General features: G+C 73.7%; 47 protein-coding genes and 2 tRNA genes (2 of these 49 only partly in view). 17 read left to right on the top strand and 32 right to left on the bottom strand.

The features are described 5' to 3' along the window. The 5 genes from ACWCHM_RS01335 to ACWCHM_RS01315 all read right to left on the bottom strand — a co-directional run. Nucleotides 1–5,866, bottom strand: partial view of a WXG100-like domain-containing protein gene (locus ACWCHM_RS01335; RefSeq protein ID WP_454221296.1) — the 5' portion only. It extends 4,001 nt beyond the left edge of the window; only the first 5,866 of its 9,867 coding nucleotides appear in the window; its start codon is at nucleotides 5,864–5,866; its stop codon lies beyond the left edge, outside the window. Between the two features lie 48 nt (nucleotides 5,867–5,914). Continuing rightward, a complete protein-coding gene (locus tag ACWCHM_RS01330) occupies nucleotides 5,915–6,286 on the bottom strand; it encodes a hypothetical protein (protein WP_454221295.1) in 372 nt (123 codons plus the stop codon). After that, on the bottom strand, nucleotides 6,279–6,680 hold the full coding sequence (locus ACWCHM_RS01325; protein WP_281894344.1) for a YbaB/EbfC family nucleoid-associated protein: 402 nt from the start codon (nucleotides 6,678–6,680) through the stop codon (nucleotides 6,279–6,281). The genes ACWCHM_RS01330 and ACWCHM_RS01325 overlap by 8 nt, the downstream gene beginning before the upstream one ends. A 110-nt stretch (nucleotides 6,681–6,790) precedes the next feature. After that, entirely contained in the window at nucleotides 6,791–7,081 is a 291-nt protein-coding gene (locus tag ACWCHM_RS01320) for a WXG100 family type VII secretion target (protein WP_088644222.1), read from the bottom strand. Nucleotides 7,082–7,159: 78 nt separating this feature from the next. After that, nucleotides 7,160–7,519 (bottom strand): WXG100 family type VII secretion target, encoded by a 360-nt coding sequence (locus tag ACWCHM_RS01315; RefSeq protein WP_239484979.1) that lies wholly within the window; start codon nucleotides 7,517–7,519, stop codon nucleotides 7,160–7,162. A 247-nt stretch (nucleotides 7,520–7,766) separates the two neighbouring features. Between ACWCHM_RS01315 and ACWCHM_RS01310 the strand changes: the two genes are divergently transcribed. Further along, nucleotides 7,767–8,813, top strand: coding sequence for a WXG100 family type VII secretion target (locus tag ACWCHM_RS01310; RefSeq protein WP_454221294.1), 1,047 nt, complete (start codon nucleotides 7,767–7,769; stop codon nucleotides 8,811–8,813). A 15-nt stretch (nucleotides 8,814–8,828) separates the two neighbouring features. Further along, nucleotides 8,829–10,835 (top strand): hypothetical protein, encoded by a 2,007-nt coding sequence (locus ACWCHM_RS01305; RefSeq protein WP_454221293.1) that lies wholly within the window; start codon nucleotides 8,829–8,831, stop codon nucleotides 10,833–10,835. A gap of 45 nt (nucleotides 10,836–10,880) precedes the next feature. On the opposite strand, the gene ACWCHM_RS01300 is transcribed toward ACWCHM_RS01305, so the two are convergent. Then, nucleotides 10,881–11,714 (bottom strand): phosphoribosylaminoimidazolesuccinocarboxamide synthase, encoded by an 834-nt coding sequence (locus ACWCHM_RS01300; RefSeq protein ID WP_454221292.1) that lies wholly within the window; start codon nucleotides 11,712–11,714, stop codon nucleotides 10,881–10,883. 134 nt (nucleotides 11,715–11,848) lie between these two features. Between ACWCHM_RS01300 and ACWCHM_RS01295 the strand changes: the two genes are divergently transcribed. Beyond that, a complete protein-coding gene (locus tag ACWCHM_RS01295) occupies nucleotides 11,849–13,180 on the top strand; it encodes an ABC transporter substrate-binding protein (protein ID WP_281894355.1) in 1,332 nt (443 codons plus the stop codon). 36 nt (nucleotides 13,181–13,216) lie between these two features. Here the strand turns inward: ACWCHM_RS01295 and ACWCHM_RS01290 are convergent, their stop codons facing one another. From ACWCHM_RS01290 to ACWCHM_RS01260, 7 genes are all read right to left on the bottom strand, one after another. Next, on the bottom strand, nucleotides 13,217–13,414 hold the full coding sequence (locus tag ACWCHM_RS01290; RefSeq protein WP_204957867.1) for a hypothetical protein: 198 nt from the start codon (nucleotides 13,412–13,414) through the stop codon (nucleotides 13,217–13,219). Nucleotides 13,415–13,638: 224 nt separating this feature from the next. Further along, nucleotides 13,639–13,712, bottom strand: a tRNA-Met gene (locus ACWCHM_RS01285). A 214-nt stretch (nucleotides 13,713–13,926) separates the two neighbouring features. Beyond that, nucleotides 13,927–14,000, bottom strand: a tRNA-Met gene (locus ACWCHM_RS01280). Between the two features lie 56 nt (nucleotides 14,001–14,056). Beyond that, entirely contained in the window at nucleotides 14,057–15,001 is a 945-nt protein-coding gene (locus ACWCHM_RS01275) for a hypothetical protein (RefSeq protein ID WP_454221291.1), read from the bottom strand. Further along, nucleotides 14,991–15,500: a SigE family RNA polymerase sigma factor gene (locus ACWCHM_RS01270; RefSeq protein ID WP_204957865.1), complete on the bottom strand. Its 510-nt coding sequence runs from the start codon at nucleotides 15,498–15,500 to the stop codon at nucleotides 14,991–14,993. Before ACWCHM_RS01270 ends, ACWCHM_RS01275 begins: the two co-directional genes overlap by 11 nt. 144 nt (nucleotides 15,501–15,644) lie before the next feature. Then, a complete protein-coding gene (locus ACWCHM_RS01265; RefSeq protein WP_204957864.1) occupies nucleotides 15,645–18,641 on the bottom strand; it encodes a UPF0182 family membrane protein in 2,997 nt (998 codons plus the stop codon). A 129-nt stretch (nucleotides 18,642–18,770) separates the two neighbouring features. Further along, the gene (locus ACWCHM_RS01260) at nucleotides 18,771–19,784 is read right to left on the bottom strand and encodes a YlbL family protein (protein ID WP_204957863.1); all 1,014 of its coding nucleotides are present in this window, start codon (nucleotides 19,782–19,784) and stop codon (nucleotides 18,771–18,773) included. Nucleotides 19,785–19,966: 182 nt separating this feature from the next. Here ACWCHM_RS01260 and ACWCHM_RS01255 point away from each other — a divergent pair, with 182 nt between their 5' ends. After that, on the top strand, nucleotides 19,967–21,196 hold the full coding sequence (locus ACWCHM_RS01255) for a zinc-dependent metalloprotease (RefSeq protein WP_204958197.1): 1,230 nt from the start codon (nucleotides 19,967–19,969) through the stop codon (nucleotides 21,194–21,196). A 114-nt stretch (nucleotides 21,197–21,310) separates the two neighbouring features. Here the strand turns inward: ACWCHM_RS01255 and ACWCHM_RS01250 are convergent, their stop codons facing one another. After that, complete coding sequence (locus tag ACWCHM_RS01250; RefSeq protein WP_204957862.1) at nucleotides 21,311–21,910, bottom strand: hypothetical protein; 600 nt, start codon at nucleotides 21,908–21,910, stop codon at nucleotides 21,311–21,313. A gap of 135 nt (nucleotides 21,911–22,045) precedes the next feature. Continuing rightward, nucleotides 22,046–22,576, bottom strand: coding sequence for a M48 metallopeptidase family protein (locus ACWCHM_RS01245; protein WP_204957861.1), 531 nt, complete (start codon nucleotides 22,574–22,576; stop codon nucleotides 22,046–22,048). A 511-nt stretch (nucleotides 22,577–23,087) separates the two neighbouring features. On the opposite strand from ACWCHM_RS01245, the gene ACWCHM_RS01240 reads away from it, so the two are divergent. The 3 genes from ACWCHM_RS01240 to ACWCHM_RS01230 all read left to right on the top strand — a co-directional run bounded on the left by ACWCHM_RS01240 (nucleotide 23,088) and on the right by ACWCHM_RS01230 (nucleotide 26,129). After that, the gene (locus ACWCHM_RS01240; RefSeq protein ID WP_007464795.1) at nucleotides 23,088–23,255 is read left to right on the top strand and encodes a DUF5679 domain-containing protein; all 168 of its coding nucleotides are present in this window, start codon (nucleotides 23,088–23,090) and stop codon (nucleotides 23,253–23,255) included. A 248-nt stretch (nucleotides 23,256–23,503) separates the two neighbouring features. Next, entirely contained in the window at nucleotides 23,504–24,616 is a 1,113-nt protein-coding gene (locus ACWCHM_RS01235) for a ThiF family adenylyltransferase (protein ID WP_421490135.1), read from the top strand. 181 nt (nucleotides 24,617–24,797) lie between these two features. Then, the gene (locus ACWCHM_RS01230; RefSeq protein WP_454221290.1) at nucleotides 24,798–26,129 is read left to right on the top strand and encodes an ABC1 kinase family protein; all 1,332 of its coding nucleotides are present in this window, start codon (nucleotides 24,798–24,800) and stop codon (nucleotides 26,127–26,129) included. A 312-nt stretch (nucleotides 26,130–26,441) separates the two neighbouring features. On the opposite strand, the gene ACWCHM_RS01225 is transcribed toward ACWCHM_RS01230, so the two are convergent. The 3 genes from ACWCHM_RS01225 to ACWCHM_RS01215 all read right to left on the bottom strand — a co-directional run bounded on the left by ACWCHM_RS01225 (nucleotide 26,442) and on the right by ACWCHM_RS01215 (nucleotide 29,501). Then, a complete protein-coding gene (locus ACWCHM_RS01225) occupies nucleotides 26,442–26,807 on the bottom strand; it encodes a WhiB family transcriptional regulator (RefSeq protein WP_204926781.1) in 366 nt (121 codons plus the stop codon). Nucleotides 26,808–26,938: 131 nt separating this feature from the next. Beyond that, nucleotides 26,939–27,196 carry a hypothetical protein gene (locus ACWCHM_RS01220; protein WP_204957857.1) on the bottom strand — a complete coding sequence of 86 codons (258 nt, stop codon included), beginning with the start codon at nucleotides 27,194–27,196 and terminating at the stop codon, nucleotides 26,939–26,941. Nucleotides 27,197–27,320: 124 nt separating this feature from the next. After that, on the bottom strand, nucleotides 27,321–29,501 hold the full coding sequence (locus ACWCHM_RS01215) for an ATP-dependent DNA helicase UvrD2 (protein ID WP_454221289.1): 2,181 nt from the start codon (nucleotides 29,499–29,501) through the stop codon (nucleotides 27,321–27,323). An 89-nt stretch (nucleotides 29,502–29,590) separates the two neighbouring features. Here ACWCHM_RS01215 and ACWCHM_RS01210 point away from each other — a divergent pair, with 89 nt between their 5' ends. Next, nucleotides 29,591–29,833, top strand: a complete 243-nt coding sequence (locus ACWCHM_RS01210; protein ID WP_204957855.1) for a mycoredoxin — start codon at nucleotides 29,591–29,593, stop codon at nucleotides 29,831–29,833. 65 nt (nucleotides 29,834–29,898) lie between these two features. Here ACWCHM_RS01210 and ACWCHM_RS01205 read toward each other — a convergent pair whose 3' ends face one another. Further along, entirely contained in the window at nucleotides 29,899–31,185 is a 1,287-nt protein-coding gene (locus tag ACWCHM_RS01205) for an MFS transporter (protein WP_204957854.1), read from the bottom strand. 232 nt (nucleotides 31,186–31,417) lie between these two features. Here ACWCHM_RS01205 and ACWCHM_RS01200 point away from each other — a divergent pair, with 232 nt between their 5' ends. From ACWCHM_RS01200 to ACWCHM_RS01190, 3 genes are all read left to right on the top strand, one after another. After that, nucleotides 31,418–32,392, top strand: coding sequence for a helix-turn-helix domain-containing protein (locus ACWCHM_RS01200; protein ID WP_204958196.1), 975 nt, complete (start codon nucleotides 31,418–31,420; stop codon nucleotides 32,390–32,392). 73 nt (nucleotides 32,393–32,465) lie between these two features. Further along, a complete protein-coding gene (locus ACWCHM_RS01195) occupies nucleotides 32,466–32,684 on the top strand; it encodes a DUF397 domain-containing protein (protein WP_204957853.1) in 219 nt (72 codons plus the stop codon). A gap of 237 nt (nucleotides 32,685–32,921) precedes the next feature. Next, nucleotides 32,922–33,185 carry a hypothetical protein gene (locus ACWCHM_RS01190; protein WP_454221288.1) on the top strand — a complete coding sequence of 88 codons (264 nt, stop codon included), beginning with the start codon at nucleotides 32,922–32,924 and terminating at the stop codon, nucleotides 33,183–33,185. A 116-nt stretch (nucleotides 33,186–33,301) separates the two neighbouring features. Here the strand turns inward: ACWCHM_RS01190 and nudC are convergent, their stop codons facing one another. Genes nudC through ACWCHM_RS01170 form a run of 4 tightly spaced genes read right to left on the bottom strand, consistent with a single transcriptional unit; the run spans nucleotide 33,302 to nucleotide 38,077 of the window. Then, on the bottom strand, nucleotides 33,302–34,249 hold the full coding sequence (gene nudC / locus ACWCHM_RS01185) for an NAD(+) diphosphatase (protein ID WP_204957851.1): 948 nt from the start codon (nucleotides 34,247–34,249) through the stop codon (nucleotides 33,302–33,304). Next, nucleotides 34,246–35,571 (bottom strand): M16 family metallopeptidase, encoded by a 1,326-nt coding sequence (locus ACWCHM_RS01180; protein ID WP_454221287.1) that lies wholly within the window; start codon nucleotides 35,569–35,571, stop codon nucleotides 34,246–34,248. Before ACWCHM_RS01180 ends, nudC begins: the two co-directional genes overlap by 4 nt. 55 nt (nucleotides 35,572–35,626) lie before the next feature. Beyond that, nucleotides 35,627–36,937 carry a M16 family metallopeptidase gene (locus ACWCHM_RS01175; protein WP_454221286.1) on the bottom strand — a complete coding sequence of 437 codons (1,311 nt, stop codon included), beginning with the start codon at nucleotides 36,935–36,937 and terminating at the stop codon, nucleotides 35,627–35,629. Between the two features lie 54 nt (nucleotides 36,938–36,991). Then, complete coding sequence (locus ACWCHM_RS01170; RefSeq protein WP_204957848.1) at nucleotides 36,992–38,077, bottom strand: LLM class flavin-dependent oxidoreductase; 1,086 nt, start codon at nucleotides 38,075–38,077, stop codon at nucleotides 36,992–36,994. Nucleotides 38,078–38,264: 187 nt separating this feature from the next. Between ACWCHM_RS01170 and ACWCHM_RS01165 the strand changes: the two genes are divergently transcribed. The 4 genes from ACWCHM_RS01165 to ACWCHM_RS01150 are packed head-to-tail and all read left to right on the top strand — an operon-like array spanning nucleotide 38,265 to nucleotide 41,448. Then, on the top strand, nucleotides 38,265–39,329 hold the full coding sequence (locus ACWCHM_RS01165) for an ABC transporter substrate-binding protein (RefSeq protein WP_204957847.1): 1,065 nt from the start codon (nucleotides 38,265–38,267) through the stop codon (nucleotides 39,327–39,329). After that, nucleotides 39,326–40,105 carry an ABC transporter ATP-binding protein gene (locus tag ACWCHM_RS01160; protein ID WP_204957846.1) on the top strand — a complete coding sequence of 260 codons (780 nt, stop codon included), beginning with the start codon at nucleotides 39,326–39,328 and terminating at the stop codon, nucleotides 40,103–40,105. Before ACWCHM_RS01165 ends, ACWCHM_RS01160 begins: the two co-directional genes overlap by 4 nt. After that, on the top strand, nucleotides 40,095–40,979 hold the full coding sequence (locus tag ACWCHM_RS01155; RefSeq protein ID WP_281894393.1) for an ABC transporter permease: 885 nt from the start codon (nucleotides 40,095–40,097) through the stop codon (nucleotides 40,977–40,979). Before ACWCHM_RS01160 ends, ACWCHM_RS01155 begins: the two co-directional genes overlap by 11 nt. A gap of 1 nt (nucleotide 40,980) precedes the next feature. After that, a complete protein-coding gene (locus ACWCHM_RS01150) occupies nucleotides 40,981–41,448 on the top strand; it encodes an RrF2 family transcriptional regulator (protein WP_281894395.1) in 468 nt (155 codons plus the stop codon). 82 nt (nucleotides 41,449–41,530) lie between these two features. Here ACWCHM_RS01150 and ACWCHM_RS01145 read toward each other — a convergent pair whose 3' ends face one another. The 7 genes from ACWCHM_RS01145 to ACWCHM_RS01115 form a co-directional block, all read right to left on the bottom strand. Then, the gene (locus tag ACWCHM_RS01145) at nucleotides 41,531–41,731 is read right to left on the bottom strand and encodes a hypothetical protein (protein WP_204957843.1); all 201 of its coding nucleotides are present in this window, start codon (nucleotides 41,729–41,731) and stop codon (nucleotides 41,531–41,533) included. 264 nt (nucleotides 41,732–41,995) lie between these two features. Further along, nucleotides 41,996–43,333: a DEAD/DEAH box helicase gene (locus tag ACWCHM_RS01140; protein ID WP_454221285.1), complete on the bottom strand. Its 1,338-nt coding sequence runs from the start codon at nucleotides 43,331–43,333 to the stop codon at nucleotides 41,996–41,998. A gap of 225 nt (nucleotides 43,334–43,558) precedes the next feature. Further along, complete coding sequence (locus ACWCHM_RS01135; protein WP_067374184.1) at nucleotides 43,559–43,762, bottom strand: cold-shock protein; 204 nt, start codon at nucleotides 43,760–43,762, stop codon at nucleotides 43,559–43,561. Between the two features lie 200 nt (nucleotides 43,763–43,962). Continuing rightward, a complete protein-coding gene (locus ACWCHM_RS01130; RefSeq protein ID WP_454221284.1) occupies nucleotides 43,963–47,496 on the bottom strand; it encodes an ATP-dependent helicase in 3,534 nt (1,177 codons plus the stop codon). A 64-nt stretch (nucleotides 47,497–47,560) separates the two neighbouring features. After that, entirely contained in the window at nucleotides 47,561–51,133 is a 3,573-nt protein-coding gene (locus ACWCHM_RS01125) for a PD-(D/E)XK nuclease family protein (protein WP_454221283.1), read from the bottom strand. An 85-nt stretch (nucleotides 51,134–51,218) separates the two neighbouring features. Beyond that, a complete protein-coding gene (locus ACWCHM_RS01120) occupies nucleotides 51,219–51,764 on the bottom strand; it encodes an LOG family protein (RefSeq protein ID WP_454221282.1) in 546 nt (181 codons plus the stop codon). A 4-nt stretch (nucleotides 51,765–51,768) separates the two neighbouring features. Next, nucleotides 51,769–52,692: an LOG family protein gene (locus ACWCHM_RS01115; protein WP_454221281.1), complete on the bottom strand. Its 924-nt coding sequence runs from the start codon at nucleotides 52,690–52,692 to the stop codon at nucleotides 51,769–51,771. Between the two features lie 155 nt (nucleotides 52,693–52,847). Here ACWCHM_RS01115 and ACWCHM_RS01110 point away from each other — a divergent pair, with 155 nt between their 5' ends. After that, entirely contained in the window at nucleotides 52,848–53,015 is a 168-nt protein-coding gene (locus ACWCHM_RS01110; protein ID WP_204958239.1) for a hypothetical protein, read from the top strand. 537 nt (nucleotides 53,016–53,552) lie between these two features. Here ACWCHM_RS01110 and dapE read toward each other — a convergent pair. Further along, nucleotides 53,553–54,626 carry a succinyl-diaminopimelate desuccinylase gene (gene dapE, locus ACWCHM_RS01105; protein ID WP_204957838.1) on the bottom strand — a complete coding sequence of 358 codons (1,074 nt, stop codon included), beginning with the start codon at nucleotides 54,624–54,626 and terminating at the stop codon, nucleotides 53,553–53,555. 81 nt (nucleotides 54,627–54,707) lie between these two features. On the opposite strand from dapE, the gene dapD reads away from it, so the two are divergent. Then, complete coding sequence (gene dapD, locus ACWCHM_RS01100) at nucleotides 54,708–55,664, top strand: 2,3,4,5-tetrahydropyridine-2,6-dicarboxylate N-succinyltransferase (protein ID WP_281894406.1); 957 nt, start codon at nucleotides 54,708–54,710, stop codon at nucleotides 55,662–55,664. 52 nt (nucleotides 55,665–55,716) lie between these two features. On the opposite strand, the gene ACWCHM_RS01095 is transcribed toward dapD, so the two are convergent. Beyond that, a protein-coding gene (locus tag ACWCHM_RS01095; RefSeq protein WP_454221280.1) for a S8 family serine peptidase crosses the window boundary here: on the bottom strand, nucleotides 55,717–57,671 show its 3' portion. It continues 1,387 nt past the right edge of the window; 1,955 of the gene's 3,342 nt are visible here — the last part of the coding sequence; its start codon lies off the right edge, out of view; it ends in the stop codon at nucleotides 55,717–55,719.

Raw genomic sequence — 57,671 nt, 5'->3', positions numbered from 1 at the left:
CCTGCTCCAGCTCGTGCACGGGGTACCCGCGTCGGGCCAGGTCGGCGTCGAGCCGGTGGAGGTCCTCCCGGAGCCGGGCCCGGTCGATCGGGTCGGTCGCCGCCCGCAGCTCGTCGACGACGCACCGGCGCTCGGTCAGCCCGAGCAGGGTCCGTCCATCCGGGGCCACCGCGTCGGCCGCCCCGCGCCCCGCACCCGGCTGGCCCGCCGGACGGACCGGCTCCGCAGCGGGCCAGCCCGGCCCCGGTTCCGCTGCCCACGTCCGGTGGTCCGCGGCCCGCCCCGGAGGCGACCACGATCCGACGGTCCCCTCGCCCGGTCCACCCGGTCGCGGCGTCCCCGCTTCGGGGGTTACCGGCCGGGGTTCCGCTCCCCGCTCCGGCGGGAGCGGGGTCGGATCGGCCCCGCCGAGGAGGCCGGTGATCCGGTGCAGGGCCCGACCCAGCACTCCTGGGCGATACCCCGCCCCCGGCTGCGCCGGCCGGTCCGCCGGGCCACCGTCGCGTGCCGGCCCCCACTCGGCGAGCGGTGGCACACCGGGGTCGGAGCGGGGTGGGGCCGACCCGTCCGGGGCGGCCGGACGGTCGCGGAGCGCGGGCAGCGACCGTCCCGACTGCTCCTGTCCGATCGCGTCGAGGTCGATGCCGTACCGGTCGGCGATCTCCCGGCTCAGCGGGCCGTGGAAGGCGCCGCCACGACGCTCGCCGGGCATCGGATGGTTCGCCTCGGCGATGGCCAGGCGGGCCCGTTCCACGATCTGCGCGACAGGTTGGTCGACCGCCCGGTCGAGCAGTTCCCGGGGCAGGACGGCCCGCTCGGCCGGATCCAGCACGTACCGGTCGAGGACGTAGTCCCGCATCTGCTGCGGGGTCCAGTCGGCCATCTCCTGGTAGGCGTCACTGCGGGGTAGGCGCGGGTCCCCTGCGTGGTCGGTGGCGCGGAAACCGGCCAGCCCTCGCAGGAAGTGCTGCTGGACGGCGAACGCCTGGAACTCGCCTTCGAACCGGAACGGCACCAGCACCTGCGCCGAGATGTCGTCGCCGTAGCGTCCTTCGGCGACTCCCTGGGCCAGGACGTCGCCCACCACGTCGGGGCCGGGCTGGAGCCGGTGCATGCTCTCGTGCACGACGGTCGCGGCGACCGCGCTGATCGGTCGGAAGGTGGCGCCGTCGCGGGGGTCGACATAGAGGATCTCGGTCCGGGTGTCGAAGCCGCCGCGCGCCGGTCCGCGGATCCACGCGTCCAGCTCCGGGTGGCGCAGCTCCGGTGGGAGCAGCGCCGCGACGCTCTCCGGGTCCTTGGGGATCAGCCGGTCGAAGGTGTCGGCGGCGTGCCGCTCGAAGGCCGGCCCGAGCACGTCGCCGATCTTCGCCACCGCGATCGCCTGGTCGATGACGTGGAACCGGTGGGTGACCGGGTCCACGCTGACCACCCGATGGGCCATCTCGACGGCGTTGAGCGGGTCCACCCCGTCCAGGTCCCGCCAGCCCGGGTCGGCGTGTTCCCCGCCCCGGGAGAAGTCCCGCCAGTCGCGGTACCGGTCGGCGTACCCGTCGACCGCCCGGCTCAGCGCGCGTACCTCCCGGACGACGTCACCGAGCGGGCCGCCGGCGCGGGCCCGGTCGGCGGCCGCCTGCAACCGGTCGGCCTGCCCGGCCACCGCGTCGAGGTCGGCGATCCGGCGGGCCACCGCCGCCTGCGGGTACCGGCCGAGCAGGTTCTCCTTCGCCCTGCCCACCAGCTCGTGCACCTGCTCGGGCAGTTCCGCGCCGGTCCTGGTGCGGTGCGCCGGGAAGTTGCCGCTCGGCGCGAGTTCCTGGCTGATCGGCAACTCGTCGCCCGTCCGGGGTGGGACGGCCGGCGGTGTGGCGGTCGGGTCGGCCGGGCTTCGCTGGGCGACCAGCGCCGTCGTCTCCGCGCGCAGCCGGGCCACCACGGCGTCGATCTCCGCCTGGCTGCGCGGCAGGTAGGAGCCGTCCTCCTGGCGCACCGCCAGGTGTTCCCGGGCCCAGTCGCGCAGCTGCCCGGGGGTCGTCGGGTCGCCGGCGAGCAGGCCGCGCACCGTGTCCGGGCTGAGGGGCCGGGGTGGCGCCGGCGTCGGGGCGGTGGCGTCCCGGAAGCTGACCGCGTCGGCGTCCAGCACCGGCGGGTCCGGCCGCGCCGGTGCCTCCAACGGCGCAAGCGACGGCTCCGGCATCGTCCGCGCCGGTCCGGGTCGCGTCGGCCCGTCCGGCGTCGTCGCCCCGGCCCGACCCCCTTCCGGTACGCCGTCCGCCGGCACCCCGGACCGGCCGGGCTCGACCGGGCGGTCGAACACCTGGTGGATCTCGCGGTGCAGGGTGCGCCAGGCGTCGCCGAGCTGCCTGTCGACGAAGGCGGCCCGAGTGGCGGGGTCGGCCGGCAGGTGCTCCGGCAGCACCACCCCGGCCGGCTCCCGCTGCACCCACCGCCCGTGCTCGACCGCCATTCCCGGCCGCAGCACCACCGGCTGTCCGGGTGGCAGCGCCGAGTTGACCTGCAGCACCACCCCGACCCGCAGCCCGTCCGGGTACTCGACGGTGAGCAGCCGGGACGACTCGTCCCAGCTGGCCCGGTGCGGCTGGTCCACCGGCCCGGCGTCCCGGCCGGCCAGCAACTCCCCGACGTGCCCGTCGAACGTCGACCGCACCGCCTCGGGCAACGGCACCGAGGGCCCGATCGGGTGCGACCCGGCCGGCACCAGCTCGACCGGGACGTGTCCCTGCGCTACGCCGCGTAGCTGCCCCCCGGCGGCCAGCTCGCCGCCTCGGCCTGCATCCGCAGGATCTTGCCGTACGCCTTCCGGTACTGCATATCCGCCGGCCCGTCCAGCACCTGCCCCTCCCGGGACTCCTTCTGGATGACCAGCCGACGGTCCTTCTCCGGGTGGCCGAAGCTGTACTCGACCTCCCGACTGTCCTCCCGGACCAGTTCGAAGTCCACCAGAATCGCCATCACCGGTTCTCCTCGGCCACGAGTTGTCCAGGTCCTCTCCGGTCCGGCCGGGCGCGACCCGCTCCCAATTGAACAGGCTCTGGGCGTACGCGTGGGCATCCGGGTAGGTGGCGTCCGGGTGCAACAGCAGGTAGCCCGACTCGGCCAGCTCGTGCTCCAGCAGGATCAGGTCGGGTTCGAGCGGGCGGCCCTCCCGCAACCTGATCCACGCCTCGGCGATGTCCTCGTCCGCGTCGAAACGTCGGCGGACCCAGCCGTCCGGGTAGTCCCGCAGCACGTGCTCGTCGACCATGAGGTGCTGTTTCACCCGGGCGATCTCGGCGTGGGTGAACCCTGTCGTGCCGCCGGGCCGGGCGACGGTGGCGAGGTTCGCCGCGATGTCCGCGACGTCCCCCGGGTCGGCCCGGAACCGGTCGTAGGCCCGGTCCGCCCACTCCATCGCCCGGAGTTCGTCCCGGGGACGGATCGCGGCCCCGGTCTGCGCGTCCTGCTCCTCGGGCCCCCGGTCCCCCGCCCCCCGATCCTCGGGGGGCCGGTCCGGTGGGGGCCGGTCGGCGGCCGGGTGGTCCCCCGGGCGGGGGTGGTCCGGGCGGGGGTGGTCCGGGCGGGGTTCGGCCCGGGTCACCCCGGTCGGGTCGGTGGCCGGCCCGGTCCGGTCGGCACCGGTGGCCGCCGGGTGGTCCCGGGCAGTGGTCACCGGTGCTTCGGGGCGGGTGGGAGCGCCGTCGCCGGGTCCACGCGGCGGCGCGGTGTCGGCCGGTGTCGGCCGGGTCACCGGGTCACCGGCCGCCCGCCCGCCGGCCGGCGGGGTCGACTCCCCCGCCACCCGGTCGCCACCCGGGCGGGACCACTCCCCCGGCGTCCGCTCGCCCCCGGGCCGCACCGGATCGGCAGGTGGACGGGCCGGGTCGAGAGACGGGCGGGCCGGGTCGAGAGACGGGCGGGCCGGGTCGAGAGACGGGCGGGCCGGGTCGAGAGACGGGCGGGCCGGGTCGAGAGACGGGCGGGCCGGGTCGAGAGACGGGCGGGCCGGGTCGAGAGACGGGCGGGCCGGGTCGGCGAGGCGGGTCCCGGCCTCCGGGGTGCGTACCGGTGCGGGGTGGGCGGGCTGGCGCGGGCCGCTGCCGTCACCGCCTCCGGTGCCGCCGACCAGGTCGGTGCGTTGCGGCAGGTCGGCCGGGGGCAGCTCGGGTCGCGGCGGGTGCGGGCCACCCGGGCCGCCCGGGGTGGGGCCGTCGCCGTCGACCACCGTCGGGTCAGGCGACCGGACGCCGTCGCGGGCGAGCACGGTGCCGTCGGCGGCGATCGCCCCACCGTCGATCCGCTGGCCGTCGCCGTCGACGTGGGTCCAGACCGCGCCCCGCTCGCTGTAGGTGACCCGCAGGCCGGCGGCCCGGTCGACGGCGGCCATCCCCTCGGGGAGCACCATCACGTCCCGGCCGATCCGCAGGTTCGTCCCGCCGACCCGGACGGTGTCCAGTTTGTTCTGCGCGCCGAAGACGACGCCGGCCTTGGCCCCCTCGGCGCCCCCGTGCAGCATGTTCTGGAGGTCGAACTTCCCCTGGGCGGCGTCGGTCGCGCCGGTCACCAGGGCGCCGGTGACCCCGCCGCCGATGACGTGGCCGGGGATGCCGCCGAACATCGACGCCCCGAACAGCCCACCCTGGACGGTGGAGACGCCGAGCTGACCGAGGTCGAGGCTGGCCCGTTCGCCGCCGGCGATCTGGTACATCTGGCCCAGCAGGTTGCCCCCGCCCATGAACGCCGCCCCGAACGCCACCCGCTGGCCCAGGTACTTGGTCAGCTCCCGGCCGAAGGTGGTGGTGGCGATCTCGCGGGTCGCGTACTGGCTCAGGGTGGCCCGGCTGAGCTGCTCGAACGCCTCGGTGCCGGCCAGTCGTACGCCGCCACGGGTGGCGAGGTCGGTGCCGACCCGGGCACCGAACTTGCGCAGCAGCTGTTCCTCGATCTCCCGGGCGAGCTGGTTGCGGGCGGCGAGCAGGCTGCGCCCGGCCAGCCGACGCGACTCCAGCCCGGCCTCCCGGCCGAGTTGGCGCAGCAGTTCCCGGTTGGTGACGCCGCGCAGCCACTGACCGGCCATCCGGTCGGCGACCGACCGGGCGATGACGTTGCGCGGCAGGGTGTTGCGGGCGAGGGTGCCGGCGCCCTGCCGGATCACCATCGGCAGGGTCTGCCGGACGAAGGTGGGGACCTGGGTCCGCGCGAAGCGCGGCAGCTGGGTGGTGACCAGCCGGGGGACCTGGGTACGGACCAGGTTCGGCAACTGGGTCCGCACCAGGGTCGGCAGCGTACGGGTCAGCAGCGCGGTCACCTCGGCGAGGGCGGCGCGGACGGAGATGCTGCCGATGGCCCGTACCGCGTTGGTGGCGGCGGCCCCGATCGCGGCGCGGCAGGCGGCGAACGCCCCCGGAATGCCGGCGGTGGACAGGCCGAGGGACGGGATGGCGGCGGCGACCAGCAGGAACAGCGAGACGGCCAGCATGATCAGGCCGAGCAGGGCCATGAACTTCATCAGCTCGATCTGGAGCCCGAAGCTCTGCACCGCCTCCTCCATGGAGGCGAGGGTGTCGACCGTGCCGGCGAGCGACTCCAGGTAGGCGAGCCATTCCCGGGTGAACGCCTCGGCGGCCCCGTCGCCGCTCCAGTTGGTCAGGATGCCGTCGGCCGCGTGTACCGCCTCGGTGTAGAAGGCGGCGAGTTCCTGCGTCGCGGCGCCCCAGGCGTCGGAGAGCTCGTAGACCGCGTCGATGTCCGACTCGGGGATCTTGCCGATGAGGATCTCACCGACGGTGGAGCGGACGCCCGGGATGGCGGCTTCGAGGTCGGAGAACCACTCCAGGATCTCGGCGAGGGCGTGGTCACTCTCGCTCACGCGGGGTCCTCCGCGGCACCGTCGGATTGCCCGGCCGGCCGCCTCGGGTCAGTGCCGGCCACCGGCCCGGTCGATGTCGGTGGCGTTGTCGTCGTCGGTGCCGGTGTAGCTCCACATCGCGTCGGCCACGTACGCGCCGAGCTTGTCCATCGCCTCGCCGAGCTGGGGCACGGTGGCCTTGATCGCCTCGTTCATCTGCTGCCCGCCGCCGTCGGAAACCTCGACCGACTTGTGGTAGGTCTTGAGGAACTCGTTGGTGAACTCGTCGCGCGGCAGCGTCCCGGGCGTGCCTTCCAGGGTGGTGATCGCCCGGAACCTGTCACCCATCGTGCTGGACATCGACTGCCCGGCGAACCGCAGCCGGTTGGCGATGCCGAGGATGTCGGCGACGCTCGTCTTGATCTCGACGAAGCTACTCATCGTCGTCCCCCTTCAGGCGCACGTCGGCGTCGTGGCTGTGCAGCAGCTTCTCCAGCTGCGCGCCGCCGGGGGCCAGCCGGCGCAGGTCGGGGGCGATGCTGTCGTCGAGGATCTCCTTGGACTGCTCGGCGGCGTCCTCGACGGCGAGCCGGACGGTCGCCACGATGGTGGCGGCCAGCGCCTTGGAGTTGGGGTTACGGAACACCCGGGGGTCGATGTCCAGCTCCAGCAGGTGCCCCCGGGGGCCGACGACCGCCTTGACGGTGCGGTCGTCCGACCAGGCCGTGCCGGTCACCCGGAGCATCCGGCGCTGGACGTCGTCCATTCCGGACCAGGCCTTCTTGAGGTCACCGATCATGGCGGTCAACGCGCCGAAGTTCGGTCGTTCCTCCATCGTCCCTCCCCCGAGGTCCCTTCCGCCGGGCAGCCTAGCCGGGGCGGCCCGGCACCGGCCGCCCCGCCGGTCCGCCGCCCTCCCGGCCGGGAGGGCGGCGGACCGGACTGTCACATGCCGGCGGCGATCTGCTGGTCGACCTGCTGCATCCGCTCGGCCGACGCGCCGAGCTTCACGCCGACCCGGGTCAGCGCCTCCTTGATCTCGGTGGCGCCCTGGTTCCACTTCTGCCGGGCCTCGTCGCACGCCTGCCCCGCCGGCCCCTGCCAGTCCTGCGCGAAGAGCTGGGTGAACTGGGTGTAGAGGTCCTGGAGGCTGCCGTCCATCTGGCCCTGGTAGGTGCCGATGGCGGTGGCCACGTCGGAGATCTGGGCGAAGTTGTAGGTGATGGGACTGCTCACTGGAAGGTCACCTTTCGCTGGTCACAGCGGCACGGGTCGCCCGGGCGGGTCGACGTGCCGCGGCGGATACCGGCGGCGTCAGCCGCGCAGGATGCTCATCACACTGGCGTCGCCGGTCTCGGCGGCGGCCTGGCGGATCTCGGTCGCGGCGTCCTCGTCGTTCATGCCGTACTGGGTGGCGGCGCTGGTCATCTTGCCGGACAGCTCGTCGAGCGCCGAGATGATCTTCTTGAGGCCGTCGTTGAGCTGAATGGAGACGTCCTGAAGCGCGTTGTTGGCCGAGCCGCGCATGCCGCTGCCGCCCAGGGCCTGCACCCGTTCGATGAGCCGTGCCATGCCCAGCGCGAGGCCCTCACCGGTGTCGTTGCAGCGCGTCGCCATCTGGTTCAGCTGTTCCTGGGTGGCGTGAACCTGACCCAGTCCAGGAGTGTCGGTCAAGGTGGACTCACCCGCTCCTCTGCTTGCGCCCCCCGGTCAGGGAAGCGTCCCCTTGATGGTGGTGGCCGTCATGGCCGACCCTGACGGTAGCGCCCCGCAACGAATCGGGCCACCTCACTACGTCCGAAGTGGCTGGTCGGTGCGTCGACAGTGGTGGTACCGGGTCCCGCCGGTGGTCGGCAGCGGTTACGCTCGGGGCGTTTTCCGGTGAGACCCGGCGGGGGCCCGCCGCACCAGGGGAGGTTCGGTGGCGCAGGACGACGGCAGCAACCCGTACCAGCACGAGACCGACCAGAACACCCGGACCGACTGGCTGGCCGACCAGAAACCCGTCGACGTCGATCCGGACGGGCTGGTCGACTACGGCAAGAACATGGTCGTCATCCAGGAAAATCTGCAGAGCCACGGCGGTCGGTTGAGCCAGCTCGGCCAGTTGCCGCACCGCGCCTGGGAGGGCGCCGCGCTGCCCGAGGGCGTCTACGTCCGCACCCAGCTCACCCTCAACTACGCCGAGTTCCAGCAGTACCTGACCTACCTGGGCGCGGCGCTGACCAACATCGGCATGGCCGCGCAGACGGTGGCGGACGCCTACGCCAACACCGACGGCTGGTCGGCAGCCTCGCTGGACGCGGTCCGGTTCGCCTTCGGCGAGGCCGACGCGCCGCGTCCCGCCGGGTTGCCGCCGTTCGTCTCCGGAAAGACCTGGTGGGACCAGTACCTCGAAACGGTGTCGAGCGGTCAGGCCGGCGTCGCGCCGACCCCCGAGCAGTTCGTCGACCAGGGCCAGCCCCGGGTCGCCCCGGACGGCAGCATCACCTTCACCGCGCTCGGCCCCGGCGGTGTGGTGCGCACCATCGTGCAGCGGTCGTTGCCCGGCGGCGTGGGCACCGAGACGGTCACCACCACGACCGACGCCACCGGCAAGGTGCTCGACAGCAGCACCAGCCGGACGACCACCGTCGTCACCGGCAACTCGACGGTGGTCACCACCACCAACACCGACGCCGAGGGCCGGCGCACCGGCGGCAGCCGGGAGACCACGTCGTACGGCGTCGACGGCAGCCGTACGGTGACCAGCGAGCAGCTCGACGCCGGGGACAAGCCGACCGCCACCCGGGTCGACGCGCAGCACGCCGACGGGACGCACACGATCACCACGACCGACGGCAAGGGCACCGTCACCCAGGAGCTGCACATCGGCGAGGACACCGAGGGGGTGGACCCGGCCGAGCTGACCGAATCCCCCGCCAAGCGGGCCCTGGACGAGATCAAGCAGCACGACTACGGCATCTGAGCCCGGGAGGACACCATGGCCGACTACTGGGGTGCCCAGGCGACGTACGCGCACGGTGGCCCGCGCGGCGAGGGCACCCGGTACGTCATGCCGCCGGAGAACCCGGACCTGAAGTTCACCCCGGCACCGGGCGGCGAGGGCGGGGCCACCATCGAGGCGGTCCGCCAGCAGGTGCTGGGGCAGCATCCGGAGGACATCTCGGCGCTGGCCGACCAGTGGCAGAACGCCTACAACCTGCTGCAGAGCATCCACCAGCAGTTGCTGTCGGCCAGCCAGACCCTGCACGACGAGCACTGGCAGTCACCGCAGGCCCGGGACGCGTTCCTCAAGGCGGGGCCGGGCAAGACGCTGGCGTACCTCGACGAGTGGATGGACGCGGCCCAGCACAACGTGACCGCGCTGCGCGCGATGGTCGGCATCGCCCGCGACTCCCGGGCCGAGATGGAGCGTCTCTGGACGGAATACCGGGAGGCCATCGACGACGCGAAGAACTCCGACGGCTGGACGCAGTTCTCGGAGGGCTTCAAGCAGGGCTTCACCCTGGGCCTGTACGACGGCGAGAAGGGCATCCAGGCGGCCGAGGCCGAGGCGGTGCAGGAGAAGCAGGAGGAGTACAACCGCCGGGCCCAGGAGTTGGCCCGACGCACCGCCGACGACTACTTCGACACGTTGAGCAAGGTCAGCGGCGGGCACGGTCCGCCGTTCTTCCCGATGGACGCGGTGCTCAACCCGGTCGGTCACCCGCCGTGGCGCGGGCCGGTCGGCGCGCCGCCGCCGGTGGGGCCGCCCGGTGCCCGCCCGCCGGGGGTGGGGACGACCCCGCCACCGGCGTCGGTGCGGCCGGTGCCCCGTCCGGGTGATCCGGACCAGTTGGCCCGACAGGTGCTGGACACCCTCCGGCCGCCACCGGAGGCCGGCGCGCCGGCACCGACGCCCGGGACCGACGGGCGGGCGGGTCCCGCCGTGACGCCGCCGCCGGTGGTGCCGCCGCCGCTGGTCGCACCGCCACCCGGCCTGTCCACCGGGGCACCCGGGTTGAGCGGTGTGACCGCCAACGCCACCGGCGCGGGCCGGGCCGGGCTGGCCCGGCCGCCGGGCCTCGACGGGCTCGCCGGTGAGCGTGCCGGGCTGCGCAGCGGCGTGCTGCGCGGTGGCGCCGGAGCGCCGGCGGTCAGCGAGCCGCCCCAGGCGTCGCTGCGGTCCCCCGGCGCGAACGCCACCCCGCCACCGACCGGCGGCCGGGCTGCGCCGCCGAACGGGCTGCGGGGCCCCGGTGCCAGGTCGACGGCGGCCCCGCCGACCGGTGCCCGGGGCACCCCGGCCGGTTCCCCGCACTCCCCGGCCTCCGGCCGGCCGGGCAGCGGGCAGCAGGCGGACCCGGCCCGGCGGGGCACCGTCCGTGCGGGTGCCGGCGACGAGGACCTGTTCGGCCGGCCGGCCGGGGAGACCACCGCGCCGGTGTTGCAGAACCGGCGGCCGGACGCGCGGCGCACGTCCGGCGATTCCGCCGGTACGCAGGCCGGCGACGCCTCGACGCCGACCCGGCCGGGCACCGCCCCGCCGGTGCTGGGCAGCTCGGCACGGGGTGCCGGGGTGACCGGGTCGCCCCGCTCGAAGCGCCGGGACCGGACCGGTGCGGCGCAACCGGCGACGCCGGGCGGCGGTTGGCTGGGTGACGGGCGGTCGGAGGCGACCGCACCGGTGCTGGACGCGCCGGCCGCGCCGCTGTCCGGGGGGCGGGTGTCCCGGCTGGAGGAGGTGCCTGGCGCGTTGCGGGGCCGGCCGGCGGCCGAGCCGGCACCCCGGCGGGCGCGCGGCGGGCAGCCGGTGCCGCCGGAGCTGACGCCCCGGCGGACCACCGCCGCGAAGCGGGACGACCGGGAGGGGCCCGGTGACGGTCCGGGGATCGTCACCGACGAGCAGGTGTTCAGTGTGGAGACGCCGGGTGGTGGTGTGCTCGGCAAGCAGGCCGAGGACCGCTCCTACCGGGCCGAACCGAAGACCGCGCTGGGCGGCAACTGAGCGCGTTCCGGCCGGCCCGCCACGGGCCGGCCGGGACGCGGTAGGTCAGGACCAGCGTTCGCCGGTCAACCGTTCGTAGACGTCGACGTAACGAGCCCGGGTCGCCTCGACCACGTCGGCCGGGACCTCGGGCGCGGGGGACCGCTTGTCCCAGCCGCTGCTGGTCGCCCAGTCCCGCACGTACTGCTTGTCGTAGGAGAACTGGGTGCGGCCCGGCTGGTACGACTCGGCCGGCCAGTAGCGGGAGGAGTCCGAGGTGAGCACCTCGTCGCCGAGGACCAGCGTGCCGTCCGCCGCCCAGCCCAGTTCGATCTTGGTGTCGGCGACCAGGATGCCCCGGTCGGCGGCGAGTTCCGCACCCCGCCGGTAGACGTCCAGGGTGATCTGGCGTAGCCGCTCGGCGGTCTCCGCACCCACCTTGTCCACCACGTCGGCGAAGGTGATCGGCTCGTCGTGCTCCCCGGCCGGCGCCTTGGTCGACGGGGTGAAGATCGGCTTCGGCAGGATCGACGCCTCGACCAGGCCACGCGGCAGCGGCACGCCGGAAACCGCGCCGGTGCGCTCGTACTCCTTGAGGCCGCCACCGGTCAGGTAGCCCCGGGCGACGCACTCGACAGGCACCATGTCCAGCCGGCGGCAGCGGATCGCCCGGCCGGCGAACTCGGCCGGCACGTCGGTGGTCGAGACGACGTGGTGCGGCACCAGATCGGCGAGCTGCTCGAACCACCAGAGCGACAGGGCGGTGAGCAGCCGTCCCTTGTCCGGGACCGGGGTGGGCAGCACCACGTCGTAGACGGAGATCCGGTCGGAGGCGACCAGGATCAGGTCCTCGCCGTCCGCGTAGACGTCCCGGACCTTGCCCGAGTGCAGAAGTTCCACGTGCCCTAGTACACCACGGGGACCACGCCGGCCGGGTCGCCCACCCGGGCGGCCGGCGGGCGGGCGTTGACACCCGGCCGCGCCACCTGCGTGAATGGTCCGGCTACCGGCCCGACCGTCCCCAGGAGCACCACGTGTCCGCTGTGCGTCCCCCGCTGGTCCGGCCCGGCGTCGACCCGGCCCGGCGGCGGCTGCTCGGCGCACTGCTCGGGGTCCCGGTGCTGGCCGCCGGCGGGCTGAGCGGGTGCGGCGGCGAGGCGGAGTCGCCGACGCCTGACGGCCCGGTGGAGCTGTCGGTCTTCTGGTACGGCGGCACCCGACGGGCCGAGGCCACCGAACGGGCCCTGCGGCTGTACTCGGCCCGCAACCCGCAGGTCACCTTCCGGGTGACCTGGCAGGGGCAGGGCGGCTACTACGAGCGGCTCGCCACCCAGGCCGGTGGCGGCAACGCGCCCGACCTGTTCCAGATCGACGACTCGATGCTCGGCGACTACGCCCAGCGCGGCATCCTGCTCGACCTCGGCGGCTATGTCGACGACGGCCGGATCAACCTGAACACCCTGCCGACCGGCCTGATCGACTACGGGAAGATCGACGACCGGGTGTACGGCGTCGCGGCCGCGCAGACCCACCCCGCCGTGGTGTTCAACCGCGACCTGCTCGACCGGCTCGGGGTCGCCGCCCCGACCACCTCGATGACCTGGGCCGACTATCTGAGCTGGGCCGCCGGGGTGACCCGGGCCGGCCGGGGCCGGGTCGCCGGCTCGATGGACCCGTCGGGCGACCACCGGGCGCTGTGGCTGTGGCTGCGTGGGCTGGGCACCCGGTTCTACCAGGGTCGCCAGTTGGGCTTCGGTTCGGCCGCGCTGCTGGACTGGTTCGAGTTCTGGGAGCGGGCCCGCAGCCAACGGGCCACCCCGGCCGCCGCCCTGGTGGACCGCGCCGACGGTGGCGAGCCGGCCCGGCAACTGGTGGTCAGCGGGCACACCGCCGCCTCGTTCGCCTGGTCGCACCAGTTTCCCGAGTTGCAGCGCTACAGCAGGGACGAGCTGGCCCTGGTCGGCTTCCCCGGCCCCCGGGCCGCCCAGTGGGACCGGGCGTCGATGTACTGGGCCGGGTTCCGGGGCACCCGGCACCCGCAGGTGGTGGCCGACGTGGTCGACTTCCTCACCGGCAGCGTGGAGGTGGGCCGGCTGCTCGGCACCGAGCGGGGCCTGCCGGCCAGCCTGACCGTACGCCAGGCGGTCGTGCAGACCCTCGACGATCCGCTGGCCGAACAGGTCGCCGCCCTCGGTGAGGCACTGCACCAGCAGGTCGGCCCCGCGCCCGCGCCACCCCCGAGAGGGCACAACGAGGTGCGGGCCCTGCTCACCGAGGCGGCCCGGAGCATCCGCGCGGGACGCTCCGGGGCGCGGGCGGCGACGACACAGTTCATGGCCCGGGCCCAGGCGGCCCTGGCCCGGTGACGGGTCGGCGGGGCGGGCGGTGACGCCGGTCGCGGGTCAGCGGGGCGGACGGTTGCGCCGGTTGCGGGTCAGCAGCACCACCAGCAGGACGATGCCGCCGACGACCACCAGGCAGCAGAGCAGCCCGAAGACGCCGAACCCGCCGGCCCTGGACCGTCGCCGGGCCGCCTCCACCACCAACTCGCCGGTGCCGGTGGACGCCCACGCGGCCACCGGCACGAAGACCGACAGCACGACCGCGCCGAGGACCGCGCTCAGCCGGCCCCACCATGTAATCGGAGTTGACGTCCTGATCTCAGTAGACATGCCCTCATCCTGACCGAGGCCGGCAACTCCGGCACGCCGAAGCCCGGGGCGGTTTCCGGACGCGGATACCCGGAGACCGGCGCGGGCCCAACGATGCCGGGGCGGAAACGGCGACAGGCCCCGGAGAGGAACTCCGGGGCCTGTCGAACGAGTAGCGGGGACAGGATTTGAACCTGCGACCTCTGGGTTATGAGCCCAGCGAGCTACCGAGCTGCTCCACCCCGCGTCGGCCCGTTAAGCCTAACCCATCCGCCCGACGGAGATCGGCCGGCCCCCCGATCCGGCGTCCACCCAGCTCAGGACGCCCGCCGGAGACCACCGCCGTCCGTGCCACCCCACCCGCCGGCCGCGGTACGCCGGTTTCCGACCCCACGACGGCGGACCCGTCGACGGAAACGGCGACAGGCCCCGGAGACGAACTCCGGGGCCTGTCGAACGAGTAGCGGGGACAGGATTTGAACCTGCGACCTCTGGGTTATGAGCCCAGCGAGCTACCGAGCTGCTCCACCCCGCGTCGGCTGGTTAACCGTAGCCTACCGACCCCCGGGCCCGCAAAACGGCGCCCGGCGGTCAGTCCAACCAGGCCCGCAACGCGTCCACCGCCCGCCCGCTGTCCGCGTCCACCTGCGACCGGTCACTGGACGTGCCCTCCCAGCCCTGCTCCCAGAGCACGGTCACCACGTCCCCGAGCCGGATCGCCCGGACCAGCCGGACCTCCTCCCCGCCGGCCGGGTCACCCGCCCCTTCGGAGTACGACCGACGCAGCTCGAACAGCACCGACTCGTCGCCGTAGCCGCCCCCGCCGAGCAGCCGGTACCGGGACGTCACCCCCGGGGTGTCCGACGACTGCTGGATCGGGCAGTCCCGCACCGCCGCCCGCAGTTCGCCGAGCGCCTCCCCGGCGTGACCAGACCGGTAGACGGTGATGGTGTGCCGGTAGCTGCCGTCCGGAACGTACCCCTTCGGGGTGTCGGCGTACCGGAAGGCCAGGGCGCGGCCCCGGCGCTGGACGACACCCGAGTCGCCGGGGTGCGCGCCGCAGAGCTGCGGCAGCGTCGGGCCGGCGTCGAACGTCGCCCGGATTCCGGTGTCGTTGGCCGCGGCGAGGGTGAAGAACGCCGCGTCGGGGATCGCGGTCGGCGGTTGGTCGGACGGCGACGTGACGGCCGGGTTGGCCGGGCCGGCCGACGACCGGCCGGCCGAACCGGTGAGCGCGGACGCGGCCGGGACGGAGGTCACCGTCGCCGCCGGCGACACCGCCGGGGCGGGCACCGACACGGCGGTGGTGGTTGGGAAGGCCGGCGGCCCGGCGGGCGGGCCGGGCGCGGCGGTGAGCACGAACCGGGTGCCGGCCGCCGTCCCGCCCACCAGGGCCGCCACGACCAGCACCCCGGCCGCCGCCCGCAGCCGGGCCCGCCGGTCGGCGTACCGACGGACCAGGTCGGGCGAGACCAGGCCGCCCGGGTCGGTGTCCTGCGCCAACGATTGGTAGAAACGGTGCAGCTCACGCGACATCGTTGACCTCCAACTCCTTCGCCGAGACGCCGGGGAGCAGCTCGGCCAGCCGGGACCGCCCCCGGGACAGCCACGACTTCACGGTGCCGCTGGGCACCCGGGCTTCGCGGGCGATCTCCTCCACCGGCATGTCGAACAGGTAGTGCAGGGCCAGCGCCTGACGCTGGTTGGCGGGTAGCTGCCGCAGCGCGGCCACCAGCAGCACGGTGTCCTCGCCGGGTGGCCGCACGTCCTCCGGTGGCCCGGTGCGGCTCAGCGCCGTCCGCCAGCTGCGTAACCGGCGGAACCGGTCGGCGGCCAGCCGGCTGATCACCAGCCGCAGCCACGCCTCCGGCGCGGGGTGCTGCGCCAGCCGGCCCCACTGCCGCCAGGCGCGGGCGTACGCCTCCTGGACGAGGTCCTGCGCCTCACCGTGGTCGCCCGCCACGGCGTGACCGTAGCGCAGGGTCCGCGCCGAGGTGCTCCGGTAGAACTCGTCGAAACTCCGCTCGTCCCTCATGCCCGCACCACGTCCCCCCGTCCCGGCCACTGCACTGGAGACGGTCAGCGGCATCGTGAGGTTGCGGGACAACCGGTCGGAAAAACGACGGGACCCACGATCCCGGTACGGATCGTGGGCCCCGTCGACGCGGGACCAGGCGGGTCAGCCGCCGCCGGACGGCGTCGGTGTGGCGGGCGGGTTACCGCTGGACGTGCCCGCCGGGTTGCCCTGTTGGGCCTGCTGGAAGGCGGTGATCGCCTCGTCCAGCGCCTTCAACGCGCGGCCGTACCGCTCGAAGTCGCCGGACGCCTGCGCGGCCTTGACCTCGGCGATCGCCGCCTGGACCCGTTGTGTGGCGGCGGCCAGGTCGGCGGCGGGAGGTGGGCTGCTCGCCCCGGGCGAGGCCGTCGGCGAGGGGGACGGCGGGGTGCCGCCCGAGGGCGGCGGCGTCTCGCCACCCGGTGGCGGGGTGGTCCCCTGCCCGGCCCGTTTACCCTGCTCGACGAGCTGCTTGATGCCGTCGGTGACGTTGTTGGCCAGCACCACGTACGAGCCGCCGTCGCCGTACGACAGGAGCACCTTCTGCAACAGCGGGTACGCGTCCTGCTGGTTGCTCTTGACGTAGACCGGCTCCACGTAGAGCATCCCGTTGCCGAACGGCAGGGACAGCAGGTTGCCGTACTGCACCTGGGCCTGGTTGGAGGAGAGCAGGTTCAGCTCGGTCCGGATGGTCGCGTTGTTGGTCATCTGCTGGTGCACCTGCACCGGGCCGGAGATCCGGGTCTGGTCGGGCAGTTCCAGCACCTCCAGCTTCGGCTGCCCGTCGACGTACGACCCGGAGATCAGCGCGGCGAGGTTCTGCCTGCCGTTCGGGGTGACCGCCGAGGTGAGCTGGAACCGGGGGGCGTCCTGGTTGGGGAACTGGGTGAACAGGTAGTACGGCGGCTGCTTCTGCCCGCTGTCCGGCGCGTCCGGCACGTTCGGCACCTGCCAGAAGTCCTGGCCGGAGTAGAAGTCGCCGGGGTTGGTGACGTGGAACTTGGTGAGCAGGTTGCGCTGCACCTTGAACATGTCGGCCGGGTAGCGGAAGTGGGCGGCCAGGTCGGCCGGGATGGCGCTCTTGGGCAGCACCAGGTCACCGCCGAACGCCTTGTTCCATGCCTTGAGCACCGGGTCGCCGTCGTCGAACTCGTAGAGCCGGACCGTGCCGTCGTACGCGTCGACGGTGGCCTTCACCGAGTTGCGCATGTAGTTGACGTTCTCCCGGGCGAGCTGGAAGGTGCCCCGGTTGGTCAACTCGTCGGTGGTCTCCTGCTGGAGGTTGATCCGCTCGGCGTACGGGTAGGTCGCGGCCGTGGTGTAGCCGTCGATGATCCACTGGACCTTGCCGCCCACCACCGCCGGGTACGGGTCGCCGTCGAGGGTGAGGAACGGCGCGACCTTCTCCACCCGGTCCCGGGGGTTACGCACGTACAGCAGCTTGGAGTTGTCGTTGACCGCCTCGGAGAGCAGGAAGTTCGTCTCCTGCTCCTTGATCGAGTAGAGCAGCCGGCGGGTGAACGAGCCGATCTCGACGCCGCCCTCACCGGTGTAGGTGTAGTACTGCTCGCCGCCGGTGGTCGGGGTGGGCCGGTCGAACTCGACGTCCTTGTCCGCGCTGGTCTGGCCGACGATGGCGTAGTCGTCGGGCTGCATCCGCTCGCCGTAGTAGATCCGCGGCTGGCTGGCCGGGATCTGCTCGGCCTGCGAGGAGCACGCCTCCTGCGCCTTCTCGCCGAGGAAGCCGGAGACGAAGTACGGCTGCCCGCCGCAGACCACCTGGTTGGCCGGGGCCGCGACCAGTCCGTAGCCGTGGGTGTAGACGGTGTGCCGGTTGATCCAGTTGTTCTGCTGGTCGGTCAGCTCGCCGTAGTTGATCTCGCGGACCCCGACCACGTAGTCGGAGGTCTTGTTCTCCACCGAGTACCTGTCGATGTCCAGCTTGGGGCCGAAGTCGTAGAACCCCCGGACCTGCTGGAGCTGGGTGTACGTCTCGGAGACCAGTTGCGGGTCGAGCAGCCGGACGTTCGGCACCACCGAGGTGTCGGTGGCCAGGCTGGCCGGGGGCACCAGGTTGCTCGCCGCGTACCCCTCGGTCTGCACGTCGGATATGCCGAACGCGGCCCGGGTGGCGTCGATGCTGCGCTGGATGTACGGGGCTTCCTTGTCCCGGGCGCTCGGCTTGACCTCGAAGGTCTGCACCGCCCAGGGGTAGATGCCGCCGATCGCGACGGCGGAGACCCCGAGCAGGGCCAGCGAGATGCCCGGCCAGACCAGGTTCCGCATCACCGCGTTGGAGAACACGATGATGGCGATCGCCACCACCACCGAGATGTACGCCAGGATCTCCTTGGCCGGCAGCAGCGCGTTGACGTCGGCGTAGCCGGCGCCGTACAGCTTGGCGCCCTCGTTGTACTCCAGCAGCATGGCCCGCCGGTCCAGCACGTACGCCACGGCCTTGAGCAGGACGAAGACCGCGACCAGCGTGCTCAGGTGGGCGCGCGCGGAGTTGGTCATCCGGTCGCCGACACCCTGTAGGCGCACCCCGCCGAAGATGTAGTGCACGGCCAGCGCGCCGATCAGCGCCAGCACCACGGCGGTGAAACCGACCCCGAGCAGGTAGCGCCAGAACGGCAGCTGGAAGACGTAGAAGCCGACGTCGATGCCGAACTCCGGGTCCTTGACGCCGAAGTCGCCCCCGTTGCGGAACAGCAGCCACTGGCTCCACCGGCCCTGCGCGGAGAGCCCGGCGAACAGGCCGAGCACCACGGCGGTGAGGCTGATCCAGGTGCCGATGCGCGGGGTGAGCAGCATCCGGTACCGCTCCAGGGTGGCCTGCTCCAGCGAGTGCGGGCGCAGCTTCGGCCGCAGCCGGTACGCCAGCCACAGGTTCCCGCCCACGAACGCGGCCAGGCCGAACCCGACGGCGAGGAAGAGCAGCAGCCGGGTGAGCAGCACACCGGTGAACACCTGGGTGTAGCGGACCTCGTCGAACCACAGCCAGTCGGTCCACGCCTGCACCCCCCAGCCCAGCAGGGTGAACAGGAGGAACACCCCGACCAGGACCCCGATGGTGACGCGTCCGCGCCGACTCATCCTCGGCAGGGGGCTGCTACGCATGGCCACTGTTTGGCTCCGCACGCTCGATGTGATCGGCTCCGGACAGGCACCCAGAGTACGGGGTGTTCCTGAACGTGTCGGGTCAGGTCGTGCCCGGGTCGCCCCGGTGTCCCCGGCGTGGCCCCGCCCTCAGCAGCGGGTCGGTTCCCCACCGGCGCGCAACGTGTCCAACGCGGTCAATGCCTCGTCCAACGAACCGACCTTGAGCATGGGCAGACCGGGTTGCGGGTTGCGGACCGCCTCGGCGCAGTTGTCGGCGGGGACCAGGAACACCTTGGCCCCGGCCTTCTTCGCCCCGACCAGCTTCTGGGCGATGCCGCCGATCGGACCGACCCGACCCTCGTCGTCGATCGTGCCGGTGCCGGCGATGATCTTCCCGCCGGTCAGGTCCTCCGGCTTGAGCTTGTCGATGATGCCGAGGGCGAACATCAGCCCGGCGCTCGGGCCGCCGATGTCCTTCAGGTCGATCTTCAGGGTGAACGGGTGCGGCTGCCGCTGGTCGGGGACCACCCCGATACGCGGGTGGCCGTCGGATTCCCGGCTGGTCACGGTGGCGGTGCCGGCCGCGCCGTCACGGACGTACCCGATGGTCAGCGCGGTGCCGGCGGGCTTGCCCCGGACCAGCTCGACCAGCCGGGACGCCGAGGTGACCTGCGCGCCGTCGACGGTGGTGACCACGTCGCCGGCCTTGAGCGCGCCGGCCGCCGGCCCGTCCGCGGCGACCTCCTTGGCCACCACCTCGACCGGGTAGCCGAGCTTGACCAGCGCGGCGGTCTCGGCGCTGCTCTGCGAGTTCTGGAAGTCCTCCGCGTTGCGCTTCTCGACCTCCTCCTGCGACTCGCCCGGTGGGTAGACCAGTTCCCGGGGGACCACAGCCTCGTCCTTGGACAGCCAGCCGGCGATCGCGGCGCGCAGCTTCACCGTCGGCTGCACCCCGACCGTGGTCATCCGGAGCTGACCGGCGGAGGTGGAGGTCTCCCGGCCGCTGACCTGGATGACCTCCCGGCCGTCGTTGGTGCCCAGGGTGTTCACCGTCGGGCCGGGGCCGAGCACCACGTACGGGATGGGCGCGCCGAGCACGCCGATGCTCAGCAGGGTGGTGAGCAGAGCACCGAGGAGGACGGTCACGCCACGACGTCTCATGCGGCAGAGCGTACCGACCGGTGGCGGTGGGTCCGGCGGGCTGCGGCCGACTTCGCCCTCAGCGCAACGCCAGCTGCGGTTACCAGGGGCGCGGCGCGCGTACCGTAGACGTCGTGCCTGATATTCCGTTCGGTTTCGCGCTCCCGGGTGGGCAACCACCAGACCCCAACGATCCCGCGCAGATGCAGCAGTTCATGTCGCAGTTGCAGCACCTGCTCTCCGCGCCGGGCAGCGGGCCGGTCAACTGGGACCTGGCCCGCCAGGTGGCCGCCAGCCAGCTCGCGGCCACGGGTGACCCGATGGCATCCCCCTACGAACGGCACGCGGTGGAGGAGGCGCTGCGCCTGGCCGACCTCTGGCTGGAGCCGGCCTCGGCCTGGCCGACGGGCATCCGCACCTCCCTGGCCTGGAACCGCAACGAGTGGATCTACAAGACGCTCGACGTCTGGCGCAAGCTCTGCGACCCGGTGGCCAGCCGGATGGTCGGTGCGATGGGCGACCTGGTCCCGCCGGAGGCGCGCGCGCAGCTCGGCCCGATGCAGTCGATGGTCGCCACCCTGGGCGGGGCGCTCTTCGGCGGTCAGCTCGGGCAGGCCCTCGGGCAGCTCGCCGCCGAGGTGCTCTCCGCCGGTGACATCGGCCTGCCGCTCGGCCCGGCCGGCACCGCCGCGCTGATCCCGGCCAACATCCGGGTGTACGGCGAGGGCCTGGAGCTGCCGGAGGACGAGGTACGCCTCTACGTCGCCCTGCGCGAGGCGGCCCACCAGCGGCTCTTCGAGCACGTCCCGTGGCTGCGCGGACACGTGCTGACCGCGGTCGAGAACTACGCGTCCGGCATCCGGGTCAACCGGGAGGCGATCGAGGAGGCGATGGGCCGGGTCGACCCGACCGACCCGGAGTCGATGCAGGCGATCGCCCTGGAAGGGATCTTCACCCCGGAGGACACCCCGGCGCAGAAGGCGTCCCTGGCCCGGCTGGAGACGGTGCTCGCGCTGGTCGAGGGCTGGGTCTGCCACGTGGTGGACAGCGCGGCGACCGACCGGCTGCCCAACGTGGTCCGCCTCGGTGAGGCGTTCCGTCGCCGCCGGGCGGCCGGCGGGCCGGCCGAGCAGACCTTCGCCGCGCTGGTCGGCCTGGAGCTGCGTCCGCGCCGGCTGCGGGAGGCGTCGGCGCTGTGGGCGGCGCTGACCGAGCACCGGGGCATCGCCGGCCGGGACGCCGTCTGGGGCCACCCCGACCTGCTCCCGTCGGACGCCGACTTCGCCGACCCGGTGGCGTTCGCGACCACCTCGACCGACCTCGACGACGAGCTGGCCACGTTCGACTTCACCGCCCCGGGCGGTCCGGAGGAACAGGCGCCGGGCAGCCGGCCCCGCCCCGACGGCACGGACGGCGACACCGACCGGCCCTGACCGCTACCGATCAGCCGCGACACCGGCCGGACCGCCCGACTCCCGGGCGGGCCCGGCCGGTCGCCGTCCGTCGGCCGGCTGCGCTGGTCGGGCCGGCCGCGATGGTCGGGCCGGTCAGGTTCGGTGGCCGGAGAGCAGGGCGCGGGTCGCCTCCCAGCCCTCCACCGCCGGGTCCAGGGCGGCCAGGTCGGCCGGGCCGCGCAGCCGGTGCCAGCCGGGGGTGACCGCCACGTCGGCCGGGGCCGACGCCACGCGCCGCAGGTCCGCCGGCCCGGCGACGTCCAGGTCCAGCGCCGGCAGCCACCCGGGTACGGGCAGCCGGGACGCCACGCCGAGCAGTCCCGGCCCGCCCTCGACGGGGGCGACGGCGACGGGTCGGCTGGTCAGCGGTCGCAGCAGCTTGCCCAGGACGAGCCCCGGCAGGTCGGGGGCGTCGGCGGCGACCACGGCGGCCTGGTCGTACCCGTCGAGGGCGGCCAGCACGGCGGTGACGGTCGGCTCGGGCACCTCGTAGACGGGAGTGTCGGGCCAGCGCACCGCGTCGGCCAGCCAGCGGTCGGCCGGGGTCACCGCGAGCGCGGTCTCCACTTCGGCGAGGGTGGCGAACAGGTCCACCACGTCCTCGGCCAGCGCGGTACGCCAGCGGATCAGCTCGACGCCTGGCGGCGACCAGGCCACCGGAGCGAGCAACGCGACCACCACCCGTCGGACCATTCCCCGACTGTAGTGGGCGGCCCGAGGGTGATCGACTCCTGTGGGCCGGAGTAGCGCCGTCGACGCCGCCCGGACACCGCTACCTGCGCGCAGATGAGTTGATCACCCCGGCAGGGCGCCCGACGGGTGGGCCGGTCAACCGGCGACCGGGACGGCCGAGGCGGCGGCCACGCCCTCCAGGTAGCCCCGGGCCCGTTCGGTCTTCGCGTACCGGCCGACCAGGGCCCAGAAGCGGGCGTTGTGGCTCGGCACGATCAGGTGCGCCAACTCGTGCAGCAACACGTAGTCGAGCACCCAGTCGGGCATCTCCTGAAGCCGGTGCGAGATCCGGATGGTCCGGTCGGCGGGGGTGCAGGAACCCCATCGACCGTTCTGGTTGGTGACCCAGCGGACGCTTGCCGGCAGGGCGTCGCCACCCTGGTCGGCCAGGTAGAGATTGATCAGGCGCAGGGCCCGGTCGAGCAGTTCGGTGTCGTTGCGGGCCAGTCGGCCTTCCCGGGCGGCGAGCCGGGCGAGCATCCGGTCGACCCACTCGCTCTCCTCGGCCCGGGAGAACTGGTCCGGGATGAGCACCACGACCCGCTCGCCGTCCCGGTAGGCGGACACCGTGCGTCGCCGGCGCTGACTGCGCCGTACCTCGACGACTGGCTTCCGCGCCGCCGCCATCAGTGGGCCGCGCAGCCGTGGTTTCCTGCCACGATGGAAAGCTAATGCGTACTGACCAGGGGTCCGCAAGAGTCAACACCCCGACACGCGCCCGGAAAATGGTGGTTAGTAGTAAGGAGTCCGAAAAAAACTGGTGGTGACCATGGAGCCGGACCACCGTCACCCTTCGTGGCGACACCGGAAGCCACCCGCGGGCGCGATCTCCACGGTAGGTGATCGGTCCCGACGGCGTCACCGCACCCCCGTCCGGGGGACCTCCCAGAGGGCTCCACACGGCGTGTCCCCGGCAAACTCACTTATCCCGCCCTTTTCGGGATGCACACTCTCGACGTCGACTTGCTCACAGTGTCGATGCACCGCTGACATGGAACCGCCCAGAGCTGGGTAGGGTCCGCCAACCGGCGGTCACGTGGGTGGCCGCGGAGAAGGACCCGGTGCCGGCGCCCCCCAGGCCCGCCGCCGGGAGCACCGCCGGACCGACGTGCCCGGCGGACGAGACGAGGAGGCTACCGTGGCCGACCAGGCCCAGACCTACAACGGTTACTGCGTGAAGTGCAAGGAGAAGCGGGACTTCGAGGGGCACGTCGAGGTCTCGAAGACCGGGATGAACATGGCCAAGGGCAAGTGTCCGGTGTGCGGCACAACAGTGAACCGCATCCTGGGCAAGGCCAAGGTCTGACACCCGTACGGGTACGGCGCGGGAGGGGCGGCCCGGTGGGCCGCCCCTCCCGCGCCCGCACCCCACCCCGCCCGACCGTGGCAGCCGCCGTCGCCCACCATCCGAGCGGCAGATCTGTCGGCTGCCTGACATAACTCCGCGTGATCTGTGGATAACTCGCGGGATCCTGTGGACAACGCTGGATCTGGCGCTGCACACCTGTGGACAACGAGCGACGCACCGCAGGGACTCGGTCACGATTCGTCGTCATGAGCCCGCCCCACGCCGTGCCCACCCACCCGGTGCCCGACCACGCCGTACCAACCCATGCCGTGCCCTCCCGTACCGCGCTGTTGCGTCCGGCACTGGTGCCGGGCCTGACCCGGCTCTGGCGGGACCGGCACACCCTGCAACTGGGGCTGACGCCCGGCCGGGCCGTCCTGCTGGAGGTGGCCGACTCGCGGGTCACCCGGCTGCTCGACCTGCTCGACGGCACCCGCAGTGAACGTGGCGTGCTGGCGGACGCGGCGAGCGCCCGGGTCGACCCGGGCCAGGCCCGGGGATTGATCGACACCCTGCACGCCGCAGGGCTGGTCGTACCGGCGCACACCCTGCTCCCCCGCGACCTGACCGGCCCGGACCGGAGCCGGCTGGCCGCGGAGGCCGGGGCGCTCGCCCTGGCCGCGCCCGCCCTGCCCGGCACCCCGGCCCAGGTGCTCCGGCGTCGCCGCGCCGCCCGGGTGGTGGTGGCCGGGGCGGGCCGGCTCGGTGCGCCCGTCGCCGTGGCTCTGGCCCAGGCCGGCGTCGGGCAGGTGACGGTCGGGTTGACCGGTCCGGTGCAGCCGGGTGACCTGGTGGGCACCGGGCTGGCCGCCGCCGACGTCGGGCAGCCACTGGCCGATGCCGTCCGGGCCGCCATCGACCGGGCCGCCCCGGGCACCCGCACCCGCCCGGCCGACCGACGCCGGGTCGAGCTGGTGGTGCAACTCGGCACGGACCGTCCGGCGGCCCTGCTCGCCACCGGGTACGCCAGGCGTCGCCAGCCCCACCTGCTGCTCACCCTGCGGGAGGGGACACCTGTGGTCGGCCCCCTGGTCCGGCCGCCGGTGGGGCCCTGCCTGCACTGTCTGGAGCTGCACCGCACCGATCGTGACCCGGGCTGGCCCGGCCTGGCCGCCCAGCTCGCCACCGGTCCGGCGGACCAGTCCTGTGGCACCGCCACCCTGCTCACCGCCGCCGGGTACGCGGTCGCCGAGGCGCTCGCCCAGCTCGACGGCGGCACCCCGGAGACGGTCGGCTGCACGGTGGAGGTCGGACCGGGCGGCCGGTTACGCCGGCGGGCCTGGGCCCCGCACCCGGACTGCTCCTGCTCGGGCCGTTGACGCCGGCCGAACGCCCGCCGGCCACAACCGGGTCCGGTCCGCGGCGTACGCCTCCGGCCGGCCCGTCCGGGGCGCGGTGGGGGCGGCGGACGGGGGTCGCGGGAGCACGGAACGGGGGACGGGGCCACCCAGCCCGGCTTCAGCGCAGCAGCGGGGCCACCAAGTCGGTAACAATGGCCAGGTGACCGACATCCCGCGCCGCGCCGTGTCCCGGACCGCCAAGCTCGCCGCTCTGCCGCTCGGTTTCGCCGGTCGGACCGTCCTCGGGATGGGCAAGCGCGTCACCGGCATCGCCTCCGACGTCATCTCCGCCGAGATCCAGCAGCGCACCGCCGAGCAGCTCTTCAGCGTCCTCGGGCAGCTCAAGGGCGGGGCGATGAAGTTCGGCCAGGCCCTGTCGGTGTTCGAGGCGGCCCTGCCGGACGAGATCGCGGCACCCTACCGGCAGGCGTTGACGAAGCTCCAGGAGGCCGCCCCGCCGCTGCCGGTGGCGAGTGTGCACAAGGTGCTCGCGGAGCAGCTCGGGCCGGACTGGCGGGACCGGTTCGTCGAGTTCGACGACGCGCCGACCGCGGCGGCCAGCATCGGCCAGGTGCACCGGGCGGTGTGGCGGGACCCGGAGACCGGGGTGTCCCGGTCCGCCGCCGTCAAGATCCAGTACCCGGGCGCGGGGGACGCGTTGCTCGCCGACCTCAAGCAGCTCTCCCGGCTGGGCGGGATGTTCCGCGTCATCCAGCCCGGCCTGGACGTCAAGCCGCTCCTGGCCGAGCTGCGGGAACGGATCACCGAGGAGCTGGACTACGAGCTGGAGGCCGAGTCGCAGCGCGCCTTCGCCGCCGCGTACGCCGACGACCCGGAGATCTTCATCCCGGCGGTGCTCTCGTCGTCGCCCCGGGTGCTGGTCACCGAGTGGATCGAGGGGACACCGCTGGCGGACATCATCCGGGAGGGCACCGAGGCGCAGCGCGACACGGCCGGCCGGTTGATGGCGACCCTGCACCTGTCCGCCCCGCCCCGGGCCGGGCTGCTGCACGCCGACCCGCACCCGGGCAACTTCCGGTTGCTGCCGGACGGCCGGCTCGGTGTGATCGACTTCGGCGCGGTGGCCCGGATGCCCGAGGGCACCCCGGAGCCGATCGGCCGGCTGCTCGGGCTGTCGTTGCGCGGCGACGCCGACGCGGTCGTCGCCGGGTTGCGCGAGGAAGGTTTCGTCAACCCGACCGAGCCGATCGACGCGCAGGCGCTGCTGGACTACATCCGTCCGATGCTGGACCCGGTGGCGCAGGAGGAGTTCCGGTTCACCCGGGCCTGGCTGCGCGCCGAGGCGACCCGGCTGGCCAGCCCCAAGTCGCCGGCCTTCCAGTTCAGCCGACAGCTCAACCTGCCGCCGTCGTACCTGCTGATCCACCGGGTGACGCTGGGCTCGATCGGGGTGCTCTGCCAGTTGGAGGCGAAGGCCCCCTACCGGGGGATCCTGGAGCGCTGGCTGCCCGGCTTCGCCCCGGTCGCCTGACCGGCGACGGCCGACCGACACGACGCGGGGGCGGTGACCGTGATCCGGTCACCGCCCCCGCGTATCAGTGGTGGTTTCAGAGAACGCCCAGGTCGCGAGCCGACTGGCTCCGGCTGTCCATCGCGACGGTACGGGCGGAACGGTGCGCCTCAGTGCTCGTGGTGGTACGACCGGCCTGAGGCCGGCGCATTCGAGCCCGGGACAACGCTTCGTGGAGTAGTTGCATCTCGGTTCCGTTCGGCAGGTGCAGCATCGGGGTCAACTTTCTCTGGGCCGACGGATGTCGGCGGTGGGTGGAACGGATCGGGTGGGTCAGGCTGCCAGTCGGACGGCGCTGCGCGAGGTGGCCAGACCACTGGCCGCCAGTCGCGCCTCGGCCTCGACCCGGAGGGCGGCGTCACGGGCGAGGTCCTCCTTGCGCGGACGGCCCCGGGGCCGCTTACGCGGGACGACCGCGCCACGCTCGAAGATCTCGCCGCCCCAGACGCCCCACGGCTCGGCCCGCTCGACCGCCCCGGCCAGGCACTCGACGCGCAGCGGGCAGTCCCCGCAGAGCGACTTGGCCAGCTCCAGGTCGGTGGGCGAGTCGGAGAACCACAGGTCGGGGTCGAACTTCCGACAGGGCAGGTTCGCCTCCAGCTCGACGCTCACGTCGAGGGGGGCCAACGCCAGACTCATCTCCCGGTCACCTCTCTCTCACTTCGATCTCGTGGATCGCATTTCCGACGTACTTCGACGGGCAAAAAACTGAGGCCGCGGATCCCGGTGAGCGGGTTCCGCGGCCTCGAGGTGAGCCGGTGGTCTGAGTGTCAGACCGGTCTACCTCGAGGTGGAACGCCGCGGACATCCATGCGCTTCGTGGCGACATCGATGCCCAGACCCGTGAAGCCACTGGTCCCCTCGACACCCGCAGTCGGCGCAACAGTCAGGTTCAGCTCGGCCTGAACCGAGACCTGGTGCACCTGCGGGATCGACGGTCGCGGAGCGGCAGGGGCCACCCACGCAGCCGACAGCGGAGCGCAGGCAGCTGGCATCGCCGCCGGACGCTCATAAGTGATGATCTCCACGGGTGCCACCTCCCTCACGTTCCTCGTGCCGATTCGGACTCAGCCCCCGTGAGCAGCCGTTATGGCGCTGCTCCTGAGGTGCGTCCTGAGGCTATTCCTCGCCACGGGGCGAGGGCAAACGAATTTACGACGAGATTTCGAGAGTTTTTTCCGGGCCGATCTCGTCGACCGTCGCGCCGGCCACCAACGCCAGCACCGCCTCGCCGTACAGGCCGAGTTTGCGCGGGCCGATGCCGGCGATCGCGATCAGCTCCTCCACCCGGCCCGGTCGCCGTTCGGCCAGCGCGACCAGGGTCGCGTCGGTGAAGACCACGTACGCCGGGACCCGCTGCGCGCCGGCCACCCGGGCCCGCCAGTCGGACAGCCGCTCGTAGAGCTGCTCGTCGATGTCGGACGGGCAGGTGGGGCAACGGCCCAGTTTGCGGTCGGCACCGGCGAGCAGGGTCGCGCCACAGATCCGGCAGGAGACCATCGGGGCCCGCCGCCGCTCGACCGCCCGCTTCGCCGCCCCCGCACCGCCCGACCGGGCCGCACCGGCCCGTTCGCCGCCACCGCTGCGGTCCAGCTGGGGCAGGAACCGCGACGGCCGGCGGGCCCGCCCACCCGGGGAGCGGGCCGACGCGTACGACAGCCAGAGCCACTGCCGGGCCCGGGTGATCCCGACGTAGAGCAGCCGCCGCTCCTCCTCGACCTGCTCCGGGGTGCGGGCGTAGGAGGTGGGCAGGGTGCCCTCGGAGAGCCCGACCAGGAAGACCGCGTCCCACTCCAGCCCCTTGGCCGAGTGCAGGGAGGCCAGGGTCACCCCGTCCACCGTCGGCACGTGCTGCTGGGCGGCCCGCCGGGCCAGCTCGTCGTTGAAGTCGGCCAGGCTGGCCGGGCGCTCCACCGTCGCGGCCTCGCCGATCGGCAGCACCTCGGGGGTGGCCGCGTACTCCTCGGCGAGCTGGACCAGGGCGGCGAGCGCCTCCCAGCGTTCCCGGGCGGCGCCACCGGGCGGGGCGGTGTCGGGCGTCCAACCGACGGCGGTCAGCGCCTCCCGGACGGCGATCGGCAGCGGCGTCTCGCCCGGGATCGAGCGGGTGGCGGCCCGCAGCGCCACCATCGCCTGGCGGACCTCGGCGCGCTCGAAGAACCGTTCCGCCCCCTGCACCACGTACGGGACGCCGACCTCGGTCAACGCCTTCTCGTACGCCTCGGACTGGGCGTTGGTGCGGAACAGCACGGCGATCTCCTTCGCCGGGGTGCCCCCGTCGACCAGCGTCCGGCAGCGGGCCGCCACCGCGGTCGCCTCGGCCGGCTCGTCGGTGAAGATCCGCAGCTCCGGTTCGGGGCCGGGCGGGCGCTGGCCGTGCAGCTCCAGCCGCAGCCGCGCCTCGGTGCCCCGGGCCTGCCCGATCACCGCGTTGGCCAGCCCGACCACCTGCGGGGTGGACCGGTAGTCGCGGACCAGCCGGACCACCGTGGCCGCCCGGTGCCGGCGCGGGAAGTCGATCAGGTACGCCGAGGTGGCCCCGGTGAACGAGTAGATCGTCTGGCTGGCGTCACCGACCACTGTCACGTCGTCCCGGCCGCCCAGCCAGGCGTCGAGCAGCCGCTGCTGGAGCGGGTTGACGTCCTGGTACTCGTCGACGACGAAGTGCCGGTACTGGCCGCGTACCTGCTCGGCGACGTCCGGGTGCTCCTCGATGCCCCACACCGCGGCCCGCAGCATGTCCTCGAAGTCGATCACCCCGGAGGAGCGTTTCAGCCGCTCGTACGCGGTGAACACCTCGGCCACCTTCGCCGGCTCGTACGGCGTCTCGCGCAGCGCCCGGGTTGCGGCGACCACGTACTCCCCCGGCTCGACCAGCGACGACTTGGCCCACTCGATCTCGCCGGCCAGGTCCCGGGCGGCGGCCCGGTCGGCCCGCAGGCCGACCTTGGCGGCGGCCAGGGTGACCACCCGGACCTTGCTGTCCAGCAGCTCCGGCATGGCCCGCCCGGACAGCAGCCGGGGCGCGAAGTAGCGCACCTGGCGCAGCGCCGCCGCGTGGAACGTCCGGGCCTGTACGCCCGGCACCCCGATCAGGGCCAGCCGGTGCCGCATCTCGGCGGCGGCGCGGGCGGTGAAGGTGACCGCGAGCACGTGCCGCCCGGAGATCCCGCCGGTCAGTACCCGGTGGGCGATCCGGGAGGTCACCGCCCGGGTCTTGCCGGTGCCGGCGCCGGCCAGGACGCAGACCGGGCCGGCCGGGGCGGTCACCACCGACCGCTGCTCCGGGTCCAGCCCGGCGAGCACCGTCTCCGCCGCTGAGTGAACCGCCACAGCGAGGAATCATCTCAGCTCCGGCCGGTGTTGCACCGGTTAGCCTGGCCTGACCCGGGCCGGCGCGGTGACCCTTGGAGGATCCGACGATGTTGACCATGTATTCCACCTCGTGGTGCGGCTACTGCCACCGGCTGAAGTCGCAGCTGGACCGGGAAGGCATCGGGTACGAGGTGGTCGACATCGAGCAGGACCCGAAGGCCGCGGAGTTCGTGATGGGCGTCAACGGCGGCAACCAGACCGTGCCGACGCTGCGCTTCGACGACGGCAGCGCCCTGACCAACCCCTCCATCACCCAGGTCAAGCAGCACCTGGCCACGATCGCGGGCTGAGCCCGCCCCGTCTCGGGCAGCGGCCGGCCCACACCGGGGCCGGCCGCTGCGTCGTGTCGTGGGGGTCAGCGCCCGGGCAGCCGGTCGGCGGTCGGGTCGGGCAGCGGACGACGGGGGGCCGGGATGCGGGCCACGGGCGGTGTCGTGGGCGGGACCGGCGGCTTCGGCGGGACCGGTGGGCTGAGCCGACGTCCCCGCCAGAGCCACAGGCCGGCGGCTGTGGTGACCACCCCGACGAGCACGAAGAGCAGCCGGTAGTCGAACACGCCGACGAGCAGCGCCCCGGCCCCGATGGAGACCGCCTGCGGCCCGCTGACCAGCGCCTCGGAGGCGGCGGTGACCCGGCCGAGCAGCCCCGGCGGGGTGCGCCGCTGGACCAGCGTGGTCAGCCCCACCATGGTCAGCGGCAGGGACAGCCCGGCGAGCAGCAGGGCCAGCACGCCGAGCCGGAGGTCCGGCCAGGCCAGGATCAGCGCGGCCGGACCGAACAGGGTCACCCCGACGGCGAGTGCGCCCAGTTCGCCGACCCGGCGCACCACCGTCGACGAGAGCAGGCCGCCCACCAGGCCGCCGATCCCCTGCACGGCGATCAGCACCCCGACGAAGGCGGCGTCACGGCGCAGCCCCTGATCGACGTACGCGAAGATCAGTGATTCGGTGAAGCCCATCACGAGCGAGCCCAGGCCGTAGCCGAGCAGGGCCCGGCGCAGGGCGGCCTCGTGGGTCAGGTGGCGCAGCCCCGCCCCCAGTTCGGCCGGCCAGCGCAGGGCGGCGGCGGCCGGCGGGTGCTCGGTCACCCGGAGCAGCCCCACCACGGCGGCGGCGACCACGAACCCGGTCATCGCCAGGCTGGTCAGCAGCCAGCCGCCGACCGCGGCGTAGAGGGCCGCGCCGGCCAGCGGGCCGCCGAGGCGCAGGCCCTGCCGTACGGTCTGCAACGCCCCGTTCGCGTCGGCCAGCAGCTCGCTCGGCACGAGCTGGCGGAGCAGCCCGCTCAGGGTCGCGTGCAGGGTCAGGTAGGACAGCCCATAGCAGGCGGCCACCACATAGATGACCCAGACGTCGGACCTGTCGTGGACCGCGAAGAGTGGGCTGAGCAGCAGGGCCGTGCCCAGGTTCGCGATCACGAAGAAGGGCCGGCGGCGGTAGCGGTCGACCACCCAGCCGATCAGCGGGGCCAGGATCATCGGCGCGATGATCGCGAAGATGGTCGCGCCGGCCAGCCCGTCGGAGCCGGTCAGGTCCTTGACCCAGATGGCCAGGGCGAGCAGCAGCATCGACTCGGCCGCCATGCTGGCCAGCAGCGCGACGAAGAGCAGACGGAAGTCGGGGCGGCGCAGGACGGTGCGCATGGGTTCCCTCCGGCGGGGGTGGCGTCCGGCTGGACGCGTACGGGGGAACTGCCGCCGGTGGGGACGGCGTCGTCCCGGGCCCGGCTGACACGTTCCACAGTCGTCTTTCTGTCGCAAGACACGCCCTCGCCGGGACCTCCGACGCCGGTCGCGCCGTCCATACTGACCGTGGGGGTCGAGTTTCATACAGTTACCGTCGCGTCTCGTGACGGTCTACGGAATCGAGGACACCGTGCCTCCTGCCGTACCGAGCCCGATCCTGCGTCGCCGCAGGCTCGGCACTGACCTGCGTCGCCTACGCGAGGCGGCGGGACTCACCGGCGACCAGGTGATCGAACGCATCGGCTGGGCGTCGGCGTCGAAGCTGTCCCGGCTGGAGAACGGCCGCAGCCGGCCCGACCCGGAGGACGTCGCCATCCTGCTCGACCTCTACCGGGCCGCCCCCGCCCTGCGGGAGGAGTTGCTGGTCATCACCGAGGAGGCAGGTGACATGCGCGCCTGGCGCAAGTCGTACCCGGTGATGACCCAGCAGCAGCTGGGCTGGGCGGAGCTGGAGGCGGGCTGCGCCCACATCCGCGAGTACAACCCGGTCCTGGTGCCGGGGCTGTTGCAGACCGAGGGGTACGCCCGGCTGCGGATCGTCTCGGCCAACGCCGCCGCCGCGTCGGCCGACCCGTCCGCCGGGGACGACCCGGAGACCGAGGTCAAGGCGCGGTTGGGCCGGCAGTCCCTGCTGGACCGGCCGGACGGTCCCCGCTACACGGCGGTGCTGGAGGAGGCGGCGCTGGGTCGCCGGGCCTGCCCGCCCGACGTGCTGCGGGATCAGCTCGCCCACCTCTGCGAGCTGGCCATGCTGCCGAACGTGACGCTGCACCTGCTGCTGCGCGACACCCGGATCGGCGAGTTCTACCTGCCGCCGACAGCCTTCTCGCTCTACCGGTTCACCGATTCGCAGGACCCGGAGACGCTGGCGATCGAAGGAGGCTTCATCGACGTCATGTCGACCGAGGCATCTACGGTAAATCGCTATAAAGTGGCGTTTGAGTGGCTAAGCTCGGCGGCGCTCTCCGCATCGGACACCCTTTCCTGGCTCTTCACGGCGACGGGACGGCTGACCGACACGGCGGCCTCGTCCTCGACGGTCCCGGGTCCGACAGCAGCGCCGGCCCAACGCCGCCGGCAACCTGGACGCCTGACGGAGCGGTGACACACCGACCCGTCGGGGCCGGGCGACCGCCGCTCGTTTCGTCGAAGCAGTTCCAGGAACCAGGAGCAGAGCCATGAACGAGACCCAGACCGTGCCCGCCGACCTGCGCTGGCACAAGAGCAGCCGTAGCCAGACCTCCAACTGCGTGGAGGTCGCCCGGCTGCGTACCGCGACGACCGAGGTGGCGCTGCGGGACAGCAAGGACCCGGACGGCCCGGTGCTGCTGTTCCCGCGCGCCGGCTGGCTCGGCTTCCTCCGGGGCACCAAGGACGGCCAGTTCGCCCTGGACTGATCCGGTCACCACGACGGGGTCGTCGGCAGCCTGCCGGCGGCCCCGCGTCGTCGCGTCGCCGCACCCGTCCACTCCGCCCGGCCGACCCACCTGAGCAGGCATCGGATGATCGGACAGGACCCCGGCCGAAGGCCCACGTTCGCCTTGCCAGGAGCATCGGCGGGCGTAACATGACGATCCAGTGACGTGGAAGTTCCACAACGTAGCCGGCCACCCGCGCTCCGTCCGGAGACCACCATGCGTTACCTGATCGTCCGTACCGACATCCACACCGCCGCCGACATCGACCTCGCCGCCGCCTGGGCCGGCGGAGGTTGCCTACGCAACGAGACCACCACCCCCGAACCACGCCGACAGACCGTGCACGCCGAGGACCGGGACGCCGCCCTGCTGCTGGCCCGGGCCCTGTCCACCGTGGGTGCGGTCCGCGCCGGCCGGCAGCGGGTCAAGGTGCTGCCGCTCGGCGAACCCGGCCGACGGCACCGGAACCCGCCCGGCTGACCCGCCGTCCGTCGTGGCCGGTCCGGCCCGCCGGGTCGACTCCCCGCCCGGCCACGACGACCCGCGTTCCCGGCCCGGGGCCCGTCGCGGCAACGACGGCCCGGGGCCGGGACCGGTCAGCAGTGGCCGTCGAGCCAGCGGTGGATCAGGAACAACGCGATCGACGACGGCGGCGGCAGGATCACCCGCTCGCCGTCCCCGGCGTCCACCGCCCGGCCGGCCAGCACCGCACCGATCTCCCGCCTGGTGAACCAGCGGGCGTACGCGATCTCCGTCGGGTCGACCCGCACCGGCTCCCGGGGGTCCGCCTCGGCCAGGTAGCCCAACATCAGCGAGCCGGGGAACGGCCAGGCCTGGCTGCCCGCGTACGTGATCCGCCCGACCCCGACGCCGACCTCCTCGCGGACCTCGCGCAGCACGGCCGCCTCGACGGACTCCCCCGGCTCGACGTACCCGGCGAGGCAGGAGAACCGCCGTTGCCCCGGGGTCCGTGGCCAGGTGGCGTTGTTGCCGAGCAGGCAACGCCCGTCCGGGCCGTCCACCCCGTCGTGCACCAGCACGATCATCGCCGGATCGGTACGCGGCCACATCCGGTGGCCGTCCGTGCCCACCCGCGTCCAGCCACCCTCGTCCACCTCCGTCCGGTGTCCGCTGCGGGGTGACCAGCCGTGCCCCAGGTGCCAGTTGACCAGGGCGAGCGCGGTGGTGAAGATCCCCGCGTCCCGGTCGTCGAGCAGGTGGCCGATCTCCCGCAGGTTGGCCTCCCGGGTCCCCGGCAGCTCCGGCAGCGGGGCGTCCACCGCGAAGACCGGCACCCCGTCCGGCTCCACCCCCAGGAAGAGCCGGTACGCCTGCGGAGTCGGGCCGACCTCGGCGGCGTCCCGCAACACCAGCACGGGCGGGTTCGCGTCGGCCCGGACCAGGGCGCGACCGTCCCGGGTCGAATCCAGCACCAGCACCCGGGCCCGCTGCCACGCCTGCGCCAACCACTGCGGGTCGGTACGCCGGTGCGCCGCCCGGTCCAGGGTGGACCGGGCCAGTGGCGGCGCGGTCTCCCCGCTCACGCCGACTCCGTCCGGACCGGGGTGAGGGCGGCCAGCGGACCGGCGATCCGTTCGGCGTCACCGAGCACCACCACCACCGCCCGCGCCGGGGCGAGGTAACGGGCACCCACCTCGGCGACATCGTCGACGGTGACCTTCGCCAGCCGGGCGGCGTGCTCGGCGAGGAAGTCCAACCGCAGCCCGCTACCCGCGTACGCACTGGTCAGCGCGGCCAGCCCGGCCTGGGTGGAGATGCCGAGCTGGAGGGTGCCCAGGGCGTACTGGCGGGCCTGTTCCAACTCGTCGGTCCCGGGCGGCACCGAGGCCAGCCGGCCCAACTCGTACGTGGTCTCCAGCAGGGCCGGCCCGGTCACCTCGGTCGCCACCTCGGCCCCGGCGACCAGCACCGACCCGGCCACCGAATGCTCCACCGAGGAGTGCGGGCCGTAGGTGTAGCCCTTGTCCTCCCGGATGTTCTCCGTCCAGCGGGACGAGAAATAGCCGCCGAAGATCAGGTTCGCCAGTTGCAGCGCGGCATGGTCCGGATGGGTGCGGGGCACCGCCGGCAACGCGATCCGCAGCGAGGACTGCACCGAACCGGGCCGGTCCACCAGCAGCAACGGACCCGGTTCCAGCGGTGGCGCGGGTGGCAGCTCGGCACCCCGGCTGTCCCCGGTCCAGCCGCCCAGCGCCTTCTCCGCCGCGTCCAGCGCCCGCTCCGGTTGCACGTCACCGACCAGCACCAGCACCGCCTCGGCCGGGTGCACCCGCTCGGCGTGCAGCCGGCGCAGCGCCGCCGGCCGGACCGCGCGGACCTGGTCGGGCTCGGGGGTCTGCACCGCGTACGGGTGCCGGCCGTAGATCCGCCGCAGCAGCGCTGTCCGGGCCAGGTGGGCGGGCTGACTCAACGCCACCTGGATGCGGTCCACCAGCCGGTCCCGCTCGGTCTGCACCCAGTCCGCCGGGTAGCTGGCGTCGGTCAGCACGTCGGCCAGGAGCTCCAGCATCCGGTCCAGCCCGGTGACCAGGCCCGCGCCGGACAGCATCAGCCGGTCCGGGTCGGCCCCCGCCGAGAGCCCGCCGCCGACCCGCTGCAACTCGGCGGCGATCTCGGTGGCGGTGCGGGTGCCGGTGCCGGCCAGCACCGTCTCGGCGAGCATCGCGCCCCGGGCCAGGTGGGTACGGCCGAACGGCATCCACAGTCGCAGCTCGACCAGGGGTACGGCGGGCCGGCGTACCGCGATCACGGTGAGCCCGTTGGCGAGCCGCCGCTCGGCCTGCCGGGGCAGCTTGAGCCGCCGGGTCGGCCCCAACGGCGGAAGTGCCCGGGAGTTGACGGTCACTGTGCTGTCTCCGTTCGCGACTGCGGGGCTCGCAAACCCGGCTCACTCCTCGCGCTCACCGGGCACCTCCGGGGATGACCTCGATGGAGGCGCGGCGGTCCGGTCGCAGGGTGGCGGCGGCGGCGCGGACCTGGTCGTCGGTGACCTCGCCGACCAGCCGGGGCAGGTCGTTGAGCAGTCCCGGCTCGCCGCGCTGCTGCTCCAGCACCGCCATCCGCAGCGCCCGGCCGAGCACCGCGTCGGTGTCCCGCAGCAGGTGGGTGGCCATCCGCGCCTGGGTGCGGGCCAGCTCGCCGTCGGTCAGCCCGTCGGTGGCCAGCCGGTCCAGCTCCTCGTCGATCGTGCGCAGCGCCTTGTCCACGTCGCCGCCGGGCGGCAGGTGCGCCTGGAGCAGCAACGCGGTGGGGTCGCGGACGTCGAACGGGTCACCCATGAAACCGAGGTAGCCGCCGAGGCCGGTGACGCTGCGGTCGCGCTGCACCATCCGCTCGACCAGCCGGGAGGCGTCCCCGTCGGTGAGCACCTCGGCGAGCACCACGTAGGGCAGGTAGCCGGCGAAGTCGCCGACCGGGTCGGGCACCCGCCACGCCGAGGCCACCGCCGGCAGCGGCGCCAACTGGTCGGTGTACGCGGTGCGCCGCTCGGCGGTCAGGTCGGGCTCGGTGAAGTCGGGGCGCTGCGGGGCGGGGCGGGCCGGCACGTCGCCGAAGTGCCGTTCGACCAGGGTGGTCGCCTCGGCGACGTCGATGTCCCCGCTGACCGCGAGCACGGCGTTGCCGCTGGCGTAGTAGCGGCGGAAGAAGTCGGCGGCGTCGGCGACGGTGGCGGACTCCAGATCGTCGAAGGAGCCGTAGCCGTCGTGCGCGTTGGGGAAGGTGTCGAACATCACCGGCGGCAGGGTCAGCCAGGGGAACCCTCCGTACGGCCGGTTGAGCACGTTGACCCGGATCTCCTCCTTGACCACGTCGACCTGGTTGCGCAGGTTCTCCTCGGTCAGCCGGGGGCCGCGCATCCGGTCGGCCTCCAGGAACAGCGCCCGTTCCAGGGCGTTGCCGGGCAGCGTCTCGTAGTAGTCGGTGTAGTCCAGGTGGGTGGAGCCGTTGAAGGTGCCGCCGGCACCCTGCACGTGCCGGAAGTGGGCCAGCTTCTCCAGGTTCTCCGAGCCCTGGAACATCAGGTGCTCGAAGAGGTGGGCGAAGCCGGTGCGGCCCTGCGGCTCGGAGCGGATGCCGACGTCGTAGACGACCGCCACACCGATCACCGAGGCGCTGCGGTCCGGGGTGAGCACCACCCGCAGGCCGTTGTCGAGGGTGAACCGCTCGACCGGGTACTTCGTCGCTGGAATTCTCGCTCTCCGGGTCGGCACGTGATCGACCCTAGCGTGTCGCCAGCGGTGACACGGGCGTCCTCGGCCTGCGTCTCAGTGCGGCACCGCGACGCGCAGCGCGGTGACCCGGGGCAGCACCTCCGCGCCGACCCGTTCCGCCTCCTCGCGGTGCGGCCAGCCGGAGAGGATGAACTCGTCGACGCCGCTGCGGGCGTACTCGTCGATCCGGGCGGCGACCTCGGCGTAGCTGCCGACCAGCGCGGTGCCCGCACCCTCGCGGACCAGGCCGATGCCGGCCCACAGGTTCGTCGCGACGGTGAGGCGTCCGCTCCCGCCGCCGTGCAGCGCGGTCATCCGGGCCTGGCCGACGGAGTCCATCCGGCCGAACCGGGCCTGGGCGGCGGCGATCCGCTCCGGGCTCATCCCGGCCCGCAGCCGGTCGGCCTCGGCCCATGCCTCGGCGGCGGTGTGCCGGGCGATGACGTGCAGCCGCAGCCCGGTGCGCAGGGTACGACCGTGTTCGGCGGCACGGGCCCGGACCCGGGCCACCCGGGTGGCGATCGCCGCCGGCGGCTCCCCCCACATCAGGTACGCGTCGGCCTGCCGGGCGGCGACCGCCTCGGCGGCCGGGGACGCGCCACCGAGGTAGACCGGCGGCGGGTCGGCCAGCGGACCGGAGAGCCCGCCGCCGTCGATCCGGTAGTGCTCACCGGCGAAGTCGAACGGGCCGCCGCGCCAGGAGCGACGGAGCACCTCGATGAACTCACCGGTACGGGCGTAGCGGGCGTCGTGGTCGAGGAAGTCGCCGTACGCCCGCTGCTCGGTGGGGTCGCCGCCGGTCACGACGTTCAGCGCGAGCCGCCCGCCGGAGACCGCCTGGAACGCCTCGGCCTGCTGGGCGACCAGGGTGGGCAGGGCGAAGCCGGCGCGGACGGCGACCAGCAGGCCGATCCGCTCGGTGTGCTGGGCGACCGCCGCGCAGACGATCCACGGGTCGGGGCAGCCGGAGCCGACCGGGGTGAGCAGGGCGGTGAATCCGCCCGCCTCGGCGGCCCGGGCCACCTCGGTCAGATATCCGACGGTGGCGGCCCGTGCGTGCCGGGCCGCGCCGGCGGTGACGGTGGCGGCACCGACCTGGTCGCCGTCGCCGGAGGTGGGAAGGAACCAGTGGAAGGTCATCTCGGAGCCCTCTCGCCGTGTCCCGCCCGGTCCATCTCGCCGGGGGCAGATAAACCTATCAAGAAGGTAGGAAAACCAGGAATATTCGAGACCGGATATCCCACGATGCGGACGGTGCTTGACGCCGCCGGACTCCTCACCCACTCTTCCTACCAACTAAATAGGAATACTGCGGATTGGACAGATGATGAGACGGCTCCCCTTCCGTCGGCTGCTCTCCCTCGCCACCCTCGCCGCCGTCGGCGTGGCCACGATGGGAACCACCGCGGCGTGCGGTGACGACGACAGCGCCGGTGGCGGCGACTCCGGTCCGGTCACCCTGCGGCTGGGCTACTTCCCCAACATCACCCACGCTCCAGCAGTGGTGGGGGTGGAGAAGAAGATCTTCGAGGACAAGCTGGGCGATGGCGTCAAGCTGGAGACCAAGACGTTCAACGCCGGCCCGGCCGCCATCGAGGCGATCTTCTCGGGCGCGCTCGACGCCACGTACATCGGTCCGAACCCGACGGTGAACGCGTTCTCCAAGTCCAAGGGCGAGGCCGTCCGGGTCATCTCCGGCGCCGCCTCCGGCGGGGTCGCCCTGGTGGTCAAGCCCGAGATCACCTCGGTCGAGCAGCTGCGCGGCAAGAAGATCGCCACCCCGCAGCTCGGCAACACCCAGGACGTCGCCATCCGCTACTGGCTCAAGGAGAAGGGCCTCAAGACCACCAAGGAGGGCGGCGGCGACGTCAAGATCGTCCCGCAGGAGAACGCCCAGACGGTCGAGACCTTCGCCAGCGGCTCGATCGACGGCGCGTGGGTGCCCGAGCCGTTCGTCTCCCGGCTGGTCAACGCCGGCGGCAAGGTCCTCGTCGACGAGCGGGACCTCTGGCCGGACAAGAAGTTCGTCATCACCAACCTGATCGTCTCCACCAAGTTCCTCAAGGCCCACCCGGAGGCGGTGAAGAAGCTGGTCGAGGGGCAGGTCGCGGCGAACGACTTCGTCAACACCAAGCCGGACGAGGCCCAGCAGGCCATCTCCGACCACATCGGCAAGATCACCGGCAAGCCGCTGGACCTGAAGCTGATCAAGCAGGCGTGGCCCACCCTGCTGTTCACCAACGACCCGATCGCGTCCTCGCTCAAGACCGGGCTCGACCACGCCGTCGCGGTCGAACTGACCCAGCCGGTCGACCTGAACGGCCTCTACGACCTGAAGTACCTCAACGAGGTGCTCAAGACGCAGGGCCAGGCCGAGGTCACCCAGCCGTGACGTCGACCACGACGCCGCCGCCGAGCGCGACCACCGCGGTCGCGCTCGCCGGTGTGACCAAGGTGTACGGGCGCGGGACGAACGCCGTCCTCGCCCTGGACGGGGTCAGCCTCGACGTCCGGCCCGGGGAGTTCGTCTGCCTCGTCGGCGCGTCCGGCTGCGGCAAGAGCACGTTGCTCAACCTCGTCGCCGGGCTGGACCGGGCGCAGGGCGGCACGATCACGGTGGCCGACGACGCCCACCCCGGCCTGATGTTCCAGGAGCCGGCGCTGTTCCCCTGGCTGACCGTCGAGGCCAACGTCGAGGTGCCGTTGAAGCTGCGCGGGCTGCCGCGGGCCGAGCGCCGGGAACGGGTGGCGGAGCTGCTGAGCACCGTCCACCTGTCCGACTTCGGCCGCAAACGGCCGCACCAGCTCTCCGGCGGTATGCGGCAGCGGGTCGCCCTGGCCCGCACCCTCGCCCTGGACACCCCGGTGCTGCTGATGGACGAGCCGTTCGGTGCGCTCGACGCGATGACCCGGGACATCCTGCACGACGAGCTGGAACGGATCTGGGCGGAACGGCAGCTCACCGTGCTGTTCGTGACGCACAACGTCCGGGAGGCGGCCCGGCTGGCCGACCGGATCATCCTGCTCAGCAGCCGACCCGGACGGATCATCTGGTCCACCGAGGTGAACGTCCCCCGGCCCCGGCGCATCGACTCCCCCGAGGTCGCCTCGATCGCCTCCGAGGTCACCGACCGACTCCGTACGGAGGTGGGCCGCCATGGCAAATGACACCCTGACCGGCGCGGCCCGCACCGACGCGGAGATCTCCGGGCTGGACGCGCTGGAGATCGCCGGCCAGGAGAAGGAGGTCTCCCGGGGTGCCCGGCTCTGGGCGTCCACCTGGCCCAAGCTCGCCGCGCTCGCCATCGCCGTCGGGCTGTGGCAGCTGGTGGTCTGGAGCGGGTGGAAGCCGCCGTACTCGCTGCCCGGCCCGGTCACCGTGGCCGAGGAACTGGTCAGGCAGGCCGGTGGCCGGCAACTCTGGGACGGACTCGCCACCACGCTGCAACGGGCGGCGCTCGGCTACCTCTTCTCCGTCGCGGTCGGCCTCCTGGTCGGCCTGGCGGTGGCCCGGTTCACGGTGCTCCGGGCGGCGATCGGCTCGATGATCACCGCATTGCAGACGATGCCGTCGATCGCCTGGTTCCCGCTGGCCATCCTGCTGTTCGAGCTGAGCGAGAAAGCGATCTTCTTCGTGGTGGTGCTCGGTGCCGCGCCGTCCATCGCCAACGGGGTGATCAGTGGGGTCGACTACGTGCCGCCGCTGCTGGTCCGGGCCGGGCGCAACCTCGGCGCCCGGGGGCTGAACCTCTACCGGTACGTCATCGCGCCGGCCGCGCTGCCCGCCATCGTCGCCGGGCTCAAGCAGGGCTGGGCCTTCTCCTGGCGCAGCCTGATGGCCGGTGAGCTGCTGGTGGTCGGCATCTCGCAGACGTCCCTGGGGGCCCAGCTCACCTACTCCCGGGAGCTGTCCGACGCGCCCTGGCTGCTCGCCACGATGATCGTCATCCTGGTGGTCGGGCTGGTGGTCGACGCCGCCTTCGGGGCGGCCGACCGGGCGATCCGCCGCCGCTGGGGCGTGCTGGACCAGGCTGGTCAGTGACGTGTACATCTCCGCGCGCAGCGACTACGCGCTCCGGGCCATGCTCGCCGTCGCCGCAGGCGGCGACGGCGGGACCACCCGCCCCGACGACGGCGGACGCCCCGACGGCGCCGGGGAGCTGGTCAAGGCGGCGAGCCTGGCGCGGACGCAGGGCATCCCGCTGAGTTTTCTCCAGGGCATCCTGCTCGACCTGCGTCGTGCCGGACTGCTGCACAGTCACCGGGGCACCGAGGGCGGCTACGCGCTGACCCGTCCTGCCTCGCAGATCAGCGTCGGGGACGTGCTGCGCGCCGTCGCCGGGTCGCTGACCACCGTACGGGGGCTGCCCGCCGAGGACGCCGGCTACCACGGGGTGGCCGCCGGCCTACGCGACGTGTGGCTGGCGGTGGACGGTGCGATAGCCGTGGTGGTGGACCGGACCACGCTGACCGACCTGCTCATCCACCAGGAGCAGGCCCCGGCCCGCTGACGTCGGCCGCCCGTCCGACCGTCGGTCCCCCAGGACCCGACGGTCGGACGGGACGACCTGACCTACCGCCCCCGGCGGGGGCTCAGCCGGCGGTCAGCTCGACCGTCGGCGGACGCCCCTCGTCGGGGCTGTGCAGTTCGACCAGCCCGGCCGGGGCGGCGCGCCCCGGCCTCGGGTGCCAGGGCGCGAACGCCGCGACCATGGCGAGCACGAGCCCGGCACCCGCCACGGCGAACACCACCAGTAGCTCGCGCCCCGCTCCCGACTCAGCGTCGCCCCCCATGGTCACCCCTCCCGTGCCCGACCGTGCCGGCCGGTTCTTCCCCCGGGAGCAAGCTTCGACCAGCCGGACCGAATGGAACAGTCACCGATCGGACGCAATAGCGCCGGCAACCCGACCCATCCCGATGCATGATCACCGAGGGTCCGCACCCGACCCCGCGCCGTCCCCGTCGCCGCGCGCCGACATGATCGACTCAGCTGAGCCGATGCTGCGTCGTCCCCGCCCGCCGAAACCGCGACATCAGCTCGACAGCGGCCGGGAACCTCAGGCGGTGCGAGGGCGACGCGGGCGACGGGACCGGCCCGACGTGCGGTGTGGGCGGCCACCCTCGCCGCCACCACCGACGGCGGCCCGGGGACGACCGCCCTCGCCACCGGCACGCGGACGGGCCGCCGGGGCCGGCGTCGGGGCGACGATGGTCACCGGCACGCCGGACGGCTCACGGGCCCCGGTCACCCGGGCCAGCGCACCGTCGCCGAGGCGCACCTGGGTCGACTGCGGAGTGATGCCGGCCACGCTCATCAGGCGGGAGACGTCCCGACGCTGCTCCGGCAGGACCAGGGTGACCACCTGACCCGCCTCACCGGCACGGGCGGTACGACCACCCCGGTGCAGGTAGTCCTTCGCCTCGGTCGGCGGGTCCACGTTGACCACCATGTCGAGGCCGTCGACGTGGATGCCCCGGGCCGCCACGTCGGTGGCGACCAGCGCGGTCACCTGGCCGGTGCGGAACTGCTCCAGGATCCGGGTGCGCTGCGGCTGGGACTTCCCCCCGTGCAGCGCCGCGGCACGTACGCCCTTGGCGAGCAGTTGCCGGGCCATCCGGTCGGCGCGGTGCTTGGTCGCCATGAACAGGATGGTGCGGCCCTCCCGGGCGGCGATCTGGGTCAGCGCGGCGGGCTTGTCGGCCGCGTCGACGTGCAGGACGTGGTGGGTCATCGCGGTCACCGTGGCGGTGCCCGGGTCCACCGAGTGCGACACCGGGTTGCTGAGGAACCGGCGCACGAGGCGGTCCACCCCGCCGTCCAGGGTCGCCGAGAAGAGCATCCGCTGGCCGTTCGGGGCGACCTGCTCCAGCAGCTTGGTCACCTGCGGCAGGAAGCCCATGTCGGCCATCTGGTCGGCCTCGTCGAGCACGGTGACGGCGACCTGGTCGAGCCGGGCGTCACCCCGGTTGATCAGGTCGTGCAGCCGGCCCGGGGTGGCGACCAGCACCTCGGCACCGGCGCGCAGCGCGTCCGCCTGCCGTTGCAGGGACAGGCCACCGACCACGGTGACGCAGCGCAGCCCCAGCGCCCGGGCGTACGGGGTCAGTGCCGTGGTGACCTGGGCGGCCAGTTCACGGGTGGGGACCAGCACCAGGGCGAGCGGGCGGCCCGGGCGGGCCCGGTGGCCGGCGGTGCGGTGCAGCAGCGGAAGCCCGAAGGCGAGGGTCTTGCCCGAGCCGGTGCGGCCCCGGCCGAGCACGTCCCGGCCGGCCAGGGAATCCGGCAGGGTGGCCGCCTGGATCGGGAACGGCTCGGTGATGCCCTGCGCGGTCAGCTCGGCGAGCAGCGCCGGCGCGAGGCCGGTCGCGGCGAAGGTGGGAACGGTCATGGTCATGCGGAAATGGCCTTCCTCGACGCGGCACGTGTCGAGGGAGGGCGCCGGGAGCCGGCGCGGTCACCGACGGAGCTGTCCGTCGGTGACTCACAAGCACGAACCGATGGGGTACGGGAGCCGGTCCGCCGCAGCACGCCGCGTCCCGCCGGAGCGGGGGGCGGCGCGGCGGACCGGTCCGTCACCGGGCCCGGAGGACCCGGAGGGTGTTACCGGACGATCCGAAGATCAGAGCGGGCGGATGTTCTCCGCCTGCGGGCCCTTCTGGCCCTGGGTCACCTCGAACTCGACCCGCTGGTTCTCGTCCAGGCTCCGGTAGCCGGAGGTCTGGATCGCCGAGAAGTGGGCGAAGACGTCGGCGCCGCCGCCGTCCGGGGTGATGAAGCCGAAGCCCTTGTCAGCGTTGAACCACTTGACGGTGCCAATTGCCATCTGTTTCGTCTCCTTGACGGAACGTCGGACCCGCACCTGTTGCGGGCCCGAAGAGGAGCGCTCCGCGCGGGATGCGCGAATCGCCTGTTGTTTTTGGTCGCCCCGCCCGGAGAACTCCGGACACAACAAAGAGCGCCTGGGGCCACAATCCGCCAGGCGCACACAGAGTCTCTGGAAACCAAAACTGCAACAAGAACAACTTACCACGGATCCGCCGCCGCGCCACCCCCCACCGGATTTTCCGGCAACCCGGCGATGATCGCGGTCAGCCCGTCGGCGTCCAGCAGGTCGGCCGGGCGCACCGTCACCCCTTCCCGTACGTAGTGGAAGGCGGCCCCCACCCGGTCCACCGGCACCCCGGCCAGCTCCGCCCAGGCCAGCCGGTAGACGGCCAACTGCACCGCGACCACCTCGGCCTCCGCGCCGGTCGGCTGCCGACCGGTCTTCCAGTCGACCACGTCGTACCGGCCGCCGGGGCGGGAGAAGACGGCGTCCATCCGGCCCCGGACCACCACGCCGGCCAGCACCGAGGCGAACGGCACCTCCACCTCCACCGGCACCCGGTCGGCCCACTCGCTGGCCAGGAAGCGCTCCTGAAGCTCGGCCAGCGCCCCGTCGGGCGCGGCGTCCGCGTCGGCGGCACCCGGCAACTCGTCCACGTCGAGCAGCCGGTCGATGCCGAACCGGGACTCCAGCCAGGCGTGGAAGGCGGTGCCCCGCCGGGCGTACGGGCTGGGTGGGGTGGGCATCGGCCGGCGCAGCGTACGGGCCAGTTGGGCCGGGTCCCGGCGCAGGGCCACCAGCTGGGTCACCGACAGGTGGCCGGGCAGGGTCACCTCGACCGCCTCAGCCTGCCGCAGCAGCTCCGCCCGCTCGGCGAGGAGCAGGTCCGCCTCCCGCCGCCACCGCACCACCTCCGGATCGGGCTCGGGCGCAGCCACCTCCGGACCAGCCGCTTCCCCGCCCGCCACCACCCGGCCCGCCGCCTGCCGCCCAGCCGCCTGCGGACCTGCCGCCGGTGGGTCCACCACCTCCGGCCCCACCGCCGCCTGGGCGTCGATTGCGGGGGCGGGGACAGGACCGGGAGCTTCCCGGCGGGCCGCGTCAGGGTCGGCGAGGAAGCGGCGGACCAGGGCCGCCGCCTCGGTCAGCGCCGGCCGGCGCGGGCCCAGCGGGTCGGCCGGCCACTCCGCCCGCAACACCAGCGCGGTGGTCGGATTGACCGCGTCACCCGCCGGTTCGGGTGCCCACTCGTCGATCAGCAGGCCGTCGCCACCGGTCAGGCAGGCGTCGTACACCTCGCGGAGCAGCACCGACGGGCCCCGGAACCGCTTGGTCCCCTCCCCCCACCAGTACCCGGAGCAGAGCAGCAGCCGCCGGGGCCGGGTCACCGCCACGTACGCCAGCCGGCGTTCCTCGCGTTCGTCGTGCGCCCGCCAGGCGTCGGTGAAGTCGGCCACCGCCCGGGCCACCCCCCGCTGGTCGGCCACCTCGGTCAGGTCGAGCACGGGCAGCCCGTCGGCGTCGCCGCGCAGCGGGAACGGCAGCACCCCGAGCCCGCCCAGCCAGTGGTCGGAGTTGCGGACCTGACCGGGCCAGCCGCCCCGGGTCAGCCCGGCGACGGCGACGACGTCCCACTCCAGGCCCTTGGCGGCGTGCGCGGTGAGCACCTGCACCGCGCCGTCGACCACCTCCACCTCGCCCGGGGACAGCCCGCGCTCCTCGTCCTCGGCGGCGGTCAGGTAGGCCAGGAAACCGGCGAGCGTCGCCGCCGGGGTCTCGCCGCTGAACCGGGCGGCCACGTCACCGAGCGCGTCCAGGTGCCCCCGGGCCAGCCCGGCGTCGCCGGCGCCGTCCCGGCCGGCCCGGACCGCCACCTCGACGTCCAGGCCGATGGTGCGTTCCACGTCCGCGATCAGCTCCGGCAGCGTCTGGTCCAGCCGGTACCGCAGCAGGGCCAGCTCCATCCCGTACGACCGCAGCCGCGCGTACCCCTCCGCCGAGTACGCCTGCGCCGGCCCCAGATCGGCCAGCGCCTCCACCAGGGTCGCCTCGTCGAGGGCGTCCACCACGATCTCCGGCCCGTCGTCGCCGGTCACCTCACGGCGGGCCCGGGCGATGGCGCGTGCCCGCCGGTGCAGGGCCACCAGGTCACGCGGCCCGATCCGCCAGCGCGCCCCGGTGAGCAGGCGCAGCAGCGCCGCGCCATCGGTCGGGTCGGCGAGCACCCGCAGGGTGCAGACCACGTCCCGTACCTCAGGGGTGTCCAGCAGCCCGCCCAGGCCGACCACCTCGACCGGCAGCCCCCGCGCCCGCAGGGCCGCCTCGATCGCCGGGATCTGGCTGCGGACCCGCACCAGCACGGCGGTGGCGGGGCGCTGCGGCACCGGGATGTGCTCGGGCAGCGCACCGGGCATCCGGGCCGCCCCCCGCCAGGCGGCGAGCACACTGTCGGCGATCCAGTCCGCCTCGTCGACGTACGTGGGCAGCAGCGCACAGTGCACGGTGCCGGCGGCCTGCCCGCGCGGGCTGCGGTGCGGGATCGGGTCGCGGACGCTCAACGCGGCGTGCAGCTCCGGCACCCGGGCGCCGGCCGCCCGCAGCGGCACCGACAGGGTGTTGGCCACCCCGAGGATCTCCGGCCGGTTACGCCAGCTGGTGGTGAGGCTCATCGCCCCGGCGGGGGTGCCGTCGACGTGGGCGAAGTCGGTGGGGAACCGGTCGAGCGTGCCGGCGCTGGCCCCCCGCCAGCCGTAGATCGACTGACAGGGGTCGCCGACCGCGGTGACCGGGTGACCGCCGCCGAACAGGTGGTTGAGCAGCACCACCTGGGCGTGGCTGGTGTCCTGGTACTCGTCGAGCAGCACCACCCGGTAGCGGTCCCGCTCGACGGCGCCGACCGCCGGATGGTCGCGGGCCACCCGGGCGGCGCGGGCGAGCTGGTCGGCGAAGTCCATCGCCTCGAAGTCGTCCTTGCGCCGGGCGTACGCCCGCACCAGCGGCAGCAGCTTCAGCCGGGTGCGTTGCAGTTGGAGGGCCTTGCGGACGTCGGCGTAGACCCGCCCGGGGTGGGCCTGCACCTCGGCGAAGAACCGGCCCGTCCAGGCGGCCAGGGCGTCCGGGTCGACCAGGTGTTCGTCCAGCTCGCCGGCCAGCGCCAGCACGGCGTCGGTGATCGTGCTGGGCATCCGGTCGACCTCGGACATGTCCCCGTCGTAGTTGCGGACCAGCAGGTCGACCAGTTGCCACCGGGACGCCTCGGTGAGCAGCCGGGTGGTCGGCTCGTAGCCGGCCCGCAACCCGTGCTCGGCGACGATCCGACCGGCGTACGAGTGGTAGGTGGCGACGGTGGGCTCACCGGCCAGCGGATCGTCGAGCGGATTGCGGGCCCGCCGCCCGAGCCGCCGCACCAACTGGTCGAGCCGGGTACGCACCCGGTGCGCCAGCTCACCGGCGGCCTTACGGGTGAAGGTCAACCCGAGGATCTGCTCCGGGCGGACGTACGAGTTGGCGACCAGCCAGACCACCCGGGCGGCCATCGTCTCGGTCTTGCCCGAACCGGCGCCCGCCACCACCAGCAGCGGCGCGACCGGCGCCGCGATGATCGCGGCCTGCTCGGCGGTGGGGGCGGGCAGCCGCAGCAGCCGGGCCAGCTCCACAGGCGTGTAGCGCGGCCCGGCGTCGGCGGTACGCGGCACGGGAGTGGCGGCGCTGAACAGGGTCGGCTGGGTCACCGCTCTCCCCTCGTCGCACGCCGCGGCCCCGGCCGCCCGGTCGTCGGTGGCGCGGCCGACACGTTCACTCCCCGCCCGCCCGGTGCTCGCCGGTGGTCGGCGGCTCGACGACCTGCCGGCCCTGCCCGGAGACCGGGCAACTGGTCCGTACCGGGCAGACCCGGCACTTCGCGTTGGCGACGGCGGCGAAGGTCGAGGCGGCCATCGTATCGGCGGTACGCCGGACCAGGGCGGTGGCCCAGCCGGCCTCGGGGCCCTGCCCGGCGGCGGCCTGGGTCTGCTCGCGGGCGTCCTTCCCGCCGGTGCCGAGCTGCACCAGCGCCGCACCCCCGGCCTCGTCGCCGAACTCGGCGAACCCGCCCGCCTCCACCGCCGCCTGGTACGCCCCGAGCTGCGGATGCTCGGCCATCTCCCGTTCGGTGACGGTCGTCGACTTGCCGGTCTTGAGGTCGATCACCACCAGCCGGCCGTCGGCGTCGACCTCCAGCCGGTCGACCCGGCCGGTCAGCTCGATCGGCCGGGTCGGGTCGTCGAGGCGGACCGCGAACTCGTGCTCGATGGCGAGCAGCCGGCGCGGGTTGCCGGCCAGCCAGCGCAGCAGCTTGTCCACCATCGCCTCGGCGCGTTCCCGCTCCGGGCCGACCATCCACCGGGCCGCCAGCTCGATCGCGTCGAACCGGGCGGCCACGTACTCCAGCAGGGCCGTCCGGTCGGCGCTGGCGTCCTCGGCCAGCATCGCCGCGGCGTGCACCAGGTTGCCGACCCCCTGGGCGGCGCTGGCCGGCCCGCTGCCGCCGTGCCGCTCCAGCAGCCAGCGCAGGCTGCACCGCAGCGCGCTCTCCATCCCCGACGGGGTGACCCGAACCGGTTCGCCCTCGTCGGCCAGCGGCCGGTCGTCGGAGAGGCTGCGCAGCCCCCACCAGTCGTCCGGGTGCGCGCCGGGGATGCCGGCGGCGGCCAGCCGGGCCAGTTCGGCCGCCGCCGCGCGCCGCCGGGCCACCGACGCCGCCGGGTCGACGATCGCGGTACGCAGCTCCGCCACCAGCGCGGAGAGGGTGAGCGCCCGGGGTGGCCGGCCGACGGGCAACTCCCGGGTCGGCCCCTCCTCCGGTTCATCCCCCGGCCCCCCGGGCAGGTCCTCGCCCGCCTTCCCGGGTTCCCCGGCGGGCGGGGTGGGGCCGCTTCTGGTCGGGCCGTCTCCGTCCTGGCCGGTGACGCCGAGTTCGTGCAGGAAGCGGCTGGGCTGCTCCTCGTGGTCGTCGCCGCCGACGGCGGCCGAGGCGACGGCGGTGACCAGCAGCCGCCGCCGGGCCCGGGTCACCGCGACGTGGAACAGCCGGCGTTCCTCGTCGAGCAGGGCGGAGGTCTGCCCGACCAGGCTGGCCCGGGTGCCGGTGCCGTCCGCCCGGCCGGCCAGCACGTCGACCAGCCGTTCGGAGCCGAGCAGGCTGCCGCGCAGCCGCAGGTCGGGCCAGACGCCCTCCTGCACGCCGGCCACCGCGACCAGGTCCCACTCCAGGCCCTTGGCCGCGTGCGCGGTGAGCAGGCGGACCGCCTCGCCCCGGTCGGCGCTGGCCGCCAGGGTGTCGGCCGGCAGGTCCTGGCCGAGGACGTGGTCGAGGAAGACCTCCGTCCGCGCGCCGGGCAGCCGGTCGACGAACCGGGCCGCCGCGTCGAAGAGCACCAGCACCGCGTCGAGGTCCCGGTCGGCGGCCTCGGCCCGCCAACGCTGGGCGGTCTCGTGCTCCCCGGTGGCCGCCCGCCCCCGGTTGATCGCCCCGGCCCAGCGTTCGGCGAGACCGCTGGCGTCCCACACCGCCCAGAGCACGTCCTCGGCGGTCGCCCCGGGCACTGCCGCCGCCGTCCGCGCGGTGGCGAGCAGCTCCGCGACCGTACGGGCCGGCTCGACCCAGCGCCGTTCGATGCCGGCCAGCTCGGCCGGGTCGGCCAGCGCCTCGACGATCAGTTCACCGGAGGGCCGCCGGTCACCCCGGGCCAGCGCGAGCGCCCGCAGCCCCTGGCGTAGCCGCCGCTCGGCGAGCGGGTCGGCCCCGCCCAGCGGCGAGTGCAGCAGCGCGATCGCGGACTCCTCGTCGAGCCGGGCCGGTTCGAGCGCACAGCGCAGCAGGAGTAGCAGCGGGGCGACCGCCGGTTGCAGGTGCAGCGGCAGGTCCTCACCGTGCACGACGGTGGGCACCCCGGCGGTGTGCAGCGCCCGGCGCAGCGACGGCAGGTGCAGGTGGGTCGAGCGGACCAGCACCGCCATCGCCGACCAGGGCACCCCGTCGAGCAGGTGGGCCGAGCGCAGCGCGTGGGCCAGCCAGGCGGCCTCGCCGGTGGCCGAGCGGAAGGTACGCACCTCGACGCTGCCGGGCGGCGCGTCGGGCAGCGGTCGCAGCCGCCGGTGCCCGGCCGGGCCGCGCAACCGCCTGGCGAGCCGACCGGTGGCCCCCAGCAGCACCGCACCGGCCCGGTACGAGGTGGTGAGGGTGACCTGCGCCGCCGGTGCCCCGGAGGCGGTGCGGAACCGGTGCGGGAAGGCGGTCACCACCGCCGGGTCGGCACCCCGGAAGGCGTACGTGGAGGAGTCCGGGTCGGCGAACGCCACCAGGGACCGGCCACCACCAGCCAGGACGACCAGCAGGTCCTGTTGGGCCGGGTCGGTGTCGGCCAGCTCGTCGACGTAGACGTGGGCCAGCCGACGGCGTTCGGCCGTCAGCAGCTCCGGATCGTCGAGGAGCATGCCGGTGGCCGCCCGCACCAACTCGGCCGGGTCGTACGCCACGGAACCCCGGTTGCCGACGTCGCGCAGGGCGAGGACGGCGACGTACTCCCGCAGGAACCGGGCGGCGGCCGGCCAGTCGGCGCGGCCCAGCTTCTCCCCCAGCCGGGCCAGCTCCACCGGCCCGACGCCGCGTTCGGCGGCGCGCATCAGCAGGTCACGCAGCTGGGCGGCGAACGCCCGGGTACGCAGGGCGGGAAGCAGGTCGTCCGGCCAGCCGACCGGGTCGTCGTCGGGCTCGTCGCCGACGACGTCGAGCAGCTCCCGGATGATCAGATCCTGTTCGGGGCCGGTGAGCAGCCGGGGGGACGGCTCGCCCCGCTCGGCGGCGGCCCGGCGCAGCAGCCCGAAGGCGTACGCCGGGAAGGTGCGCACCAGCGGCTCCCGCAGCACCAGGTGGCCGTCGGCGGCGATCCGGGCCTCGATCCGTTGCCGCAGCCCGGTGGCCTGCCGACGGCTGAAGGTGAGCACCAGCAGACGTTCCGGGTCGACCCCCTCGGCGACCCGGGCGGCCACCGCCTCGACCAGGGTGCCGGTCTTGCCGGTGCCCGGCCCGCCGAGGACCAGCATCGGTCCGTCGGTGTGCGCCACCACCTCCGCCTGGAGCGGATCGTGCCGCCGCCCGCCGGGGCGAACGGCATCGCCCGCCGGGCCTCGCGCCGGTGGGCTCCCCTCGGGGCGTACGGCATCGCCCGTCGGCCCCCCGGGCCGCGGCTCCCCCTCGTCACCCGCACCGGCCCGACCCGGCCCCTCGGCCGGCCCGCCGTGCCGGTCGTCCCCCCGGACGTCCGCGGCGGACCGCCCGTCCTGCGGGCCCGGTCCGGCAGGTCGGCGCACCAGCCGGTACCCCTGCACCCCCACATCCCACCATGTCGGTACGACACCCCCCAGGGCACCACCCCGCCCGGACGGGGCGGCCGGATGCCGGTCCGGCCTCGGGTCAGGGCAGCCGGGCCTCCAGGGCGTCGAGCGCGGTGGCGACGGTCGGGGTGACCGTGAGCAGGTCCAGGCCGGCCGGCTTGAGGAAGGTCTGGTCGGTGATGGTGGCCAGCCAGTCGAGCAACGGGCGGTAGAAGCCGTCGGTGTCGACCAGCACCATCGGCTTGGCGTGCATGGCCAGCGTGGCGGTGGTCCAGACCTCGAACAGCTCGTCCAGGGTGCCCAGACCGCCGGGCAGGGTGAGGAACGCGTCCGACTTCTCGATCATGACGGTCTTGCGGCTGGCCATGCCGTCGGTGACCAGCAGTTCGTCCGAGGCGAGGTCGGCGACCTCCAGGTCCACCAGCGCCTGCGGGATCACCCCGACGGTCTGCCCACCGGCCGCCCGCGCCCCGTCGACGAGCGCGCCCATCATCCCGACGCAGCCGCCGCCGCTGACCAGCGTGTGCCCGCGCCGGGCCAGCTCCGCGCCGGTCTCGGCCGCCAGGTCCAGCCAGCGCTGGTCGAGGGTACGGGAGGACGCGCAGAAGACACAGATCGCCGCCACCGGCTCAGCCCTCCCGACCGTCGACGACACCCCGGCCCGTGCCATTGGCCCCGGTGCCGTCGGACGGCGTACCCGGGGAGGGGGTGGCGGTGTCCGCGGCCCGGCGGGCGGCCTGCTGGTCGGCGGCGGTACGCGCCACCGCCGCCTCACGGACGGCCTCCTGGTCGACGGCGAGCGCCGCCTCGGCCTCGACGATGTGCCGGACCGCGGCGTCCACGTCGTCGGTGAGGCAGATCAGCTCCAGGTCCACCGGGCCGATCTTGCCCTCGGCGGCCATGCTGTCGCGCAGCCAGTCGAGCAGCCCCCGCCAGTAGTCGGTGCCCATGAGCACCACCGGGAACCGGGTCACCTTGCCGGTCTGCACCAGGGTCAGCGCCTCGAACAGCTCGTCCATGGTGCCGAACCCGCCCGGCAGCACCACGAACGCCTGGGCGTACTTGACGAACATGGTCTTGCGGGCGAAGAAGTAGCGGAAGTCGATGGCCAGGTCGACCCAGTCGTTGAGCCCCTGCTCGAAGGGGAGTTCGATGCCCAACCCGACGGAGAGGCCGCCGGCCTCGCTGGCCCCCCGGTTGGCCGCCTCCATCACACCGGGTCCACCGCCGGTGATCACCGCGTAACCGGCCCGGGCGAGACCCGCGCCCAACTCCTCGGCCAGCCGGCACTCGGGACTGTCGGGTTTACTACGGGCCGAGCCGAAGACACTCACCGCGGGTGGCAGATCGGCTAACGTGTCGAAACCCTCGACGAACTCGGCGAGGATGCGCAGCGCCCGCCAGGCGTCCTTCGTCTTCCAGTCGCTGCGCCCTCGGGAGTCGAGCAACCGCTGGTCAGCGGTGCTGGTGGGGATCGCGCCACGGCGCAGTGTCACCGCCCCCCGGTGCCGCTCCGGATCGCGGCCCGACTGCCGCCCGTTGGTCTGACTCATGTCAGTCACCGTAGTGGAGACGCACGTCAGGGCGGTGCTGGCCGACGGGTCGGAGAAAAAGTTCGCGATCATGGGCAACTAATTCTGTCGCCCGTACGTCTTACTATTCACATACCGGGTATGGCCCGGCGCGCGCCTTCGGGGGAGGAGCAAGCGTGATCAGCAACAACGAACGGATGCGGATCCGTCGGCAGATGCAGCGAAGGATCAACGAGGTGGTGGCCGAGCGCCGCCGCGCCCGACAGCTGGAGGTGCCGGTGGAGCCGGCCGCCCAGTCCGTCGAGCCCAGCGAGCCCGACAGTCCCCGCCTCACCACCGTCTGACACCACCAGCCCGACCCGCGTCGACCCGGCCGGAGCACCCGCCCCGGCCCGCACCACCCGACCGGCCGGCCGCCTCACACCCCTGGCCGGCCACCCGAGCCTTCACCCAGTACGCACCGAGGCCCCCGCGGTCCCCCGACCCGGGGGCCTCACCACATCCACCCCGCCGACCCCGCCCTCTGCGACCGTCCCGGCCCACGCTGCTCGCGACCCGGCCCACACTCCTGCCGGCCCGGCCCACACTGCTCCCGACCCGGCCCACACTGCTGCCGGCCCGGCCCATACTGCTCCCAACCCGGCCCGCGCTCCTGCCGGCCCGCTCCCCAGCCCCGCCCCACGCCCGGCCGAGTCCCCGCGCCGCACCCGGTCCGCTCCCGCAGCCAGCCCGGGCCCGCCCCGCACTCGGTGATCAAGAGAAATGAGTCGTGATCAAGAGAAATGGGGAGTGGGAGAGCGCTCTCGGTGACACAAACCTCTTGATCACCGGGGCGAACCCGGGGCGGGGCGCGGGGCGGGGGCGCGGGGCGGGGGGCGGGGTTAGGCGGGGGTCAGCCAGCGGTGGAGGGTGGCGGCGCCGTCGCGGATCTTGGTGAGTTCGACGTGTTCGTCCTTGTGGTGGGCGAGGTTGGGGTCGCCGGGGCCGAAGTTCAGCGCCGGGATGCCCATCGCCGCGAACCGGGCCACGTCGGTCCAGCCCAGCTTGCCGATCGGGGCGGCACCGACGGCAGCCAGGAACTCCTGGGCCACCGGCGCATCGAGTCCCGGGGCCGCGCCGGCCGCCGCATCGGTGATCGCCAGGTCGTAGCCGGCGAAGACCTCCCGCAGGTGCGCCTCGGCCGCCGCCGGGTCACGGTCCGGGGCGTACCGGTAGTTGATCTCGATTTCGCAGCGGTCGGGGACGACGTTGCCGGCCACCCCGCCGTCGATGCGCACCGCGTTGAGGCCCTCCCGGTAGTCGCAGCCGTCGATGGTGACCCGCCGGGCCCGGTATTCGCCGAGGCGGCGGAGCACCTCGCCCGCGCCGTGGATGGCGTTGACCCCGCGCCAGGAGCGGGCCACGTGGGCGCGTTCGCCGGGCACCGTGACGATCGCCCGCATGGTGCCCTGGCAGCCGGCCTCCACGATGCCGTACGTCGGTTCCAGCAGCACCGCGAAGTCGGCCCGGAGCCATTCCGGGTGGGCCTCGGCGACCAGGGTGAGCCCGTTGTACCGGGACTCGATCTCCTCGGCCTCGTAGAAGAAGTACGTCACGTCGTACCGGGGGTCGGGCAGGGTAACCGCCAGGTGCAACGCGAAGGCCACCCCGGACTTCATGTCGGAGGTGCCGCAGCCGTACATCAGATCCCCGCGCATGGTCGACGGGAAGTTGTCGTTGTGCGGCACCGTGTCCAGGTGCCCGGCGAGCACCACCCGGGAGGACCGGCCCAGATCCGTCCGCGCCATCACGGTGTTGCCGTGCCGGAAGGTGCTCAGGTGCGGCACCCGGCGCAGGACCTCCTCGACACAGTCGGCGATAGCCTTCTCGTCGAGGGAGACGGACTCGATGTCGACCAGGGCGCGGGTCAGCGCCACCGGATCGGCCAGGACCTCGGGGGTAAGCGGGTTCTCCATGATTCGCACGGTACCGTCCTGGACGGTGGGCGGGAGGGGTGAGCCCACCGGCCCCGCAGCCGCGAACGAGAGGGTAGAACAGTGACGTCCCAATCCGCCTGGGGTATCGGCCTGGCCACAGTGACCGCCGCCGAGCAGGTGCTCGACACCTGGTACCCGACCGGCAAGCTGGGCCTGGGTGAGCTGCCGCTGGTCCCCGGCGAGGACCAGGCCGACGTGCTGGACCTGCCGCCCGGCGCGGTCGGCGAGCGGGCCCTGCCGGGCCTGCGTACGGTGCAGGTGGTCACCGTGATCGGCGCGCTGGACGAGCCGATCAAGGACGCCGCCGACGCGTACCTGCGGTTGCACCTGCTCTCCCACCGCCTGGTGCGGCCCAACGAGCTGAACCTCGACGGCATCTTCGGCAAACTGGCGAACGTGGCCTGGACCTCGGCCGGCCCGTGCCCGCCGGAGCGGGTGGACGAGCTGCGGGTGATCGAGCGGGCCGCCGGCCGCCACCTGGCCGTGTACGGGGTGGACAAGTTCCCCCGGATGACCGACTACGTGGTGCCCGCCGGGGTGCGGATCGCCGACGCGGACCGGGTCCGGCTCGGCGCGCACCTGGCCGCCGGCACCACGGTGATGCAGGAGGGCTTCGTCAACTTCAACGCCGGCACGCTGGGCACCTCGATGGTCGAGGGCCGGATCGTGCAGGGCGTGGTGGTCGGTGACGGCTCCGACATCGGCGGCGGCGCGTCGATCATGGGCACCCTCTCCGGTGGCGGCACCGACCGGGTGCGGATCGGGGCACGGAGCCTGATCGGCGCGAACGCCGGGGTCGGCATCTCGCTCGGCGACGACTGCGTGGTCGAGGCCGGCTGCTACGTCACCGCCGCCTCGAAGATCACCCTGCCGGACGGCCGGGTGGTGAAGGCCCGTGAGCTGTCCGGCGTCGACGGCCTGCTGTTCTGGCGCAACTCGGTGACCGGGGCGCTGGAGGCGAAGCCGCGCAGCGGCCAGGGCATCACGCTCAATGCCGCCCTGCACGCCAACGACTGACCCGCACGGGTCCGGGCCCGCGACGAGAACCGTCGCGGGCCCGGACGTCCGATCACTTCAGGCGGTACGCCTGGATGATCCGGGTGCTCGCGGTGTTGCCCTCGGTGTCCCGGGCGGTCGCCCGCAGGGACGCGTACCCGGCACCGGCCGGGTGCTTGACCAGCGCCACCGTGCCCTGGCCCGGCACCTTCACCACGGTGGCCCGCCGCCAGGTCCTCCCCCCGTCGTACGACACGTCGACGCTGAGCTTCGCCAGCTTGGCGGTGCCGGCGCCCGGCTGCCGTCGTACCTGCACGGGGACGGCGAAGACCTGCCCGGCCGGGGCGGTGTTGTCGGCCCGCAGCCGCGGGGTGAACCGGATCTCCGACAGCGGCAGCGGCTTCGGCGTGTCACCCGCCACGTGCCCGGAGCGGAACGTCCAGCTCGCCTCCACCTCGGTGCCGAGGTCGGTGAGGCTCCGCGTCGCCGCGACGGTCAGCTTGTAGTCGCCGGCCGCCTTCGGCACGGTGAACTCGCCGTACCCCGGGTTGTCGGTCTCCTCCACCAGCGTGCCGTTGCGCCACAGCGCGGTACGGGCGCTGTCGGTCAGTGACCCGCCGGGGTGCCCGGCCGCGTCGGCGTGCAGCGCCACGCTCACCAGCATGGTGTCCCCGGTCCGGGTGACACCGTCCCCCGGCCAGCGCGGGGCGGGCAGGGACGGCCCGAGCGGCGCCGCACCCCAGGTCTCGGTGGCCCGCCGGCCGGGCTGGTACTTCGTGGGCGGGGTCACCAGGACCGCCTGGACGTCGAGCCAGCCCGCTTCCGGGTCGCGGACGCCGAAGTCCAGCTCGGACTCCCAGCGCATCCCCTTGGTGCTGTAGTGCTCGGTGCGCTGGCCGGGCAGGTCGGTCGGCAGGACGACCGCCCAGCCGCCGAGGTTGTAGCCGCTGTCCGGGAAGACCAGCCGTTCGGCTTCCATCTTCGGGTACGGGTCACGGAACGTGTGCACCACCGTGGCCAGGTCGCCCCGCCGGTAGTCGCGCACCAGCCCGCTGGGCAGCTTGCCCGGCACGACCTCGCCCAGCGCGTACAGGTAGGGGCTGACCTCGGCGTCCCGGTCGGCCCACTGGCTGTTGAAGGTGGCGACGAACTCGTCGGCCGACACCGCCTTGCCGAGCTGGCCGGTGGACAGCCCGTCGAAGGTGTCGAAGGAGACGATGCCGAAGCCGTAGCTGCCGTCGTCGGGCAGCAGGTAGTTGGCGCTGATGTCGACCAGGGAGACCTTGGCGTCGGCCTGCGGCACGGTCATCCGTACCGGCTTGGCCTTGCGCAGGTCGACGGTGACCGCGGTGTCGCCGTCGACCACCAGTTCCGGCTGGGCGAGCATGCCCAGGCCGCCCGACTCCTCGTCCGGGCCCGGCTCGAAGAAGACGCTGCTCAGCCCGTACCGGCCCTTGGGGACCCGGAGTTCGACGACGCCGTCGGCCTCGAACACGTCGCGCAGGTCGCCGTCGGCGAGGTTGACCAGGCTGGTCGAGTAGTCGCCGCCCGGCTCGCCGCTGCGGTCGAGGTGGGTGAGCGTGACGGTGTAGCTCTCCACCTCCCGGTGCACGGCCAGCGGGGTCACCGCGACGGTGCCGCCGGAGCGGGCCACCACCCGACCGGTCCAGTAGCCGTCGACGCCGAGCCGGGTGTTCGCGGTGACGGTGGTCTCGGCCCGGCCGCCCGCCGGGACGGTGATCCGGTTGACGCCGAGGGTGAACATGCCGGCCGGTGCGGCGGCCCCGCCCGGCCCCTTCACCTCGACGGTCAGGTCGAGGGTGAGCGGCGTGGTGCCGCCGTTGTGCCAGGCGACGGTCCGGGTGATCGGGGCGTCGTCGCCGTGCGGCCACAGGGCCCGGCCGAACGAGACGCTGACCGGGTCGGTGGTGACCTGCTCGGTGATGGCCCGGGTCAGGTCCACCCGGCCGGCGCCCTGCTCGTAGGCGGTCTGCGTCGGGTGCGGCTTGGCGGCGGCCATCAGGGTCG

This window comes from Micromonospora sp. SCSIO 07396 (genome assembly GCF_053667945.1).
Note: the sequence above shows the minus strand (reverse complement) of the source record. Positions and strands in the feature narration are given on the sequence as shown.

Excerpts from the sequence above, each read along its gene's own strand:
- ACWCHM_RS01330 (WP_454221295.1), bottom strand. The coding sequence starts at position 6,286 with ATGAGTAGCTTCGTCGAGATCAAGACGAGCGTCGCCGACATCCTCGGC.
- ACWCHM_RS01325 (WP_281894344.1), bottom strand. The coding sequence starts at position 6,680 with ATGGAGGAACGACCGAACTTCGGCGCGTTGACCGCCATGATCGGTGAC.
- ACWCHM_RS01305 (WP_454221293.1), top strand. The coding sequence starts at position 8,829 with ATGGCCGACTACTGGGGTGCCCAGGCGACGTACGCGCACGGTGGCCCG.
- ACWCHM_RS01275 (WP_454221291.1), bottom strand. The coding sequence starts at position 15,001 with ATGTCGCGTGAGCTGCACCGTTTCTACCAATCGTTGGCGCAGGACACC.
- ACWCHM_RS01270 (WP_204957865.1), bottom strand. The coding sequence starts at position 15,500 with ATGAGGGACGAGCGGAGTTTCGACGAGTTCTACCGGAGCACCTCGGCG.
- ACWCHM_RS01265 (WP_204957864.1), bottom strand. The coding sequence starts at position 18,641 with ATGCGTAGCAGCCCCCTGCCGAGGATGAGTCGGCGCGGACGCGTCACC.
- ACWCHM_RS01260 (WP_204957863.1), bottom strand. The coding sequence starts at position 19,784 with ATGAGACGTCGTGGCGTGACCGTCCTCCTCGGTGCTCTGCTCACCACC.
- ACWCHM_RS01255 (WP_204958197.1), top strand. The coding sequence starts at position 19,967 with ATGCAGCAGTTCATGTCGCAGTTGCAGCACCTGCTCTCCGCGCCGGGC.
- ACWCHM_RS01250 (WP_204957862.1), bottom strand. The coding sequence starts at position 21,910 with ATGGTCCGACGGGTGGTGGTCGCGTTGCTCGCTCCGGTGGCCTGGTCG.
- ACWCHM_RS01245 (WP_204957861.1), bottom strand. The coding sequence starts at position 22,576 with ATGGCGGCGGCGCGGAAGCCAGTCGTCGAGGTACGGCGCAGTCAGCGC.
- ACWCHM_RS01235 (WP_421490135.1), top strand. The coding sequence starts at position 23,504 with ATGAGCCCGCCCCACGCCGTGCCCACCCACCCGGTGCCCGACCACGCC.
- ACWCHM_RS01225 (WP_204926781.1), bottom strand. The coding sequence starts at position 26,807 with ATGAGTCTGGCGTTGGCCCCCCTCGACGTGAGCGTCGAGCTGGAGGCG.
- ACWCHM_RS01210 (WP_204957855.1), top strand. The coding sequence starts at position 29,591 with ATGTTGACCATGTATTCCACCTCGTGGTGCGGCTACTGCCACCGGCTG.
- ACWCHM_RS01205 (WP_204957854.1), bottom strand. The coding sequence starts at position 31,185 with ATGCGCACCGTCCTGCGCCGCCCCGACTTCCGTCTGCTCTTCGTCGCG.
- ACWCHM_RS01195 (WP_204957853.1), top strand. The coding sequence starts at position 32,466 with ATGAACGAGACCCAGACCGTGCCCGCCGACCTGCGCTGGCACAAGAGC.
- ACWCHM_RS01190 (WP_454221288.1), top strand. The coding sequence starts at position 32,922 with ATGCGTTACCTGATCGTCCGTACCGACATCCACACCGCCGCCGACATC.
- ACWCHM_RS01170 (WP_204957848.1), bottom strand. The coding sequence starts at position 38,077 with ATGACCTTCCACTGGTTCCTTCCCACCTCCGGCGACGGCGACCAGGTC.
- ACWCHM_RS01165 (WP_204957847.1), top strand. The coding sequence starts at position 38,265 with ATGAGACGGCTCCCCTTCCGTCGGCTGCTCTCCCTCGCCACCCTCGCC.
- ACWCHM_RS01155 (WP_281894393.1), top strand. The coding sequence starts at position 40,095 with ATGGCAAATGACACCCTGACCGGCGCGGCCCGCACCGACGCGGAGATC.
- ACWCHM_RS01145 (WP_204957843.1), bottom strand. The coding sequence starts at position 41,731 with ATGGGGGGCGACGCTGAGTCGGGAGCGGGGCGCGAGCTACTGGTGGTG.
- ACWCHM_RS01140 (WP_454221285.1), bottom strand. The coding sequence starts at position 43,333 with ATGACCATGACCGTTCCCACCTTCGCCGCGACCGGCCTCGCGCCGGCG.
- ACWCHM_RS01135 (WP_067374184.1), bottom strand. The coding sequence starts at position 43,762 with ATGGCAATTGGCACCGTCAAGTGGTTCAACGCTGACAAGGGCTTCGGC.
- ACWCHM_RS01115 (WP_454221281.1), bottom strand. The coding sequence starts at position 52,692 with ATGAGTCAGACCAACGGGCGGCAGTCGGGCCGCGATCCGGAGCGGCAC.
- dapE (WP_204957838.1), bottom strand. The coding sequence starts at position 54,626 with ATGGAGAACCCGCTTACCCCCGAGGTCCTGGCCGATCCGGTGGCGCTG.